Here is a 57,671-nt window from a genome sequence, read left to right on the forward strand (position 1 = left end):
GGCTTCAAATTCCCGGCTCATGCCCGCAACCGTTCCAGCGGCGCCATTCACCAGCTTGGCGAGGTCGTCGAAAAGGCGGTTTTCGCTCTGCATGTCCTATATCCTTGATTACCGGCGCGCGAGGGATGCGCCATGAGAGTCATATCTGGGTCTTGAGCGCGGGCGCGACAAGGGTCTCCGCATCGGGATTGAGACGGCCGATCTCATAATTAAGGACCGATGCAAAGCCCAGCCATGCGAGATAGGGCAGCAGCAGCAGCCCCGCCATGCGGCGAATGCGCCAGAAAAGAAACGCCGTCGCCGCCACCACGACCAGCAGCAGGAGGATAAGCGCGAACGCATTGTCCACCTGATGCGCGCGAAAAAAGAGTGGCGACCAGGCGAGGTTGAGCAGCAGTTGAACAAGGAACAGGAAAATGGCCACGCCCCGGCCCCGCGCGCCACGGGCATGAATGACCATCGCCAGCGCCAGCCCCATAAGGATGTACAGGATCGTCCAGGCGACGCCGAACGCCCAGCCCGGCGGCATGAAGTCCGGCTTTACCAATGCGTCGAACCAGCGATTGCCATAGCCGCTGTTGGCGAGCCTGCCGGACAGGAAGCCCAGGAACACAATCGCCGGGACGGTGACAAGCGCCCAGCGGAGGTAAGCCAGGCGTAACTGACCCGGGGACGCGATCTCGTTCATCGTCGGCGCAGCTCCACTAATCCTCACTCGGCGGCTTCGGGCGAATCCTTAAGAGCCGTGTCAAGCCGCCGTCCCACGGTTTGCGGTGAAACGGTTCGTCCCGCAACCCGCGAATACAGAATAGGGATGAGGAATAGCGTAATCAGCGTCGCCAGCGAGACGCCGAACACCACCACCACGCCAATCGACTGGCGCGCAGCCCCCCCGCCCCGCCGCGAAGGACCAACGGCATGGCGCCGATGACCGTGGCGATAGAGGTCATCAGGATCGGGCGCAGGCGGCGGGCGGCGGCCTGCCGAATGGCATCGGCGATCTCCAGCCCTTCGTCCCGCAACTGGTTGGCGAACTCTACGATCAGGATGCCGTTCTTTGCCGCCAGCCCGACCAGCATGACGATGCCGATCTGGCTGTAGAGATTCACCGACCCGCCGGTCAGCGCCAGCCCCAGCACGCCGCCCGCGACGGCCAGCGGCACGGTCGCGATAATGACGCCAGGGTGGATGAAGCTTTCAAACTGCGCGGCCAGCAGCAGGTAGACGATGACGATAGTGAGGCCGAACACCAGCCATATCGCTCCCCCGGTTTCCCGCAGCGACTGGCTTTCCCCGCGATAGCCCAGGGCGAGCACCTCAGGCGACTGGCGTGCCTGCGTTTCCAGATAGGAAAGCGCCTCGCCCAGCGAGTAGCCGGGCGCAAGCGCCGCAGTCAGCGTGATGGAGCGCAGCTTGTTGAAGCGATTGAGCTGGCGCGGCCCGGCGACTTCACGGACCGAAACCACCGCCGACAGCGGCACCAGCTGTCCTGTACGGGTGCGCACCTGGATGCGTTCAAGATCAGCCTTGGTCTGCCGCCCTTCCCGTTCGGCCTGGACCAGCACGCGATATTCCTCGCCACGGTCGACGTAGGTGGTGACGCGGCGCGACCCCAGCAGCGTTTGCAGCGCCTGGCTGATGTCGTTCGCCGACACGCCAAGGTCGCCCGCGCGCTGCTGGTCCACCTCGATCCGCATCTGCGGCTTGGTTTCCTTGTAATCGCTGTCGAGGTTGATGAGGCCCGGATTGCTGGCCGCAGCCGCCATGATCCGGTCGCGCGCGGCGACCAGCCCTCCATAGGTTGACCCGGCAAGGACCAGGTTGACCGGCAGGCCCCTGCCCCGGCCCAACCCGGATCGCGGAGCGACATTGCCGCGCACGCCGGTCTGGTTGGCAAGCACCCTGTTGATGGTGTCGGCCACTTCCGCCGTGGTGATGCTGCGTTCTTCCCATGGCCGCAGGAAGGCGATGATGTTGCCGCCGTTGAAATCGTCGCTCGCGCCGAAACCGGCTGGCGTGCGCATGTTCAGCACTTTGAGCCGGCCGTCCTTCAGCAGCGGCTGAAGATCATCCTCAATGCCGCGCATATAGTCCTTCATCCGGTCAAAGCCGGTGCCTTCGGGCGCGGCGACCTGGCCATCCACCACGCCGGTATCTTCGGCTGGCGCAAGTTCGTTGGGCAGCGTCATGAAAAGCGCGCCCGCCGCGCCAAGGAACAGGACCAGCGGGACCAGCGCCACGGCGGGACGGCGCAGCACCCGGTCTAGCAGGCGCGCATAGCCGGACTCGAGCCGCTGGAACCGGTCATCGACCCAGCGCGCCAGCCGCCCGCGTTCGGTGTGGCGCAGCAGCTTGGAACAGAGCATCGGCGCGAGGCTGAGCGATATGAAGCCGGAAAAGGCGATGGCGGCGATCATGGCGATCGCAAGTTCGCGGAAGAGCAGCCCTGTCTGCCCGGCGAGGAACATCACCGGCACGAACACCGCGCAGACGACCAGGGTGGTCGAGATGATCGCGAAGCCGACCTGCCGCGTCCCAAGATAGGCCGCCAGCAGCGGATCTTCGCCCTGTTCGATCCGGTGATAGACATTTTCCAGCACGACGATGGCGTCATCGACCACCAGACCGATGGCCAGCACAAAGGCCAGCAGGGTCAGCAGATTGATCGACAGCCCCAGCAGCCACATCACCGCGCAGGTGGCGAGAAGGCAGATCGGCACGGTGATGGAAGGAATGATGGTCGCACGCAGCGAGCCGAGGAAAAGGAAGATGACCAGAATGACGAGGATCGCGGCTTCCAGCAGCGTGTCATAGACCTTTTCGATCGCGCGGCTGATGAAGAGGGATTCGTCCGAGCCGATATTGACGCTCATCCCCGGCGGCAGGTCGGGCTTCAATTCCTCGATCAGCGCCTTGGCGCGTTCTGCGACCTCCAGCGTATTGGCGCCCGATTGCCGGACTATGCCAACGCCGATGCCCGTGGCCCCGTTCGAGCGGAAGGAGGTATAGGGATTTTCCGCCCCCTCCTCGATCCGCGCGACATCCCCCAGCTTCACCTGATAGCCATCCTCCCCCGTCCGACGACGAGCTGCGCAAATGTTTCGGGGGTGGAAAAGGCGCGCTCGACACGCAGGGTCTGGTTCTGATCCTTCGATTCAAAGCGTCCCGCGGGCAGTTCGACATTCTGCGCGCGCAGGGCGTTTTCGATGTCGGCAGGCGTCAGGCTGAACGCTGCCAGCTTTTCAGCGTTCAGCCAGATACGGGTGGAGGGCCGCTCTTCCTGACCGCCGTTGACGCGCGCAACGCCATCAATGGCGGAAAAGCGGTCGATGACGTTCCGGTCGAGATAGTCGGCGATCTGGGTCGGGGTCCAGCCGGGCCGGGTGAATACGATATACAGGATGGAGCGTGCGTCGGCGTCCACCTTGCGGATTTCAGGCGCCAACGCATCTTCGGGCAGGTCTTCGGTGACGGAACCCACGCGGTCGCGCACGTCATTGGCGGCCGAATCAATATCGCGCGAAGGATCAAATTCGATGCTGATCGCCGATGTGCCGTCCCGCGACGTCGAACTGATGGTCTGAATGCCCTGCACGCCTGCAACGGCGTCTTCGATCAGCTGCGTGATGCGCGTTTCAACAACAGAGGCCGCAGCGCCGGTGTAACTGGTTTCGACCGAAACTATCGGCGGATCGGTGTCGGGATATTCGCGGACCGACAGGCTGAGATAACCGACCACGCCGACGATGCACAGCAGGACGGCGATGACCGCCGCGAAGACCGGGCGGCGGACGGAGATGTCGGAAAGCTGCACCGCGCGCGCTCCCTATGCGCCGGTCGCGGAACGGTCCGCCGTCTTCGCGGCCGGTCCGTTTCTGTCGCCGGGCAGTCGCACAGGCACGCCATCGGTCAGCTTGACGACGCCTTCCGTCACCACCCTCGCGCCGGGCTTTACCCCGTTCAGGATTTCAACCAGGCCATTTTGCCGGATGCCGGTGTCGACCTCGATCCGCTTCGCCTTGCCATTTTCGACAAGGAACAGGAAACGATCCTCCCCATCCCCGACCAGCGCCAGTTCGGGCACGGCGAGCGACTGGCGCTGGCGAGACATGACGCGCACGGTCAGCAGCATGCCGGGCTTCAGCGCCCGATCGGGATTGGGCAGGATCGCGCGCACCCTGACGGCGCGGGTCGCCGGGTCGATCACTGGGTCGATGGTGGAAATGGAGCCGGTGAAGGGACGGTCGGGATAAGCGGATGAAACCGCCCTGATCGGCTGCCCCTCGCGGATCATCGACAGGCGCGTTTCAGGCACCGTGAAGTCCAGCTTTATCCGGGAAATGTCGCTGACGGTGGCAATCGGCGTCCCCGCCGAGACGATCGCGCCCGGCGACACCGTGCGCAGGCTGACCCAGCCGGCAAATGGAGCGCGGATGACCCTGTCCCCGATCGAGGCGCGGGCAAGTTGCGCATTTGCGCGGGCGGAACCGGCTGCGGCGACCTGCTGATCCAGGCTGGCGGTGGTGGCGAAGCCGCGTTTCTTGAGCGCCTCTATCCGTTCAAGCTGCTGGGTCGCCTGCAATGCCTGCGCCTCGGCGGCGGCCAGTTCGGCCCGTTCCTGTCCCACCGCCAGTTCGGCGATCACCTGGCCACGGTTGACGAAGCCGCCATCGGTGAAGTTGATCGATGTGATCCGCTCAGTCACCGGGGCGGATAATATCACCTGTTCATTGGCGAGCGCGGTGCCCACCGCTTCCAGATCGTCGGTGAAGGTCGCAAGCCGGATCGGCGCAGCTTCGACCAAGGCGGGCGGGCGCGCTTTTTGCTCCTTTTCCGCGGCGCAACCGGAGAATGTCAGCAGAAAAAGACCAAGGATCGGGAATGGGCGCATATGGAAGGGCTATCGGGCCTTTGCGAGCGATACAACTGGGGCATTTGTCGCGAAATGTAACTGCACCGGGAATAACGAATGCAGCCGGATTATCCACCAAGCGCGGCGTGGATCAAAAACTCTATATTGCCCTGTGGGCCAGTGATCGGACTGGTCGTCATGCCGTTGACGGTCCAACCCTGCCCGGTCAGCCATGCGCCGACTTCTTCGCACACGCGGGCGTGGATGGCCGGGTCGCGCACGACGCCGCCCTTGCCCACTTCTTCACGGCCCGCCTCAAACTGCGGTTTGATGAGCGCGACCAGATGCGCGCCCGGCCGGGCGAAGCTGATCGGCCGCTCCAGCACCTTGGCCAGCGAGATGAAGCTGGCGTCGCACACGATGATATCGATAGCTTCGGGAATGTGGGCGTCGGTGAGGATGCGCGCGCTCGTCTGTTCATGGACGATGACGCGGGGGTCGGACCGCAGCTTCCAGGCAAGCTGGTTGGTGCCGCTGTCCACCGCATAGACGCGCGCCGCCCCCTTCGTCAGCAGTACATCGGTGAAGCCGCCGGTCGAGCTGCCGACATCCATGGCGGTCATGCCGGTGACGTCCAGCGCGAAATGGTCGATGGCGTGGGCGAGCTTTATGCCGCCGCGCGAGACCCAGGGATGGTCGCGCCCCTTTACATCCAGTTCGGCGTCCGACGCGACCTGCTGGCCCGCCTTGTCAATCTTGCGGTCGCCCAGAAAGACGAGACCGGCGAGGATCAGCGCCTGCGCCCGCGCACGGCTTTCGGCGAGGCCTCGGTCCACAAGCAGCTGATCTGCCCGCACCTTCGCCATCAGCGCACCAGCGCCGTTAGGGTGGAAACCGTCAATAGCTGCGGCAATGTCTGCGGCTGCTGTTGCGGCGCATACCAGAGATAAAGCGGGACGCCCGACCGGCCCTGCGCCTCAAGGAAACGGGTGATCGCGGGATCGGCATTGGTCCAGTCGCCTACCATCACCGTCACGCCCGCCTTGGCGAAGGCCTCGCGCGTTTCGGCGCGGTCGATCGCAGCCGCCTCATTCGCCTTGCAGGTCAGGCACCAGTCGGCGGTGAAATAGAGAAAGACCGGCTTTCCCGCAGCGCGCAGGCTGGCGAGCCGGGCTTCGTCGAACGGCGTTGATCCATCCTCCCCCTGCGCTACGCTGGCGGCGCGAGCGGGCAGCAGGGCCATCCCCGCGCCCAGCAGCAGCAGCGAGAGCAGCCCGACGATGCGCCCGCCGCGCTTGCCCCGATGCTGGCGGATCCCCAGCCACCAGAGCAGCAAGGCGAGAAGCAGCGCCGTGGCGAGGCCGATGGTCATCGCCGGGACGCCGCGCTGCTGGCCCAACAGCCAAAGCAAACCGACCGCCGTCAGGAACATCGGCACGGAAAGGACCTTCTGAAACGTCCCCATCCAGGGGCCGGGACGCGGCAAGCGGGCGCGCAGCGCGGGGACATAAGCGAGCAGGAGGAAGGGGAGCGCAAGACCGAAACCCAGCCCTGCAAACAGCGCCAGCGCCGCAGCGACTGGCAGCACCAGCGCGGCCCCCATCGCCGCGCCCATGAAGGGACCGGTGCAGGGCGTCGCGACAAAGGCGACCAGCGCCCCTGTCCAGAATGCGCCCGCAACGCCCGCCTTGCCCGCCAGCTTTTCGCCGCCGCCAAAGGCGCTGAGTTCAAAGAGCCCGGCGAGGTTGAAGGCGACAGCGGTGACCAGCAGCAGCAGCAAGAGGATGACGCGCGGGTCCTGCAACTGGAAGGCCCAGCCGACCGCGACCCCCGCCGTCCTGACCCCAAGCAGCAAGGCGCCCAGCGCGAGGCAGGTGAGGATGACCCCCGCGACATAGGCAAGCGCCTCCCGCCGCACGCTGCGTTCATCGCCGCCCGCCCGCGCGAGCTTGAGCGCCTTCAGTCCCAGTATCGGGAAGACGCAAGGCATGATGTTGAGCAGCAACCCGCCAAGAATGGCGCCGCCCAGTGCGACCAATGTCGTCAACAGCAGGCCCTGTGCCGGAGCGTCCACTGCGCCGGGAGCGGCCGTGAGCAGAAAGCCGACATGATCGCCAGTGCGCAACACCGCCTGCACCGGGCCGCCCTTCATGGGCTGGGCCGCATCGGTCTCGATGAGCAAACGGTCGCCATGGCGGCTGACGGTCTGGGGCGCGGCGTAGCGGGCCAGACCCTCTTCAAGAGGGAAAAGATGGACGTCGTCCGCCGCAGCATCCGCCGGAAAGGGAACCGACAGCCGCAGCTTGCCGTCGATGACCGCATAGCTGGCCCGGCTGCCGAGAGGCCTTGGCAGATGCGCGCGCCAGCCATCGAAGCGCGCCAGCGCGCCAGCCGTCACCGCGCCATCGCCCGCCACGAGATCGAGTGAGATTTCCGCGCTTTCCGGCACGCAGATCTTGTCGGTGCAGGCGAGCCACTCCGCATGGCCGCTTATGGGCAGTCGCGTTCCGACGGCCACGTCCGGCGCGACGGTCAGGGGCGCCAGGATGGCATAGGGGCCTTCATAGACATGGTTCATCAGGCCGGAAATCAGCAGCGTTTCGGGCACGGGATAGCGCAGCTGTCCTATGCTGACGCCCTTGGGCAGAACCCATTTGACGGTCATGCCCAGCCCTGCGTCGCCCGGATTTTGCCAATAGCCGTGCCAGCCCGATTCCGGCGTCATGGCAAAGGCGATGCTGGTGGTCCGGCCCGGCGCTGGCGCGGCGCTTTCCGACACCAGTTGCGCGGCGATATGCGGCGCGCCGGTTCCAAACGCGCCTTGCGCGTAGGCGGCGGGCGCGAACAAGAGCGCAAGCGTCATCAGAAGGACATGGAAATTCCGCATCGGGCCTCTTGTTCGGGTGAATGAAAGCGGGCTAGGTCTGCCCGCTCCCGCCGTCAAGGCATCAGAAGGGGCAGTATATATGTTGAAGAAGGCGATCGCCGCCTTGCTGCTGGCAGCGCCGCTGCCCGCACTCGCCCAACCCGCGGCCAGCACGGTCCCGGCTGCCGTGCAGCCCCGGCTGATCATCGCCATTTCGGTCGATCAATTTTCCGCGGACCTGTTCAACCAATATCGCCCCTTTTACAGCGGCGGCCTGAAACGCCTGAGCGAAGGCGCTGTGTTCCCGCGCGGCTATCAAAGCCACGCCGCGACCGAAACATGCCCCGGCCACAGCACCATATTGACCGGCAGCCGCCCATCACGCACCGGGATCATCGCCAATAGCTGGATGGATCTGAACGTGGCGCGCGCCAACAAGACGATCTACTGCGCCGAGGATGAAAGCCAGCCGGGCGGCGGCGCATCCGGCTATGTCGCCTCTCCCGTGCATCTGCGCGTGCCGACGCTGGGGCAGCGGATGAAGGCGGCCAATCCGGCGGCGCGCGTGGTGGCCGTCGCGGGCAAGGACCGCGCGGCGATCATGATGGCCGGGGCCAATGCGGACCAGGTCTGGTGGCTCACTCCCAAGGGTTACGCCAGCTATCAAGACATTCCAGCGCCCCCGCTGGTGGAGCGGGTGAACCAGATTTTCGCGCAGCGGCTGGCCGCGCCCAATCCCGGATTTGACCTGCCGCCACAGTGCGCGGCCAAGGATATTGCCGTCAGTACCGGGCCGGGGAAGACAGTTGGCACCGGCCGCTTCGCGCGGCCAGCCGGCAATTTCCACGCCTTCCGCACATCGCCGGAGCAGGACGCGCTGACGCTGGCCTTTGCCGCAGCCACAATCGAAAGCATGGGATTGGGCAAGCAGCCGCAGACGGACATTCTTTCCATCGGGCTGTCCGCGATGGATCTGATCGGCCACGCCTATGGCAATGAAGGCACGGAAAGCTGCATCCAGATCGATCGGATCGACCGCGAACTGGGCGCCTTTTTCGATCAACTGGACCGGCAGGAAATCGACTATGTCGTCATGCTGACCGCCGATCATGGCGGCCACGACCTGCCTGAACGGCATCGCCAGAACGCAATGCCGATGCAACAGCGGGTGGACCGGGCGCTGACGCCGCGCGCCTTGTCCGAAGCGGTCGCTGCAAAGACCGGCATCGGCAGCAAGGACCTGGTCCGGGGCGATGGCCCATCGGGCGATCTGTATTTCAGCCTCGACCTGACCCGCGCCCAGCGCGCCAGGGTCGAAACGGCCACGCTGGCGCTGCTGCGGGCGCATCCCCAGGTGGAAGCCGTGTTTACCAAAGCCCAGATTGCGGCCGCGCCTTCCCCTTCCGGTCCGCCCGAAAACTGGTCCCTGCTGGAAAAAGCCCGCGCCAGCTTCGACGCTGAACGGTCCGGCGACCTGCTCCTGCTGCTGAAATCCCATGTCACGCCAATCGCCGATCCCGCCCATGGTTTCGTTGCGACCCATGGATCGCCGTGGGACGGGGATCGCCGGGTGCCGATCCTGTTCTGGCGCAAGGGGATGCGGCATTTCGAACAGCCGCTGGGGGTGGAAACGGCGGACATCATGCCGACCCTGGCCGCGCTCATTGACCTGCCGGTGCCCCGCGACGAGATTGACGGGCGATGCCTGGACCTGATTGCCGGGGAAGGCGACAGTTGCAGAGGGAATTAGGCTAACGGGTGCCGCCTAAGCCTCAACATCCGTTCGCCCTGAGCTTGTCGAAGGGCGCTAAGAGTGGGCTTCGACAAGCTCAGCCCGAACGGATGTGGGAGGTTGCGATGTCACACAGTAGCGCAACCGCTCTCAAATATTCTCCGCAAAGCCGTCGCGCAGGCCGTGAACCCTGTGCGGCGCGGAGACTTCCACCCGGCTGGTCACTTCATATTGCGCCTTTGCCTGGCGCACATTGCTGTCGGCAGGCACGCTGTCGGTCAACCAGACATTGCCGCCGATCACTGACCGGCTGCCGATGATGATGCGCCCCAATATGGTGGCGCCTGCGTAGATGACGACGTCATCCTCGATGATCGGGTGGCGGGGCAGCGCCTTTTCAAGCGCCCCCTTCTCGTCGGCGGGGAAGCTGCGCGCGCCCAGCGTCACGCCCTGATACAGCCGCACCCGGTTCCCCACGATCGCGGTTTCGCCGATGACGACGCCCGTGCCATGGTCGATGAAGAAGCTGTGACCGATCCGCGCGCCGGGATGGATGTCGATCCCGGTCTGCGAATGGGCGATTTCGGAAGTGATCCGCGCGACCAGCGGCGCGCCAAGATCATACAGCCGGTGTGCCAGCCGGTGGTGGATGATCGCCAGCATCGAGGGGTAGCAGATCAGCACCTCGTCCATGCTGCGGGCGGCTGGATCGCCCAGGAATGCGGCCTCCACATCGCTGTCGAGCAGTTCGCGCACACTGGGCAGGCTTTCGGCGAAAGCGCCGATGATGCGCGCCGCCTCCGCATCGATTTCAGCCGGTGCGCGGTCATGCATGGCGTAAAGCAGTTCAAGGCGGATCTGCCGGTAAAGCCGGCTGAGCGCGGTCTGAAGGGTTTCGGCCACGAACGCATCTTCATTATGGACGCGAATGGTATTGGGGCCGAGGCGCAGTGGAAACAGAGCGCCGCACAGCGCATGCGTAATTTTCATGAGGCTGGCGCGTGAAGGGAATCCTTCCGCACCATATTCGGCGTGATGCTGCTGCGCCTGCCGCCAACGGCTGCGAACCGCGCCCAGATCGCTCACCAGCCGGCCGATGTCCCAATAGCCGTCCAGAACCTGATCTTCGCCTTCGCCGTCCGTCATACATGCCTCTTCTTCAACGGGAGCCGGGCATAGACCAGCTTGGCAAGAGCTATAAACGACTTTTGCTTGGACCCTGACAGTTTCTCTTTTGTCAGCGCAGGGAAACGGCTCCGCGCTTTTTTTCGGGCGCGGCGGGCTGTGGCAATCGGATTTCGACGCGCAATCCGCCCTCTGGCCGGTTGGCGAGCGTCAAAGTCCCGTCCTCCTGATCCACCGCCTTGGCGACGATGGCCAGACCCAGGCCCAGCCCGCGCGTGTTCCGTTGCCTCGCCTGATCCAGTCGCGCGAAAGGCCTCAACACTTCTTCCAGCTTGTCTTCGGGGATGCCCGGCCCGTCGTCATCGACACGGATAAGCACCTCGCCACTCCGCCGCTCGACGCTGACTTCGGCGCGCTGGCCGTAATGCAGGGCGTTTTCGACAAGATTGATGACTGCGCGACGAAGCAGCATCGGATGGGCATTTATTTCCAGATGATCCGGGCCATCATAGGTGACATCCGCATCCTGATCCTGAAAGGCGTCGACGACCGTCGCCACGGTCACCGCAATGTCGGTGCGCACCGAAGGTTCGCCATTTTTCTCACCGCCCAGAAAAGCCAGCAGGGAGTCGATCATCGCCTCCATCTCGGCCAGGTCGCCGCTCATCGCGTCCCTGGCTTCCACATCGGCCAGCCCTTCCAGACGAAGCTGCAAACGGGAAAGCGGGGTGCGCAGGTCATGCCCCACGGCCGCCAGCGTTTCGGTGCGTTCGGTTATCAGCCGGTGGATGCGTTTCTGCATCGCGTTGAACGCGCGGATAAGGTCGCGCACATCGCTGGTGCCGCCTTCCTCGACGATCACCTCATCGCTAAGGCCGATATGCTCGGTCGCCTTTTTAAGATCGCGGAGCGGGGCCAGCGTCCGGCGGATCAGCATGGCCCCGGCCACCATCAGCGCGACGAGCGGGAAAAGAGCCAGGCCCATCCGCCCGATGGTGAAGGTCCATTGCCCTTCGGTATGGCGCATGCCGAAATAGAGCCAGCTTTTGTCCGGCAATTGCAATCCGCCATTGATTTGCGACACGCGGCCGGGGGAAGCCAGTCGCAACCACAGGTTCGATTGCTCCAGGCTGGGTTCCCAGGTGACGATCTGACGCCGCATCCGCTGCAGTTCAGGGGCCAATGGCGGCGGCGGCGGCGAGGACGGCGTCCAATGAACGTCATAGCGGTCGGTGGTAAGCTGGATCGACATCGCATGCCGCTCTGCCGGCGGTTGCTCCGCCAACAGCTTCCTGGCGATGACGAGATGCTCGGCCAGCCGCCGCGCCTCGTCATCCTGTAGCGAAAGATGGCCCGCACGCTCGTAGATCAGGGTGCCGACCGCGAATTCCAGAGTGAGCGTCAACAGCAGGATCGCCAGGAGCCGGCCCACCAGGCCAACCGACCGGCTGACATGAAGCCTCAAGCGCGGCTGACCTCTGCATTGAACATATAGCCGACGCCCCGCACGGTCGTAATCGGCGCGGTCCTGCCCTCAAGGGACAGCTTGCGGCGCAGGCGGCTGACCAGCACATCGATACTGCGATCAGAGCTGTCACCCATGCGCGTGCGCGACAGTTCGATCAGACGCTCGCGGGCGATGACGCGCTGCGGGTGGCTGAGGAAAGAGCCAAGCAGGTCGAATTCCGCACCCGTGAGATCCACGATGGCGCCGGTGGGAGAGCGCAGTTCGCGGCGCGGAAAGTTGACGACCCAGCCGTCGAACCGCGCTTCATTTTCCCGATGCTCGTCAGGCCCGCGCTCAACGCCGACGCGGCGCAGGATCGCGCGGATCCGGGCGATCAGCTCGCGCGTGCCAAAAGGCTTTGGAAGATAATCGTCCGCGCCCAGTTCCAGACCGACGATGCGATCGGTCTCGCTGCCCTTGGCACTGATGAAGATGATGGGAACGTCGCTCTTGCGACGGATCTGGCGGCAAAGATCGATGCCGTTGGTGCCAGGAAGCATGACATCGAGCACAACGAGGTCAACCGGGCCAGCGTCGAACGCGACCCACATTTCGGGACCGGACGATGCGGGCCGGACCTGATAGCCATGTTCCTGAAGCGCCCGCGCCGTCAAAGTGCGCAGTGGCGGGTCATCTTCTACCAGAATGATCGTGGGTGCGGTCATCCCAGGAAGTTCACGCGGCGAAATGGGCTCATGTGTCGCGGGATAAGGGTCACTGGATGAAGGGTCAACCAGACGTTACCACAGAAACGCATTGAGACGGGATCAGCAACGCTTTGTCATCCTGCGGACAATTTTCGGGATTGCAGCAAGAGTGTGATGCCGGGCCCGGCGAACCGGGCCCGGCATTACCGGATCAGAACGCTGCGGTCAGCGAGAATACGACCTGGCCGCGAGCAATCGACTGGCCGAAGCCCTTACCGTCGTTGACCATGAAGTTCGGACGGATGTAGTTTTCCTCGACGCGAGCGATGTCGGTATCGACATAGGCGATACCCGCGGTCAGCGGCGTGCCGGGGATGGCGACGTCCGCGCCCACCAGCCAGTCGAGATACTTGCCGGTCGGCGCGATCGAGGTGCCGTTCGGGCCAAGACCGGGGTTGCCGTTCGACCAGCCGAGGTGCGCCTTCAGCGTGACGGGGGTGTTGGGCACCGAACCGCTGATGTCGCCCCAGATGTACAGATTGTCTTCCTTGTCACCCGGATTGAAGATCGTGCAGGCCGCGTCGCTGCATACGTTGCCCAGCGCTTCCTGCTTGGGAGCATAGGCAACGCCCAGCAGACCCTTGACCGGACCCAGCTGGCTCGACAGCTTCACATAAGGTTCGGCGAAGTCGGTCGTGTCCGCACCCGACGGGTACATGTACCAGGTCAGGCCGACGTCCAGCGTCGCGCCGCCCAGCGGAACGGCATAACCGGCGAACAGGTCGAGTTCCATGTTGGCGCCGCCGAAACGACCCCAGCCGCCCAGGTTCGAACCCCAGGCGCCTGCATAGAGGCCGCTTTCATGCGTGGCGGTGATGCCGCCCTGAATGGCCATGCCCTTGTCGGTCTGCGAAACGCCGCGGAAGCGATAGTCAGAAACCAGCGCGACGCTACCCGACACGGTGACGGGACCTTCGGCTTCTTCCTGGGCAAATGCCGGCGCGCTCGACATCAGGGCGAGGGCAGCACAGGCGATTTGATATTTCATGAAACATTCCCCTTTTTTGGTAAGAATGTTCCGTCCTGCGTCCACACTGGCTCAACGATCTGTCTGTCGTCGATTACCGGCGGATTGAGCACACATTATTATGCTGCGGCGCAAAGCGATACGGTTTTTACCGCAAGTGCGAAGGTAAAATCCAACCGTGCCATGAAAGCCACACTAAGTTTCTATATGAATGCTATATATTGCTATTATGTTTCTCACTAGCACTAGGCAAAAATAGAGCCGCCGCGCCATCGGGACTGGCGCGGCGGCTCACGTCGCCTGGAGGGGGTGGGGTCAGGCGGCGAGGTTGCGAAGTCGTCCGGTTGCGCCCGACAGTTCGACGGTTGCGCCCGTATTGCGCCTGCGGTCGATCCACTCCCGCACCATCTCGGCGCATGTATGGTCGATATGGAGCAGGCGCTCGACATTCAGGATGACCGAGCGTTCAGCGGGAACCGATTCCAGCCTGGCCGATAATTTGGGCAGGGTCAGGAAGGTGGCGGTGCCATGCAACGCGACTTCATGCGCATCGTCGCGATGATCTTCGTCCAGGCGCAGACCCAGGCGGCGCGCATGAGGAAGAAGTTCAAGCAATGACAGGCCGATGCCCACCAGCACACCGGTCAGCAGATCAGTGGTCACGACCATGATCAGAGTCGCCGCCCACACCACCGCCGGAAGCGGGCCGTAGCGATGCAGCAGGTGCTTCACATGATCCACGCTGACCAGCCGTACGCCGGTCACGACCAATATGCCCGCCAGAGCGGCCATCGGGATTTCGCGCAGCAACCAGGGAAGCAGGGCGACAAAGCCCAATATCCAGATGCCGTGCAGGATCGCCGACAGACGCGTCTTTGCGCCCGCCTGGACGTTGGCGGAACTGCGGACGATCACGCCGGTCATCGGCAACGCGCCCGCAAAGCCGCAAAGCAGGTTGCCCACGCCCTGCGCGCTCAATTCGCGATTATAGTTGGTGCGCACGCCGTCATGCATCCGATCGACCGCCGCCGCCGACAGCAGCGTTTCAGCGCTGGCGATGAAAGCGATGGCGATTGCGGTGGTCAGAATGGTCGGGTTCATCAACTGCTGGATCAGCCCCTGTTCGGGCAATGACACGGCCGCGACGATGGATTCCGGCACCACGACACGGGCCACCGGCAAGCCGAGGACAAAGGCCACGAGCGTCGCCAGCACCACGCCGACAAGGGCGCCCGGCAGGAGCTTCAACGCCGCGGGCCGAAATTTTTCCCAGCCCAGCATGCCGCCGATGGTGACAAGACCAATGGCGAAGGCGGTCGCGGCGTCCTGGTTGCTGAGGCCGAAAATCTGGCCGGGCATCGCCATCAGGTTGGCAAGGCCGCTGGATAGCGGCTTGTCATCGAACAACACATGGAACTGGCCAACCACGATCAGCACGCCGATGCCGGCGAGCATGCCATGGACGACCGCAGGCGAAATGGCGCGGAACCAGCCGCCGACCCTCATCAGGCCCGCGACGACCTGAATCGCGCCCGCCAGGATCAGGATCGGGCCAAGGGCGGAGAGCCCCTGTTCCCGCACGATTTCAAAGACGATGACGGCAAGGCCCGCGGCCGGGCCGCTGACCTGCAGCGGCGAACCGGCCAGCATGCCGACGACGATGCCGCCGATGATGCCGGTAATCAGTCCCTTTTCCGGTGGCACGCCGGACGCGACGGCAATGCCCATGCAAAGAGGCATCGCCACCAGGAACACGACGATGGAGGCGGTGAGGTCGCGGCTGAACGTGCCGCCGGAAAGAGCTTTCAACATAGGTTACTCCGCCGCCTGCGCGTAAATGGCTTCAGCAGCGAGGCGGCGGCCATGGGGCAGCGCGATCGGCATGGGCTGACCTTCCCTGAGCGGCAGGAAGCGGCCGGTTTCGCCGTCGAGGCCCAGCACCTGGCCAGCATGAATGTCCACATACCAGCCATGCAGCGCAATTTCGCCGCGGGCGATGCCCGACGCAACCGACGGATGCGTGCGCAGGTGCGCCAGCTGCGTGACGACATTTTCCAGCGCCATGTTGCGGAGCTTTTCAGCGTCGCTGAGGTCATCGGGATAGCTTTCGCGACACACCTTCTGCGCCGCGTGGCTGTGCCGCAACCATGCAGCAACATTTGGCATGGCTGTCAGGTCGGCATTGGTGGACAGCGCCTTCATCGCGCCACAGTCGCTGTGGCCGCATACGATGATGTCGCGTACGCCCAGCACCATGACCGCATATTCAACGGTCGAAGTGACGCCGCCATTCTGGGTGGCATGGGGAGGCACGATGTTGCCCGCGTTGCGGCAAACGAACAGATCGCCCGGCTGCGCCTGCATGATATGTTCGGGCACGATGCGGGAATCGGCGCAGGAAATCATCAACGCCTTGGGGCTTTGGCCATCGCTGGCCAGCTGATTGTAGAGCGCGCTCTCGTTCGGGAAGACTTTTGTCTCGAAGCTGAACACGCGACCAATAAGCTCGTTCATGGCTTCTCGCTCCTTCTGGTTTGTTGCTGGTCAGGGGGGCGGACCAGCTTGACCATGAAGGATAGGAACGGGCTTTTGCTGCGTCGCAGCGGATTTGTTAAATAATGTGTCTGGCCGGCTTTATTTGCATCAGTGGCGTTCGACGGCCGCGCTCAGCATGTAACCGGCGCCCCGAACCGTGACGATAGGCGCTGGCCGCCCGCCCCGGCTCAACTTTCGGCGAAGCCTGCTGACAAGCACGTCGATACTGCGAACCGACGATGGCGCGTCGCGTACGCCCGCCAATTCCATGAGACGCGCACGCGCGATGACTGTCTGGGAATGCTCCAGCAATATTGCCAGCAGGGAAAATTCCGCAGCGGTCAGCGCGACCGGCTCGCCATGCTGATCGATCACCTCGCAACGGGCGAAATCAACGCGCCAGCCGTCGAAGCGCGCTTCGCTGCGCGAACGCAGGCCTATTGCACGTTCGTTTCTGCTGCGCCTTAACACCGCCCGCAGCCGGGCGGCCAGCTCGCGACTGGAAAGCGGCTTGGTCATATAGTCGTCCGCGCCCAGCTCCAGACCCACGATTCGATCAACCTCGCTGCTGTTGGCGCTGATGAGGATGATGGGGACATCGCTCCGCTCGCGCACATCGCGGCACAGGTCCATGCCGTCCGGGCCGCGCAGCGCGGTGTCGAGCACCAAGGCGCCGACCGGCATCGTCGTGATCGCGTTCCATATTTCCGAAGCCGATCCAGCGGCCACGGCGCGAAACCCGCTCTGCTCCAGATATTCGCGCAGCTGATGGCGCAAATCCGGCTGTTCCTCGGCAATCAGGATCAAGGGTCGACTCATCCGCCCTTCACGGAAATACCGTGGATGCCGTCAGGGGCCGTTACGGTCGCGACCGAGGCAATGATGAGGAACATTGAAGCCGTCTCCTTCGCGAGCCGTAGCAATTGCGAAGGCTGTAGGCACGGCAAATGTCTCTGAAATATGCCGGATGTTACAAATTATTGCCGTAGCCTATCGAGGCGGCGCGCGGCATCGCCATTATCGGCGGCATCGGCGCCGCCGATCCGGGAACGACATGGCCGAGCAGCGTGGAAAGCCAGGCTGCGTCGGACGCGGCGCGGTGCCGCGAGGGGTGTCGGGCGTCGGCATGGGCAACTGCCGCCACAATGCGATCATCCCGCGCGCCATATTCGTCGAGCAGACAGGACACATGATCGATAGCGAAGGGCGCCGATTCGCCAGCGGCACGCGACAATGTTTCCAGCCAATATTGATCGATATGGCTGTCGGCAACCACCCGGCGTCCATCCACCGCCGCAACCAGCCGGTCAAACACGGCTTTTGCAGGCAGGCCCTCACGATACAGTCTTTCAAGGGTGAGGCCATGCAGCGCCTGCGCCTGGGCAGTCCAGTCCCATCCGCGCCAGCTTTCATGCGGGCGGATAAGCCAGCTTTGGCTCCAGCCGTCCACCGCGACGCCCACCTCGATAGGGAAAGATCGCCCATGCCGGGGCAGACAGGACGCTTCGAAATCGATCGCCAGGATGGTCACGCTATTCTCCTGCTTCGTCAGGCCATACCCCCTTACGAAACGGCCCGCCAGTTCAGCGCGCGCCATGCCCATCGACTATGTCACCTGCATGTCAGCCGCCGCGACAATGATGCGAGCGGCTCCCCAGGCGGGACGGGCCGAAGCGCTTGCGACGAAATCGTCCGCCCTGCGGCCAACGCATGCAACCCGATCGTCTTTGGCGGCTTTAAGCTGCGTCACTCGCGTAGTTCGAAAAAGAAAGCGTTTGATCAACCATGAGGATCGCCGCATGAAAATCGCTCAAATTGCGCCTCTTGCCGAAAGTGTGCCGCCCAAGCTCTATGGCGGCACCGAACGCATCGTGTCCTATTTGACAGAGGCGCTCGTAGATCAGGGTCATGACGTCACCCTGTTCGCGAGCGGAGATTCCGTCACCCGCGCGGAACTGGTGCCGGTGACCGAAATGGCTTTGCGGCTCAATCCGCATGTGCGCGATGCGATCCCCTATCATGTCATGTTGCTGGAAGCGGTGCGGCAACGGGCCGACGAGTTCGATGCACTGCATTTCCACATAGATCTGGTGCACATGCCATTGGTTCAGGACATGATCGGCCGTTGCATCACCACTCTGCATGGCCGGTTGGACCTGCCCGACCTGCCCGCATTCTACCGCACCTTCCCCCATCACAGCCTGGTGTCGATATCCGATCACCAGCGGCTGCCCATGCCCCCCGTCAACTGGGCGGGCACGGTCTATCACGGACTGCCGTCCAACATACTGCCCGCCAGGATCGGGGGCGATGAAGGCTATCTGGCTTTCCTTGGCCGAATATCGCCGGAAAAGCGGCCCGACCGCGCCATCCGCATCGCCGCCCGATCAGGCAAACTGCTCAAGATCGCGGCCAAGATCGACAATGTGGATCGGGACTATTGGGAAAAGGAGATTGCCCCCCTCGTCGAACAATATCCCAACGTCCAGTTTATCGGCGAGATCAACGAAGCGCAGAAGGCAGGATTCCTGGGCGGCGCGAGCGCGCTGCTGTTCCCCATCGACTGGCCCGAACCTTTTGGCCTCGTGATGATAGAGGCCATGGCCTGCGCCACGCCCGTCATCGCATTCCGATGCGGATCAGTGTCCGAGGTTATCGATCATGGCGTGTCCGGTTTCATCGTGGACAATGAGGACCAGGCCGTCGAAGCCGTGACGCGGCTTGGCGAACTGGACCGCCGCGGGGTGCGTGCCGCCTTTGACGCACGCTTCACGGCAGAACGGATGGCGGCGGATTATGTGGCGCTTTATCGTTCCCTGCCCGGCGCTCGTACCGATGCCGCGCGGCTTCGACGAGAGCGCGGCGAGGAAACAGAGCTTCACCTTCAAGCCATCGGATAAGGAGAGTCGCATAATGGCGAGCCAGTTGCAGCCAGAGGCCCTGGCCACCGAACCGGCAAAGTCCCTGTCCCAGCAACAAACCCAATTCTTCATCCCCGCAACGGCGTCGCTCCATGAGCGGCGCCCGCGGACGTTGAAGCATGGGGACAGTTTCGCCGTCTTCGACCATAGTGGCGATGCGATCGCGGGACCGGGCAGTCCGGAGGGACTGTATCATCGGGATACGCGGCATCTGTCGCATCTGTATCTGACGATCAACGGATCGCGGCCGATCCTGCTGAGTTCAGCCCTGCGCGACGATAATGCGATACTGACATGCGACCTTACCAACCCCGATTTCGCCGGCGATGACGGCCGGGTGGCGGTGGAGCACGACCTTATCCACCTGCGCCGCACGCGCTTTCTTTGGAAGAGCGCGGTGCATGAGCGGATCACCGTGCGGAACTTCGACACCGAACCCCGGACGGTGTCGGTAAACATCGCCTTTGCGGCCGATTTCGCCGATCTGTTCGAAATTCGCGGCATGACCCGGCTGCGCAAGGGCGAGATGAAGCCGCCTGTCGTCGGCGACGCTGATGTGCTGCTGACCTATGAAGGGCGCGATGCGCGCAGGCGTGAAACCCATCTGTGCTTCGATCCCCAACCCCAGCGTCTTACCGACAGTCATGCGGCTTTCGAAGTGATCGTGCCGCCGGGCGAACGGCGCACACTGTACATGCGCATTGCGTGCGAGCGCCAGGAATTGCTGCCCACCCCTTTTTCGCGCCAGTTCCTGAAAGCGCTGCGCGAATCCATGCAGTCGTTGAAGCAGGCGCGCGCGCGTGGAGCCACCGTCAGGTCATCCAACGCCCTGTTCGATGAGGTGACGCGCCGGTCGGTCGCCGACATCAGCATGCTGTCGACCGATACCGAACATGGCCCCTATCCCTATGCAGGCATTCCCTGGTTCAGCACGGTTTTCGGACGCGACGGCATTATCACCGCGCTGGAAACGCTGTGGATGGACCCCGAAATCAGCAGGGGCGTGCTGGGGTATCTCGCCAAGCATCAGGCGACGGTATTCGATGCCGCTGCCGATGCTGAACCCGGCAAGATCCTGCACGAAGTGCGCCATGGCGAAATGGCGGAACTGGGCGAAGTGCCGTTCCGCCATTATTATGGCAGCATCGATTCAACGCCTTTGTTCGTCATGCTGGCTGGCGCTTATCTGAAACGCACGGGCGATTGCGACTTCATCGCCACGCTGTTGCCGCATGTAGAGGCGGCGTTGCAGTGGATCGACGAGCATGGCGACCGCGATGGGGATGGCTTCGTCGAATATGGGCGGCTGACCGACCAGGGCCTCCAGAACCAGGGCTGGAAGGACAGCCATGATTCCGTTTTCCACGCCGACGGGTCGATCGCGCGCGGGCCGATCGCGCTCGCGGAGGTGCAGGCCTATGTCTATGGCGCCTGGAAAGCAGCCGAAGATATATTCTCCGCATTGGGCGACAGCACACGCAGCCAGCAATTTGGCGCGCGCGCAGACCATTTTCGCGACCTTTTCGACGCAGCTTTCTTCGACGCGCAGCTTGGCACCTATGTCCTTGCGCTGGATGGCGAGAAGAACCCCTGCCGCGTCCGGTCGTCCAATGCGGGGCATGTGCTGTTCACCGGACTGGCCTTCGATAAGCGTGCGGAATCCATCGTTCGCACGCTCATGGCTCCGGCGTCCTTTTCAGGGTGGGGCGTGCGGACGATTGCGTCCACCGAAGCACGCTATAATCCCATGAGCTACCATAATGGTTCGATCTGGCCGCATGACAATGCCCTGATCGCGGCGGGCTTCTCGCGCTATGGCTACCGGCAGGAGGCGGCAAAGATATTCGAGGGGCTGTTTGCTGCGGCCACCTATGTCGATCTGATGCGATTGCCGGAACTATTCTGCGGATTTCCTCGCCGTCGCGCGCAGGGGCCGACTTTCTATCCCGTCGCCTGCACGCCGCAGGCATGGTCGGCCGCTGCGCCGCTGTCATTGATCCAGTCCAGCTTGGGCCTGGGTTTCGATGTGGCGACTTCGGAAATATCGTTGCAGCAACCCGCCCTGCCCCGCTTCCTTCAGGAATTGAGGCTTTATGGCCTGCGCGTGGGCGATGCGTCCGTCGACATCGCGTTCGACCGCATGGACGACAAGGTGGTGGTAAAACCGCTCGACCGGACCGGCTCAGCAAGAGTGGTGACAATTAGTTAGCGGCGCATAATCGATACGGCCCGCGTCAGCGTCTGGACTTCGCCTTGCCCTTTGGACAAGGCCATGCCTTGCGCGTCGCTGCAAATACCAGCGTTGAGGCGGACCCGTCCCGCTCCTTCGCATTGGCGAGCAGGTAATCGACGGTGACCTCTCTCAACTGACCTACCGTCACTTTGCCGGGGATGCAGCTTTTGAGCTTATTGACCTCACGCGTGGTGTTAAAGGCATCGACCGCGCCAGTGATGTACGCCACGCATTCATAGGTTTTTTCCAGATAATCCGGCGTCGAACGCTTGGCCGTGCAGATTTCCAGCAGCTGCTCGCCAGAATAAAAGCCGGCTGAGGCAGGAGCGGCAGCAAGACCAAGCGCCGCAACGGTCGCCAGAGGGAGCGCCGTGCGAAACATCATATCCATTCTCTCCCGGAGCATATGCGGTTCGCGCAGCCACAATCTTCACATTGTTAAGGTGAGGAAGGGCTGAACGCGTATTGGCGGGAAAACCTCCTCAAGCGACTTGGTGTCCGGCAGGATATAAACATAGCCGCCCTTGCGCAGAAACAGCTTGCGGAGATGGCCATTATAAAAGGCCTTGGGCACGTTGATGCAGCCGAATGTGATGCGATTGTCGTCAATCGTGGGCGACAGGATCCGGCTGCGGCGGCGTTCCTTGGGATTTCCCGTGGGAATAGTGTGCAGCGCCACGGATGTCGCATAATCGACCCACAGCACTTTCTGATTTCCGGCGGCCAGCCCGAACTTCGCCAGAAAGCGGCCGGCAGGCGTCGTCTTTTCGGCTGGCCCTATTTCGGACAGGCTTTTCTTGCCAACGCCCGGCGTGGCGTCATCTCCTGCGGCGATGCCGATCAGTATCGGGGCGTCGGTAACATTTTTGCCCTTTGCGTCGAACAGGAAAGCGCGGGCGGCAACCTTGTCGATGACGACATAGGGAAGTGACCGGTTGTCTCCAGTTGCGGCGATCCAGTCCATGACGCGCGTCGCCGCCTCTGATGTCGTCGCCACTTGTGGTTGAAGGCCGCTGCCTTCCCGCTGCATATCGGATGCTGGCGACTTGACGCCATCGGCAGCGCGGGCCGACATCGAGCCACAAAGGGCGAGCGCGGCGAGGGCCGCATGGAATTTCATCATCTGGGATGCACTCACGGAAAAAGCCGACGCCCCAGAAGGGCGCCGGCACGCAATCCCTGCCCGAAGGCAGCGAAAGATCGCAGTTATCAGTTACGCGCGCGCTTGCGGCGGTTGTCCTGCATCCTCTGTTCGACGCCATCGACGCGGGCGTTGAGTTGATCCAGCCGCTGGCCATTATTCTGGGCCTGACCCGAAGCGGCCTGCGCCTCTGCCAAAGCCTGTTTCGCCGTGCTGTCGGTAGCCTGCAATCTGGCGTCGAGCGCATCGACCCGCTGGTTCACGGTGGCGACCTGTTCACGCACGAACCCTTTTGTCGCGCAGCCCGCCAGACCCAAAGAGCCGACAAGAACCACGAGAACAGGGGCTATTTTCATTAAAGGCTGCGACATCAAATTCTCCCAAAACACTTTGCCCCCGTCCATTTCCCAAGCGGAGCGCTTGTGAGATGACAATATGTTTCTGTCTAACGGTGCATTCGCCCGGTTGAACGGAACAGCCGGGTTATGGGCAGCGCCGAGCGGGAAAGGCTCGATCTGCGCTTTGCGCTGGCAATATATTCTGGATATCGATGCCGTAATCGGCAAAAGCGGCCGTATGACCGTCAGCGCGATCAACTTTACCGACCACAATCCGCCGCGCGCATCCGTCGGGCGGAAATTCTGAACATGGCGCAAGGCGGTGAGGATTTGACCGTGGAACATTCGGCCAGCGCCAGCCCGACGGCGAACCTTCGGCAAGCCCATATCGCGCTGGGCATATTCCTGGTCGCCTATATCCTGTCTTTCGTCGACCGGCAGATCCTCAGCCTCATGGTCGAGCCCATCAAGCAGGATCTGGGGCTGAGCGACCTGCAGGTCGGCTTGTTGCAGGGGCTGGCCTTTGCCTTGCTCTATGCGGTCGTCGGCATCCCGATCGGGATGCTGGCCGACCGGATCAGCCGCCGCCGCATCATCGCGGTGGGCGTGTTGTTCTGGAGCGGCTGCACCGCGCTGTGCGGTTTAGCGGGAAGCTATGCGCATCTGTTCATCGCGCGCATGGGCGTGGGACTGGGCGAAGCGTCGCTTTCCCCGTCAGCGCACAGCTGGCTGAGCGACGCCTATCCGCCCGCGCAATTGTCCCGCGCCATGGCGATTTACAATCTGGGCATCACCATCGGCGGGGGGCTTGCCCTGCTGGTGGGTGGGGCCGTGGTCGACATGGTTGCCCGAAGCGGCGCGCTGGTATTGCCGGTCGTCGGAGCGATGCCCACCTGGCGCGCGGCCTTCGTCCTGGTGGCGCTGCCCGGTGCGCTGGTGGCCTTGCTGGTCTTTGCCGCCAAGGAGCCTGCCCGCCGCGCCGTGGCGACGAAAGCGGGCATGCCGCTGCGGGCCTCACTTGCTCATCTGAAAAAGCATCGGCGGACCTTCATCGCCATTTACGCAAACTCCACCCTGTTGGGGTCATGGGTTATGGCCTTGCCGCCTGGTATCCGACCTTGCTGATCCGCACTTTCGCGCTGACGCCGGGGCAGGCTTCGCTTCGATTGGGGCTGATCTATCTGCTGCTGGGCAGCGCCGGATCGCTGGCGGGCGGTTTTGCGGCCGAGCGGCTATCGTTGCGCGGCGTGCGCGACGCCAACCTGCGGGTCGCCATGATCATCGCGATCCTGTGCCTGTTCCCGGCGGTTCTTGCGCCACTGATGCCATCGCCCGCCCTGCTGTTGATTTTCTTCGGGCTGCTCACCTTCTTCTTCAATGGATATTTCGGTTGTTCGCTGGCGGCGATCCAATTGGCGACGCCGCCCAACATGCGCGCAACCGGCGCTGCCCTGTTTCTGCTGGCCAACAGCCTGATCGGACTGTCGCTGGGCACCGCCATCGTGCCGCTGATCGATAGCGCCTTCTTTGGCGGGCAAGGCCAGATCGGCCATGCTCTGGCAACGGTCGGCCTGTGCGCGACGCTGCTGGCGAGCATTGCCGCATGGTCGGGTCTGCGGCGCTATGCGGACACGGTCGATATAGTCGCCCGTGGATGACGGAACGCTATCGGACAGCTGGCGCATGAATAGGTATAAGTCCCGATAGCCCATCACCGAGGCTCGTGGAAAACTGGCCAGAGAGGATCGAAGGATGGAGCGCGCAGTGCGAGGACCAGGCCTATCATCTGATCGCCATCCAGCCAGACGGCCGGGCAATGGTCGTCAGCCGAACCACGCCCTGAACAGCTGTCGCTGGAAGGTCGCTGCCCTGGCGGCGATGGCGCTGGCCCTCCTCGCCATGCTTTGGCATCTGGCGCGTTCCCAATGGTTCTGGGTGATGGTGAACGCCATTTTGCAGGGTGAGCTAGGGCGGTGATGACCACGGTCATTCGGGGCCATGGCGGCGGCGGGCGCGAGCCTGATCGGGTAGGTAGCCCTAAGATGAAATAGCCCCTGGCCGCGACAGCGAAGGCAGCCGGAGCCATTGCAATCCGTCGGGCGTTTGGCGCCGAGAACCGACGGGAGAGCGCCATGCGCATGCTTCGAGACAATGGACTGACGATCGTCCTGATGCTGCTGTTCACCGGCACCATATTGGGGCAGTGGATCGCGGGCTGGCATGTCCAGGTGGAAGATGCGCAGCGTCACGGCGAAACCGCACTTTCCCCCGCCGCCTATCTTTTCAGCCCCGAATTCCTCTCAAGCGTGTTCGAAAATTGGGAAAGCGAATTTCTCCAGATGTCGGCCTATGTCGTGCTGACGGCGGTCCTTATCCAGCGCGGTTCGGCTGAATCAAAGGATCCTGACAGTCCGCCCCGTGACGAAGATCTCGATCTTCAGGCGAGCAAGCCCGGCTCCCCGCGCATATTGCGTCGAGGGCCGCTGTGGCGAGCGCTTTATGCCCGCTCGTTGGGATTGGCGCTGGCCATCCTGTTCGTCTTATCCTTCGTGGTCCACTGGACGCAAAGCGCCCGCGCCGCGGCCCAAGAGGCGCTCACCCATGGCGAGCAGCCGCTCACCACATTCGCCTATCTGGGCGATCCGCAGCTGTGGTTCGAATCCTTCCAGAACTGGCAGAGCGAGTTTCTCTCGACAGCGGTGCTCGTGGTTCTGTCGATTTTCCTGCGGCAACGGGAGTCGCCAGAGTCGAAAGGGGTTGCGGCGCCCCATGCGCAGACCGGCCAATAATGCCGGGACGCATTGCAGTTGGGCGACAGGTCTTTGAAGCTTCAAACCCGTCAAGCCCCTGAAAACCACAATAGGCAGGCAGGACAGGCCATCGCGCGCTTGCGCTTCGCTGCCGCAGACGGCACATCAGCGTGATCGCCGATGAATGAGAGGATCCCCCGATGAACCGTCTCGCGCGCACCTGCCTGCTGTTGACCACTATTGCCGTTCCTGCCCTGCCCCTCGCCGCGCAGCATGAGGGCCACATGATGCCGCAAAAGGCCGACCCGATAGCGGCCGCCGTTGCCGCACCAAGCCGGAGCGCCACCAACACGGCGCGCGACAAATATCGCCACCCGGCTGAAACACTGGCCTTTTTCGGCGTCACGCCGGACCAGACGGTTGCCGAATATAGCCCAGGTGGCGGCTGGTACACCGAGATTCTCGCCCCTCTGCTGCGCGAAAAGGGGACATTATATGCGCTCCAGCCGTCGGGTCGCTATCTCGACGGCTACCGGAAGTTTCTTGCCACAAAACCGGACGTCTACGACAAGGTGAAGCTGGTTCCCTACCCGGAACAGACAGGCGCGATCCCGGCTGGCAGCGTCGATACGCTGCTCACCTTCCGCAATGTGCATAATATGGTCATGGCAGGAACGGAGGCGGCGACCTTCAAGGCTTTTTACGACCTACTGAAGCCCGGCGGGACGCTGGGCATCGTCGATCACCGCCTGCCCGAAGGCCGGGATAGCGCGCTTGAAAAGAAAAGCGGCTATCTCAAGACCTCGACCGTTCGCGGACTGGCCGAGGCAGCGGGCTTTGAATATGTCGGCGCATCGGAAATCAACGCCAATCCGAGTGATACGGCGGACTGGCCCAAGGGCGTCTGGACGCTGCCCCCCACGCTCAGCAATGGCGATGCGGACAAGGCGAAATATCTCGCCATCGGCGAGAGCGACCGGATGACGCTGAAATTCAGGAAGCCGGCAGGATAGCGTAAGGATATTGTCGGCCTGTGAGCGGCTTCATCCCAGCCGCTCGACCATCTGCCTTCCGATGGCCGACATGGCCAGAGTGATTTTGGCCTTTCCATTTTGAGTCCGAAACCGATAGGCGCCATTGGTCAGCCAGGAGTTGCCCCATGACCGACCATCCCACCTCCGCCATCCCCTGGGATCAGCCCGCCACCCTGATCGACCTTGAAGGGCGGGCTCCCCTCATCGGAACCATCCGTGACTGCGCCCAGCATTTCGCGATATTCAAGCCCCATGCGCGCGAACAGGCCCGCGTCCTCCTGACCCAGCCGGTCCATCGGGCAGGCCGGAAGACCCGCACCTGGATTCTGGAGCCTTTCGAAATTGAACAGTTAGCGGATCGGCTGCGCGCGGAAACACACTGATCTGACGGGCCGGGCCGGCGACTGCACCTGCGCCTGCGCCGGAAAAATGCTTTACTCCGGCGCCACCGCCGCTTTTGCCAGCCGATGCATCATCGCGCGGAATTCGGCCAGTTGCTGCGGATTGGCGGGATCATAGGACCGGCCGGGTCCCAGCTGACGCCCGTTGCAGACATAGTGCAACGCCCCAGCCGCGACCGTATTGAGCAACACCATCGCAGACACCTGCCCGAACTGTCCACTGGCGACGCCCGCTGTCACGACGTCCTCGATGTCCCGCAGCGCGGTTTCGGAAAAACGCACCGGATTGTCGCCATGGGTCGCTGAATCCGCGATCAACCGCTGGATGATTCGTGCGGCGGTCGGACGCCCGACCAGAAAGTCGAGCCAGGCATCCAGCAGCGCGAGAAGGCGGGCCATGGGGTCCCCCACCCCTTCGGTGCGATTGAGAACGAACGCATGCATGGACGCGAAGATGTCCGCCTCCACCTCTTCATAAAGCTGCTGCTTTCCCGGAAAATAATAGATGATCGACGGCCGCCTGATGCCGACCGCGTCCGCGACATGGTCCAGCCGCGCAGCCGCATAGCCTATGTCCGCGAAAATCCGTTCCGCCTCGTCCAATATCTGGCGCCGGGTCGCGTCACCGCGCGGCTGGCGAGTGGTCGGTTTAATGGCGGTCATGCACAGTCCTTATGCCTCCCCATCCCCTCCATGCAAGACGAGGGTTGAAATTCTACTGACTAGTAGGTAGATTCGTATCACGCCTGAAGAGAGATGGACCGCCCAGCGGCCGCCCAGGCGCCAATTTCTCGGGAGGATATATGCCGAATCACATCGCCGCCGGTTCCATTGCAATCCTGTTGATGAGCAGCAGCGCCCTGCCCGCGCTGGCGCAGGACCAGTCCGGCGCCGCAATCGAGGAAATCGTCGTCACCGCCCAGAAGCGCGAGGAATCGCTTCAGGACACCCCCATTTCCATTGCTGCCTTCAGCGCGAGGGATCTGGAGAACAAGGGCATCAACGGCCTGACCGACCTGCGCGCGCAGGTGCCCAACCTTCAACTGACGCCCTTTCCCAACAATGCCGCGACGACGCAGATCTTCATGCGCGGCGTGGGATTGGCGGACGATCAGATCACCCAGGATGGCGGCGTCGCGGTCTATATGGACGGCGTCTATGTAGCGCGCAGCCAGGGCCTGGCCATGGAGGTCGCCGATCTCGACCGGATAGAGGTTCCGCGCGGGCCGCAGGGCACGCTTTACGGACGCAACGCAACCGGCGGCGCGATCAATTTCATCACCCGCAAGCCTGATCTGGGCGATTTCGGTTTCAAGGGGCAGGTGACGCTGGGCAACTACGATAACCGGCGTTTCAAGGCGGCGGTCAACATCCCGATCGGCCAGACGATCGCGGCTCGCCTTTCCTATGTGAACCAGCAGCAGAACGGCTTCATACGCAACCCCGGCACCGGCGTCAGACGCTGGGGCGACAAGGACCGGCAGGCGATGCGCGCCGATGTGCTGTGGCAACCTTCGGACCGGCTCAACCTGCGCTACAGCTATGACCGTACGGAGATTGGCGACACGCCCACCTATGTCGCCGTGTCCCCGCTCTTTCCCCTGACGGTCGATCGTCCAAAGGCAGGCAGTCCGCTGGTGCGCGATGTGGTCCCGAATGACATCACCGCTGAAGGGCACAGCCTGACCGCCGAATGGGAAGCGAGCGAGACGATGACGATCCGCTCGATTACCGGCTATCGCACGCTCGACAACTTCCAGAACCAGGACTATCTGACCGGCGTTTTCGGCCCCTTTCCACTGCAAAAGAACAACAGCCGCGCGAAGCAGGACCAGTGGAGCGAGGAACTGCAACTGGTCGGAGATGCGCTGGACGGCGGGCTGCAATATGTGGCTGGATTCTATTATTTCTCCGAAAGCGGCGACAATTTCAGCAACAGCTATAGTCCGCCGACTTTGACGCGCAGCTTTACAACCGCGACGATCGACAACCGTTCCTATGCGCTGTTCGGCCAGGCGACGTTCACGCCGCAATGGCTTGACCGGCGGCTGCACCTGACCGTCGGCCTGCGCCAGAGCTGGGACAAGCGCGAGGCGACGCTTTTCCGCCAAATCCAGGTCGATGGCGGTCCGGTCATGACCGTTCCGGGGGTTGGCGACGGCAGCCGCACCTTCAAGGATTTCAGCCCCAGCTTCGTCGTCGCCTTCGACGCGGCGCGGGACGTCAATATTTATGCCAAGGCCGTGAAGGGATATAAAAGCGGCGGCTTCAATATCCGCGCCAGTTCCATCGCGCGCTTCGACGAAGGCTTCGGGCCGGAAACGCTCTGGTCCTATGAGGCGGGGATCAAGAGCCAGTGGCTCGACAACCGGCTGCGCTTCAATGCAGCGGGGTTCATTTCCCGATATTCCGATATTCAGGTCAATGTTCAGTCCGACCCGACCAATATCCGCCTGACCGATTTGCTGAACGCCGGACGGGCCACGGTGAAGGGCGTAGAGATGGACCTGACGCTCGCGCCGGTGCGCGACCTGCGGCTTTCGGTCAATTACGGCTATCTGCTGGCACGCTACAAAGAGATCATTGATGTGACAGGGGCCAATATTGCCGCCAATTACCGTTTTACCAACGCACCCAGGCATACGCTGGCCTTCGACCTGACCTATGACCTGCCAAGACTGCCGGTCGGTCGCCTTAGCGCCAATCTCAACTATACGGCGCAAAGTGACAAATACACCAATGCCACCGTCACGAGCGGCAAATATATCATCGGCGACTATGGACTGATCAACGCGCGCCTGACGCTGAGCGAGATTCCGGGCGTGAAGGGCGTACGGGCGAGCCTGTGGGGTCGCAATCTCACCGACCAGAATTATTACATCATGCAGTTCAATGTCGGACGCCCCGGCGCCCTGTTCGGAGAGCCACGCACCTATGGCATCGACCTCAACGTCGAGCTTTAAATTGGGTGGAGGCGTTATGAACCAGCCTCCACAAGCGTCCAAAGCCTGACACTGCCTCTTTGCCTCTTACCGAATGAAAGGTTGCTCCATGTCCCTCGCAACTCCTTCGACGCCCGTCATCATCACCGGGGGCGCGTCCGGCATCGGCCTCGCCTCTGCCGAGGCGCTTGCCGAGATTGGCCGTCCCGTCGCCCTATGGGATATTGACGGCGCCAAAGCCGCCAATGCCGCGCAGGCCATCACCGCCCGGTTCGGCACCCCGGCCACGGGCATAGCCATCGACTTGCGCGACCTTGACGCGATCGAACCGGCGCTTGCAGCAACGCGGAAGGCGATCGGCGCACCGGGCGGGCTGGTCCACGCAGCCGGCATCGTCGATACAGACTCTCTTGATGGCATGACGGTGGAAAGCTGGGACAGCGGCATTGCCATTCATCTGCGCGCGCTGGCTTTCGTCACCCAGGCGGTTCGCGCCGATCTGGCCGCCTGTTCCGGTTCCGCGATCGTCGCAATCGCCTCAATCAACGCCACCCTCGGCAACGCGGTCAACCCCATCTACAGCGCGGCCAAGGGCGGCATTTTGTCGCTCGTCCGCTCGCTGGCCGATCGGCTCGCCATGGACGGCATCCGCATCAATTCGGTATCGCCCGGCCAGATCATGACGCCAATGATGCAGCCCTCTGTCGATGCGCTGCCCGACGGCTATTTCGAAAAGCGTATCCTGCTGGGCCGCTTGGGCGAAGCCGGGGAGGTCGGCCGCGTCGTGCGCTTCCTTCTTTCCGATGAGGCAAGCTATATCACCGCATCGGAGATTGTCGTCGATGGTGGCAACATCTCCTCCCAACGTGGATGAGGACAGGATGACGACGCTTTTGCTCGACCGCCGCCAGTTCGTTTCCAGCGCGCTGCTGGCGACTCTCGCCGGGTGCGCGACGCCCGCCCGGCTGGCGCGCAGTTCCTCCATTCCTTTCGTCGCAGCAAGCGCGGCCAAGGTTGGAGCGGATTACCGGATCGAGTGGGATGCACCGGGCGTTCGCCAAGTCGCCATTCATGTCGGGGAAACGCCATCCCCCGTCATGACAGGACGCCCCGCCGCGCGGGGCGCGGGAAGCGGCAGCACTTCCATCAGCGGCCTTGCCCCGGATCGACGCCTTTATTTCACGTTGGTTCCCGATCAGGGCGCGCCATTGGTCATCGCCGACCGCGCGCTGCATCTGCCGAGCATAGCCAATCTGCGCGACATTGGCGGCTATCGCACGACAGATGGCCGTTGGGTGAAGATGGGCTTGCTATATCGGTCGGACCAGCTCGACCGTGTGAAGGATGCGGACCTGGCTGCAATGGAACGGCTGGACCTGCGCACCGTCGTCGACCTGCGCACGCAGAGCGAACGCGCGCGCGAACCGGACCGCTTGCCCAGGGGAAGCCAGCCGCTGGTCCTGGACGTCGCAGCGGACGGCGATGGCTCGCTGGGCGGCGACATGCGCAAGGCGATGCACGCCATCGCGGCCGGCGAGGGCGCAGCGTTGCTGACCGCGGCCAACCGCGACTTCGTCTCGCTGGGCAGTGCGCGGCGATCCTATGCGGCGTTGCTCGACCGGCTGAGGGGGGCGCCACTGCTCTACCACTGCACCGCGGGCAAGGACCGGACCGGCTGGGCGTCGGCAGTGATACTGACCGTGTTGGGCGTGCCGCGCGAAACAGTCATGGCCGATTATCTGGCGAGCAACGTCTTTCTGGAACGGAAAAATGCCGCGACGCTTGAAGCATTGGCGCAATCGCAAAGCCCCATCGCGCCTTCCAACCTCATGCCGGTGCTGACCGTTCGGGCGGATTACCTGAATGCCGCGTTCGATGAGGTGGAGAAGCGCTATGGTTCCTTTGATGGCTATATACGCAACGGCCTTGGCTTGAGCGAGGACGACGTAGAAACCCTGCGGGCGCTGTATCTTCAGTAATGCGGCCCTCGCCGGGATGGGCCTTTTTGGTCAAATCCGCAGGACGCGCCATTTATGAGTTCCTTAGTCCAACAACAGATGCATTCTTCCCATGGCAATCGGCTTTTCCCGATCCGTCTGCCAACAAACGGCATCTGCGTTCACAACTCGGCGTCCCACGCGGACCAGCCGGGCCTGCGCGTAGCTATCGATCATCAGCCCGCCGCGCAGGAAATCGAACGCCATATTGATCGGTTTGGGCCAAGGCTCACCACGATCTTGCGCGACTGCTTCAAGGCAGGCGAGTTCCAGAAGGCTGGCGATGGCGCCGCCATAGAGAAAATCCGACCGTCCTTCGAGTTCGGGCGCAGCGGGCATCATCAACATTGTACCACCATTATCCGTGGTTATGCTGCGGATGCCCAGCATCTGTGCGTAGGGCGTACGGACGATCATGACTCATCCGTGAAGAAAAAGCTGGCGGTCGCGGTGGCGATTGGGCTTTCGGGATCACCGTCATGGACATCGCAACAGGTGAAAGCGACCTTGCGGGTCACATGGTGACACCGCGCCCGCGCGTGCAACGCCCGCCCCGCCGTAGCTGGCCGCAGATAATTGATATGCAGGTCAAGGGTCGCCATGGCCCGCCATTGGCGCGTGCGCGCTATCACCGCAGCGCCCGTCGCCGCATCGACAAGCGAAATGATCGGCCCGGAAGATACCAGACCCGCGTCTGCATCCATCAAAAATCCCGAGGCGAAGGGACAGGCCAGTTCCGCCCAGTCGGGACCCTTGTCTACCGTGTAGATGCCCAGGAAAGCATGATGCCCCCGCGGCGGCAGGCTTTTCAAACGCTCAAAGGCATCGTCCTCGTTCACAGGTCAGGCGTTCCCACGCGGTTCACGGGGAAGGCCCAGTCCGCGCTCGGCGATCAGGTTGCGCTGAATCTGATTAGTGCCTCCGTAGATCGTGTCGGCGCGAGAAAAGAGGAACAGGTTGGGTAGCGTGTCCCATTCATATTCCGCATGTTCGCTGATCTCGCCGCCCTGCCCCAGTACGTCCATGGCCAGTTCACCGAGGTTGCGCCGCCAACTGGCCCACTGAATCTTGTAGGTCAACGCAGCCCCGTCGATTTTCGAGTGATCGGTCTGCGACAGCATCCGCAGCGCGCCGTAGCGCATCAGCCGCAGCCCTATTTCCGCCTTTGCAAGGCGTTGGCGGATCAGCGGATCATTCGCTGCCCCGTTGGCCCTTGCTGCGGCGATGATCTCGTCCAGCTCATTACGGAAGCCCATCTGCTGACCCAGCGTCGACACACCCCGTTCAAAGGCGAGCAGGCCCATTGCAATACGCCATCCATCCCCAACCGCACCGATCAAGCTGTCTGCCGGACACCGCGCATCGGTGAAGAATGTTTCGTTGAATTCCGCATCGCCGTTGATCTGGCGGATGCCTCGTATCTCGATACCCGGCTGGTCGATCGGCATCATCAGGAAGGTCAGGCCCTTTGGCCCCCGCGATCCTTCTTCCGTACGCGTGATCACGAAGATCCAGTCGGAAATATGGGCAAGACTGGTCCAGATTTTCTGCCCGTTCACGACCCACTCGCCATCCTCAAGCCGCGCCTTGGTGCGCACGCTGGCGAGATCGGAACCCGCATTGGGTTCAGAGAAGCCCTGGCAGAAAACGGTCTTTCCCGCCGCGATCCCAGGCAGAAAGCGTTGCTTTTGTTCGTCGGTGCCAAAGGTCAGGATCGTCGGACCCGCCAACTCGATACCGATGTGATTGACACGCCCCGGCACGCCGGCCCGGGCATATTCCTCGGCGAAAATCACCTGTTGCGCCAATGTTGCGTCGCGTCCGCCCCACTGGGTCGGCCAACCGATGCAGGACCAGCGATGGGCGGCAAGCTGCTGTTCCCATTCCTTGCGCCGTTCGGGGCTGCCGGTCAGCTTGGTGATACCCTTGATGTCACGAAATTCGCCCGCCATCTGGTCGTTCAGCCAATCCGCGCACTCCTGACGGAACAGTTCGTCTTCCGGGCGAAATCCGAGTTTCATGCCGCCTCTCCCAGGATCATCGTAGCGATCTTCTCGCGATGCCAATCATTGTTGCCGAGCATCGTCTGAAGCGAGCGCGCCCGCTTGAAGAAGAGATGCGCGTCATGCTCCCATGTGAAGCCGATGCCGCCGTGCAACTGGATCATGTCACCGGCGCAGCGGAAGAATGTGTCGGTGGCGAATGATTTGGCGGCATGGATCGCCATCGCCGCTTCTTCCACAGCTTCGTCAACCGCGCACGCAGCCCAGAAAACCGCCGAACGAGCCTGTTCGATCTCGATCATCATGTCGGCCAGCCTGTGTTTGTAGGCCTGAAAAGATCCTATGGGACGACCGAACTGAACGCGTTCCATGGAATAGGCCACGGTGCGATCCAGGCAAGCCTGCGCGCCGCCCAGCGCTTCTGCGGCAAGGACGATAAATCCGGCGCGATGAGCAGCGGCCAGCGCCGCATCAGGATCGGCAAGACGCTCGCCCGGCGCATTCTCCAGCCGGACATGCGCGAAAGGACGGGTCTGATCCATGCTCGTCCGGGGCGTCACACTGACGCCCGGCGCGTCCGCGCGGATTATCCACAGTTGCCGCATATCCGTCACCACGAATATGTCGGCCGAGGCGCCATGCGCGACAAAAGGCGACCCGCCGGTCAGCCGGTCCCCATCAACATGCATCGCAGCATCATGGAAATAGCCGGCTATCGCTTCGCCGGAGATCAGGTGCGGCAGCCATTGGGCCTGCTGGTCCGCATGACCACCGGCCGCGATCGCCTGCGCAGATTGCACCAGGCTGCCCAACATCGGCAATGCCGCAACCTGGGCGCCGGCCGCCTCCGCGATGATGGCAAGTTCCACCATGCCGAGGCCCGCGCCTCCGCCGCTTTCGGGAAGCCCGATACCGGACAGGGCCAGTTCCTGACAAAATGCCTGCCAAAGCGCACGGTCGATGCCGTCACCAGCCATCGCCTTGCGCGTGCGTTCGCTTGTGGCATTTTCGGCGAAGAAGCTGTGCGCTGTCTCCGCAATCATCTGTTGCTCGTCGGTAAATGCGAAATCCATTTCGGCCGCCTTCAAAATAGCGTTGGCAGAAATCCCTGCCCCGCGCCCGGCGAGACAGAAGGACGGCCCTCAAGCCGACCTTTCCTGCCCATGACGGCCGCAGCCGATGCTGCAAAATGCCGTTGGATAATGTGCTATATGAAGTTATTTCTCATTTCAAGCAACGAAATGCGGAATTTAAAATTATCATAATTCCGCATTTATTCCCATGCGCTTGTTACAAGCCGCTGCCTGCCTGCACATCCGTGATCCGCACGACCCGGTTGCTGAACTTTACCGTCCTGACGGCAAGCGATGTCTCGACATGATTGACGCCCTCCATCGCAAGGATCTGGCCAGACGCCAGTTTGTGAAGGTCATCCAGGTCGTCATAGAGACAAGTGGCCATGATGTTGAACGGCCCCAAAGTGATCATCACCGCCTTCACCAATGCTATATGGGCGATATCGCGCGCGATCTGGCGGACATGGCCGACGTCGGCCTGCACCGCGATGAAAGCTACGTTGGTCGCCTTTTCCAGCTTAAGCCCCGTAAGCGCGGTGAAGGCGATCAGCTTTTCCTGCTGCAACCGCTTGATGCGGCCCCGCACCGTGCCCTCGTTAACCCCGAGTTCGCTGGCGATCTTCCGGTTCGAAACGCGGGCATCCTGTGCGAGGATATCGATCAGCTGGTGATCCAGTTCGTCCAGGTCCGGTCTGCTCATGCAAGCCTCCTGCTATCGATAGGGGCGGTATCAAGGCCGTAGCGGACGATGTCCAGGCCGATGGCCGGGGTCATTGACCTTATTCCCGACACTTTCGACAATCGGTCCGTTATAAGGGACGGCAACTCGTCAATATCGCGGAGCGTCAGCAGCAGGCTGATCTCATAACTTCCAGTCACCAGATGGGCGGCGAAGACCTCAGGGAAAACAGCCAGATCTTCCGCCACTTCGAGCGCTGACCGCCCGCTTACCTGAACCGCGAGATGGATGAGGACATGATAGCCATGCACCGCGAAATCGGAAACGGCCACCACCCGCAGCATGCCCGCATCTTCCATTCTGCGGATACGCGTAGAAACGGTCGAAGCGATCAGATTGAGGGCTTCGGCGATCTGCTGATTGGTCGCCCGGCCATTTTGCCGCAGCTGTTCGACAATTTTCCTGTCCGTCTCGTCGAACGCGAAAGTCTCACTCATATGCCGGCTCAACCTCTTTCTGCCGCCGCTCTTGCCAGCAAAGGATCGGCAGGTCGAATCGAAAGCGCGTCATCCAGCCTTGCGCGGTCCTGCTCCACCCGGCTCGCCGCTGCCCAGCCGAGCAGGGCCGAAAGGAACCCGAAAGGGATAATCAGTGTCAGGGCGATGCGGAGCGCCGCAGCGTCCTGGCCAATCGCCTGACTAAGCGATCCGGTGGCCCATGGCCCGACGAAAAATCCGAGCAATGTCGTAACGGCCAGGAACAGCGCCGTCGATGACGCCCGGATGCGCGACGGCAGCATATATTGCAGCGTCGCGATAAAGCCGACTGACCAGCCGCCGCCCAGCAGCCCCGCCGGAATGGCGGCCAGTCGCGCCATGTTGAAGCTGCCCGCCCAACTGGCCATCAATATCGCGCAGGTCGCGGCGCCGAGCGCCAGCGCCGAAAGGCGCGATGGCCAAATCATGCTGCGCCGGGCGAGCCTGTCGGACAATGCGCCGAACAGCAGCATGCCAACCAGGCCGGACAAGCCGAAGTTAAGAGCGAAAGTCGATTTCACGGCTACCGGATCAAGCCCATAGGCGCGCGTGAACAGCTCTGGCCCCCAAAAACCGAACGAAACGCCGGACAGCACGCCAAAGCCGAAAGCGAACATCATCAACAGATAGGCGGGGCTCCGCGCCAGACACTGCACCAATTGGCCCAGCGGCAGCGCCTGCGCCTGTTCCCCACCGATGCCGCTGCGCCGCGGTTCGCGGATCAACAGCAGCGCACCAAAGCCCAGGATGACCCCAATCCCGCCCATGCTATAGAAGGCCATGCGCCAATCATGCGCAGCCGCTATCGCCGGGCCGCCAGCCTGGCCGGCGATCTGCCCCACATAGGCGGCAAGGCCCAGTATCGCGAAGGCAAGGCTTCGTCGTTCCGGGCGGAAATAGTCGGACAGCAGCGAATAGGCCGGGGCAACGAAGGCGGCCTCGCCAATGCCCACGCCGACCCGCGCAAGCGTCAGACTGATGGGACCGCTCGCCAGACCGGTAGCAACCGTCGCGCCGCTCCACAGGACACATCCAGCCGCGATGATCTGAACGCGCGACGTACGATCCGCGAGCCGGGCAAAGGGCACGCCCAGGACGACATAGAGCAGAACGAAGGCAGGGCCCATCAACATGCCCATCATCGCATCGCCAATGCCAAACTCGGTTTTGATCGGTCCGACCAGGCCAGTGATCAGATAGCGGTCGGCATAGTTAACGATGTAGATCGCCAACAGCGTCGCCAACACCAGCCAGGGGTTTGAAGCAGGACGCATTTCTCAGTCTCGCAGAAGCGAGCCGCCGTTGACGTGCCAAAGCTGACCATTGACCCATTCTCCATCGTCCGACGCTAGAAAGGCGACCGCGCTTGCAATGTCGTCGGGCTTGCCAAGACGGCGGTGCGGCAGATTGTCGAGCATGGAATTGACATAATCCTGCGTAAGATGCTGCGCGACCGCTTCGGTCAGGACGACGCCCGGACAGATGCCATTGGCGCGAATGCCCTGCTTGCCAAACTTGCGGGCGACATGGCGGACGAGCGCGTGCACGGCATTCTTCGTCATGGGATAGGCAACCTGTAGTGGATTGCCCGAGATTGCAGCGCCCGATGACGTATAGATCATCGCCCCGCCGCCCCGCTCCAGAAGCACCGGCAGCGCCGCCTGCGTTGCGAGGAAATGGCTCTTTGCATTGATGGCGAAGGATCGGTCCAGCACCTCCTCACTGCAATTCAGCACATCGATGTCGCCTTCGGTGCCGCCCGCCAGATTGCTGTGGTAAAAATCGAGCCGCCCGAACTCGCCCAGCGCCGCTTCGACGATCGCCGCCTGCGACTCCGCCTTGGTCCCGTCGAGCATTACGCCGATTGCGCGCCCGCCTTCGCCACGGATGGACCGCGCGGCCTCATCAGCCCACTCGCCCATGATGTCGCCGATCACCACCGACGCGCCTTCGGCTGCCAGCCGCCTTGCCGTCGCAGCCCCGATGCCGCGCCCGCCGCCCGCGACGATACCTGCCTTGCCTGCCAGTCCGCGCATCATTCTCTCCAGCTATTCCAGGCCGCAGGGCGTTTGTTTTTCCACGGGGCGGCGTCTTCCAACTGGCCCGCCAGCCGGAACAACAGCGCTTCATCACCATAGCGGCCCATGAACATGACGCCGATCGGCAGGCCCGCAGAGGACATGGCGAGCGGCACCGACATTGCGGGCTGGCCGGTCATGTTGGCGATCTGGGTAAAGGGCGAAAAGCTGGCGGCCCGCTGCCCCCATGCCGCGAAGTCCACATCGGGCGACAGGCCAATCTGGCCGATCCTCAGCGGCGGCGCGCCCAGCGTCGGAGACAGGATGACGTCGTAATTCGCCATGAACTGAGCCATGGCGATCGCCGCGGTCTGCAATATGTTGTTCGCCCGGGCAAAGTCCATGCCCGTCGTCTTCTGTCCATAGCCGACGAAGCCAAGGGTGATTGGCTCCAGCACATCCGGGCCGATGGCAATTCCCCTCGCCTTTGCACGATCGGCCATATCCGCCGCGACCGATGAACCGATCAGCACGAAACTGGCCGCGCCCATCGCCGCAATGTCCAGCTTGGGCGCGGCTTCTTCGACATGGTGCCCCAGGCTCTCGCACAGCCGCGCCGCCTGACGCGCAGCTTCCAAACATTCCCGGTCGACCGGCGAACCGGCAGGCGCATCGAGCATCAGGGCGATGCGCAGACGATCTGGCGCCTTGCCGACTTGCGACAGGAACGTCTCAACCGGAGCAGGCGCTGCGTAACGGCTTCCCGGCTCCGGCCCTTGTGTCGCATCCAGGATCGCGGCGGAATCGCGCACGCTCCGGGTGACTGCATGGTGCACTGACAGCCCACCCCAGCCTTCGGTGCGCGGTGGCCCCATAGGCACGCGGCCCCGGCTCGGCTTCATCCCGAACAGGCCGCAACAGGACGCCGGGATGCGAATTGATCCGCCCCCGTCCGTTGCATGAGCCGCAGGCAGCACGCCTGCCGCAACGGCCGCTGCCGCGCCACCAGACGATCCGCCGGCGATGCGGTCCGGGGCCCATGGATTGCGCGTATCTCCGGTCAGCTTGTTCTCGGTCGTGCCGGTAAGGCCCAGTTCAGGCACCGTCGTCTTGCCAAATATGACGAAGCCTGCCGTTTCGATGCGCCGGACCAGTTCGGACGTCACTTGAGGCCGATAGCCCTTGTAGAAGCGGCTGCCATTTTCAGTCGGCAATCCCGCAATATAGGTGTTCAGATCCTTCAACAGCCAGGGAACGCCGCTGAAGGGGCCTTGCGGCAAACCCTTCGCTATCGCCGCCCGGCCATAGTCATAATGTTTCTGCGCAAGGAAGTTGAATTGGGGATTGAGCGCTTCCGCCCTGGCGATCGCCGCCTCCAGCAGTTCGCCGGGCGAGACCTGCTTCTGGCGGACCAACTCCGCCAGTCCCAAGGCGTCCTGGGTGTCGAGCGGGCTGGAACGCGGCGCAGCGCCCTTCGCCGCCCCGGCCATGCCAACCATTGCGGCGGCGGCAACGCTTGCCATGCTTTCCCGGCGCGTCATGTGCATCCCATTTTCTCCAGCATGTCTATCCGACGCGGTCAGGCAGCATCCTGATCGGCATAGTAACGCGCATAATATTTGCGGAACTGCGGGATCGGGCCGTCACCATCGCAGATGATCGGATTGGGCTCGAACTTTTGCCGGTCCCACACGACCTTGTCCTGATCGAACTGTTTGCAGATGTCGCGGATGATGGCCTTTGCCACGCCTGCACGCTCCCCCTCGGCCTGCGCCTTGGGCTGCGTGAAGCAGAAACGGACATGCACATGGTCCAGCTCGACCGGCGCAAGGCAGGCGACCAGCAGGGTTTCCGAAATACCGGTAAAGCGTGTCCAGCTCTGCCCCGGACCCATCGTGTCATAGCTGATGCAGCCATCGACTTCGCCCAAAGGCGTGCCCATCTTCGCCTTTACATCCGCGCCCCGGCCCCAATCACCCCAGCGCAACTCCCCCAAGGGAACATTGGCGGTGCCGTGAATGAAGCGGAAGTGCGCCACATCAACGCCGTTTTCCGCCATGTTCTGGAGCGATCCCCAGACATTCCATTCATGGATTTCAAAATCGGTCCACTCAGGATCGCTCGCTTCCGGCAGAACCGCGACGTCGAACAGCGGAGCGACATCCTGGGGATGATACCAGGCCCAGATCCAGCGGTTCGCTTCGGTGATATGCCAGTTGCGCGTGCATTTCCGCTTTACCTGCGGCGGGATGTTGCGGGCATAGGGAACATCCTTCACCACCGCCTCATCCCCGTCATAGCGCCAGGCGTGAAACGGACATTCCAGCAGATTGCCATGCACCTTGCCGCCATGACCCATATGTGCGCCCAGATGCTTGCAATAGGCATCGAGCATGCGGACCTTTCCGTCCTCGCCCCGCCAGATCGCCAGATCCTTGGAAAAATAACGCAGCGGCTTCACTTCGCCCGCTGCCAGTTCCGACGACAGCAGCACGGGATACCAGCCGAAGGGAATGCCGATATCAAGGTTGCGTTCCTCGATCGAGGCGCGGTCCTTGACCTCCGCCAAGCGCCAGTCGAGCAGTTCCTGCCCTTTCAGCTTTTCAAGGATCTGCCAGACGGCAACGGGGGGCGTGCGCGCGTCGGTCGCAGCGCCGGTTTCATGGTTGGACATGAGGAAGCTCCGTCAGATTATTTTAGGTCAAAGACCTTGATGGCGTTTTCCCGCAGGAATTTCGGCCAGACATCGTCCTTGAAGGGGACACTCTGCATATCGGTGAAGATACGCTCCAGGCTGAGCCCCATGGGGAAATAGCCCGCGTAGATTATCTTGTCCGCGCCTCTTGTATTCGCGTAGTCGATGATCGCCTTTGGATAATGTTTGGGTGCGAAGGCGCTGGTCGAATAGTAAAGGTTAGGCCATTTCAGCATCAGCTTGACCGCCAGAGCTTCCCACGGCTCCGCGCCATGGCGCATGACGATTTTCAGGTCCGGGAAGAACCAGCACACTTCGTCCAGATGCTCGACCTTTTGCGTCTCCATCGGGATGCGCGGCCCCGGGATCCCTGCATTGAGTAGTACCGGCAGCCCCAGTTCCGCCGCACAGGTATAGAGCGGGAACATATATTTGTGGTTGATCGCCACCTGGGGCAGCGTCCCAGCGGGAAAGACGCTGATCGCCGACAGGCCGACCTCTGCATGAATGCATTTTATCCGCCTTACTTCCTCCATGCCCTTGTTGGGATCGCAGGGCAGATCGAAGAAGAAGCGATCGCCATACATCTCCTTGGCGCGATAGGACGTGGCATTGTCGGTCCACCCGACCAGCGCCTTGTCGATGCCATATTGGTCCATCTGCTCAACGGTCCAGGACACGAAATCATCCGCCTTCCCGGTTTGGGGAATGTCTTTGAACATATATTGCGCCGGCATGGCGAACTGCTGGAGCGTCTGCTGATCCTTTATCAACGGACGGAAGTGATCGAACCAGGCCGACCGGTCCTCGGCTTCTGGAATCCCCAGCATGCAATCGATGATCTTGATGTCCTTGGGCATGCCCATGCGAACTCTCCTGTTCAGTTTTTTCCGGCCAGTTCGGGCCACAGCGCACGCAGCGCGATCTTGTTGATTTTCTCAGCGTGATTACGCGGCAGCGGATCGCGGGAAAACGCGACGCGGGTCGGCGCCTTGTATGGAGCGAGCCGTCCTGCCACCCATTGGATGACGCTCAGCTCGTCCAGCCCTTCCGCCTGCACGACTGCTACCAGCGCCTCGCCCAGCCGATCGTCGGGAATCCCGAATGTCGCGCATTCGGTCACCTGCGGCATTTCGCTCAGAACGCGCTCGACTTCCGCGCAGTAGATGTTCTCGCCGCCGGAAATGACCATGTCCTTGGCGCGGTCGACGATGTAGATATAACCGTCCTCATCCTGATAACCGATGTCGCCGGTACGCAGCCAGCCATCTGCGGTGAAGGACTTGGCCGTATCGTCCGGCCGGTTCCAATAGCCGGTCATCAACATGGCGCTGCGCACCAGTATCTCGCCGGTTTCATTGACGCCGCACACATTGCCGGACGGCCCCTCGATCCGCACATCCACCAGCGGCAGCACGCGCCCGGCCGACGCCTTGGCCCTCAGGAAGTCGGCGCCCACCGCCTGCGCGATCGCCCCAGACGTCTCGGTCATCCCATAGCCAACGCCTATCATCGCATGGGGGCAGAGCGCCTGCACCGCTTCCAGCAGGTTGAGCGGCAGCGCCTGCCCGCCCGACCCGATATTACGCACCGAACTCAGGTCTGCTTCGACCGTGCGCGCGCGATGCACCATGTCCCACAGCATCGTGGGCACGGTCGAAAGCTGCGTCACCCGCTCGCGTTCGATCAGGCTTACCGCTTCCTCTGCGTTCCAGCGGCGCATGATCACAATCTTCCCGCCCGACAGAAGCGGCGCCAGGAAGCCGGATCCCAGCCCTGAAATATGGAACAGCGGCGACACCAGCAAACTGGCCTGGGGCGGCAATTTAAGGGCAAGCGCCTCGACCGGCATCCCATATTCCCGCGCCAGATTATGCAGGACCATGGCCCCGGTAAGTTGCGTGCCCAATAATCCGGTGATCAGGCTCCGATGCGACAGCACCGCGCCTTTCACGCGCCCCGTCGTACCCGATGTGAAAAGAATGGCGCAGGGATCGTCGGGCCGAGCGATCAGCCCGTCTCCCTCCACCGTGCTCCGATCCTCCAGCGGCTCGCTCATGTCGAGCAACCGGCCATCATAGCCCGCCTCGCGAAGCAGCGCGGCCCGTTCGGCATCGGCCAACACCAGCGAAGGCGTTACTTCGTCCACCATCGACAGCAGATCGCCCGCCGACCCGCGGCTGTTGAGCAAGACGGCAACGCCCCCCAGCTTCATCACCGCCATAAAGGCGGCGATCCACTCCGCGCGGTTGCGCATGCAGATCGCAACCCGGTCACCGCGCCCGATACCCAAATGACCCGCCAAACGGTCGCGCCAAGCGAACATATCCGCGAAGCTCAGCCGGCGTTCACCCTGCGGCCCGTCGAAATCGACCACGCAGGCCTGATCCCGGAATCGGCGTGCCGATTCAATCAACTGATTGAGGTCGGATGGCGCGTTCACGAAAAAGCGCAGCCCGTCCTTCTCCTCAATTTCAAAGGGTGTGCCGGGGGCGGTGACTGCCGCGAAAATTGGATCGATCTTACTCATGCTATCCTCGGGGATCACTCTGCCGCCGCAGGATTGTTCGACGGGCTTTTGCGCAGGAGCGTCAAACCCCTGCCCGATCCCGACATCCTCTATCCTCGACTCATCGTTCGCTCTTCCCGAATGACTATTCCTCATTATGCGTAATTCCACAACATTTTTTTTCCGCATATTTTCGGGCAACGGAGGGGCCGATTTTTTGGCGCGTCCCAATTGCAGACCGCCATATAAACATATGTTTTCCTGAATATTTCTTATCAAAATTGCATCCCCAAGTCCCTATCGCAGGACTCGCATTCGGCTAATGCCGGAGGGTCAAAACAGCCATATTCGGATTTTATCAATTTACAAATTACGAATTTTGGAGAATCCTGATTCGCATCGCACGGCCGGTCTGGAGCAGGTGCGATTCAGCTAGATGAGGTTCTGGACATCGAATGAGCGAGGATTTTCACGGCCGCGTCGCCATCGTCACAGGCGGCAGCGACGGCATCGGATTCGCTACTGCCAGCCTGCTGGCCAAGCGCGGCGCGCAGGTCGTCATCTGCGGCCGCCGCCAGGCGTTGCTGGACAGCGCGCGCGACAGGATCGCTGCGCAAGGCGGTCGCGTGGAGGCCATTCAGCTGGATGTCGCCGATACCGTCGGACTTGCCGACATGATCGAAGGCATCGGGCAGAAATATCGCCGCATCGACATGCTGGTGAACAACGCCATGTCGACCCACTATGCCCCGATCAGCAAATTGACTTTGGATCATTGGCGCAAGGATTTCGCCGTCAACTGCGATGCCGCCTTCGTCAGCACCAAGGCCGCGCTCAAGGTGATGACGGCTGCGGGCAAGGGCTCGATCGTCAACATCGCCTCCACCTGTGGTATCCGGGCCACGGTGAACATGGCGAGCTATTCCGCCTCCAAGGCCGCACTCGTACATTTCACCGCAGTCGCCGCGATGGAGGCCGCGCCCCTGGGCATCAGGGTCAACGCGATCATTCCTGGCCAAGTGCAGACCACGCCCACCGAGCAGTTTTCAGCCTTGGCGACCGATACCGCGGAGCGGGTTACGGCCGCCATCCCGATGCAACGAGGAGGAAAGCCGGAAGAACTGGCGGAGGCGATCATTTTCATGCTGTCCGACGCGGCCAGCTACATCACCGGCGCCGCCTTGCCGGTCGACGGTGGAAAGGCGGCTCAACTCTACATGCCCTCATAGCGAAGAGGGATAATCCCACCAAATATTCGAGCAAATGTGGACGTTTAATAGATCCATCGCGTCCAGGATCCATCATTTTACTTATAAGAATTAGGGAGAGGAAATCATGACAACATTACCAAGGAACCGCGCGCTATTTCTGATAGCCGGAGTCAGCGGACTGGCATTTGCAAGTCAGGCGTGGGCACAGACCGACGATGCGGCGCCAGGCTCTGGACTGGACGAGATTGTCGTAACTGCACAAAAACGTGCCCAGAATCTTCAGGATGTCCCGATTGCCATCAGCGCCATCAGCTCCGAGAAGGTCGAACAGCTTGGCATAAGGGACAGCCGCGACCTGAGCGGTCTGGCGCCCAACGTCGTGATCACGCAGGGCACCACCAGCAACAGCGCGGCCGTCTTTTCCATGCGCGGCATCTCCAACGGAGGCAGCGAAAGCTTCGGCGTGGATGCCGCCAACGGCCTCTATGTCGATGGTGTCTACATCGCTCGTGGCGGGGCCATGGGTCTTAGCGTCATGGATATTGAACGGGTGGAGGTTTTGCGCGGACCGCAGGGCACCCTGTTCGGTCGCAACACCACAGGCGGCGCAGTGCATTTCATCTCCCGCTCCCCATCCCCGACCTTCCGGCTCAAGGCAGAGGCGGGCTATGGCAATTTCAACGCATGGAACGGCCGGGTGACGATCGATCCGGGTGAAATCGCCGGTATCTCGACCAGTTTCTCGTACAGCCATAGCGAACGGGACGGAGTGATCGACAATATTCTACAGCCTCGCAATTCCCGCGATCCTGGCGCACGCAGGTCGGACGCTTTCCGCGCCGCCGCCCGGCTGGATCTCGGCGGAACCGGCAGCATTCAATATGTCTTCGACTGGAATCGGATAAAGGGCACGCCACTACCCTTCGTGCTTACCAATGTCGCTGACGGCACGCCTCGCCCGCCCATCATTGTCGATGGTCAGCCCGTGCAGGTGACGCAGCAGGCGCCGGTTGCCCAATATCTGGCCGGCGCGACCTTCGCCGATCCCGATTGCGCCGCGCTCGCCACGCCGGTCCGCACCTACCGGGACGAGGTATGCAACAACATCCTAAGCAGCGCCTTCGACAAGAGCTGGGGCCACAATCTGCAAGTTCAGAACGACTTCGGTGGTTTCAAGGTGAAGTCCACCACCGGCTACCGCTTCTGGAACAGCGATTATGTGACGGACCTGGACGGTATCGGCGCATTCAGCGGCCCTGCCTTTTCCAACGCGACATTGTTCAACGGCATGCCTGAAGCACTGTTGCAATTCATACCAACCATTCCACCGGCGGCCATCCCCTTCATCGCCGCGTCCCCGGTCCCGACAATCAGCCAGGACCTGTTCTCGGTCGATAATCAGCGCCGTCATAAACAGTTCAGCCAGGAGCTTGAAATCTCCGGCGATACGAACACGCTCGACTGGGTCGTGGGCGGCTTCTATTTCTGGGAGAAGGGATCGGAAGACGGTTACCAGAATAGCGGCTTCATCCTCGACACCAATGCGATCTTCCTTGCAAACTTTGGCCCGCTGGGTCCAGGCTTCGCCGCTGCAAATCCGGCCCGCTATCGACTGGTCCAGACCCGCGCCCGCCTTGCCTATACCACCTCAGCGGAAAGCACGGCGGTATATGGACAGGCGACCTTCTATCCCGGTGGCCGTGACAGCGGTTTCCGGCTGACTGCGGGCGGTCGCTACACCTGGGACGAAAAGAAGATGCTGCGTCTTCAGAATGGCGCCACCCTGCCTGCGGCGCCCGAAAGCGGCACGGCGAAGTTCAGCAAATTCACCTGGAACCTGATGGCCGGCTATGATGTCGCGGACGGCGTCAACCTCTATGCGCGAGCTGCAACGGGCTATCGTTCGGGCGGCTTCAACTCGCAGGATCCCGCAATCACCGGCACCAATCAACTGGGCAGCTTCAGACCCGAAAAGGTCACATCCTACGAAGTCGGCCTGAAAAGCGAGCTGTTCAACCGCCGCCTGCGCTTCAACGTCGCGGCCTACCACAACATCTACGACGATCTGGCCGTGCTCGGCCCGGTCACCGACGCACCCGTCGGCACCTTCGCCACCCGCATCATCAACGCGGGCAAGGTCGTCTACAATGGCGTCGAGGTCGAAACGCAAGCAGTGCTGAGCGACAATTTCTCGATAGACGGCAGCCTCGGCTACATTGATATCAACTATAAGGAGTTTCTGGCCGGCCAATCGCCAACTGCTGGAGCGCCGCCAGTCAACATCGCTTCAATCGTGACGCCGGGCTTCACGTCACCGCTGACGGCCAACGTCGCACTGAACGCACAATTTCCGCTCAACTGGGGCAATGCGGTACTGCGTGGCCGCGTGGGTTACACCCATGAGGACGGCAAGTATAATTTCAGCAGTTCTGTAGGCTCTCCGTTCAACGAACAGGTGAAAGGGGACAATGTCGATCTTGTCGACCTGCAGGTCGGTATTGATGGGATCCCACTAGGCACGGGTGAAGGCGAAGTCCGTTTTTGGGTAAAGAACCTCACCAATGCCAAGGATTTTGTGCGCAGTATCGATTACGGCCCGCTGGGGTTTGGCGGTGGCTATTATGCCGAACCCAGAACCTACGGCCTGACTGTCGGAGCGAAATTCTAACCGCGCAAATCTCCCTGCGCGAAACTGACGCCCCGCCTCCTTCGAAGAGGCGGGGCTTTTATGTTATCCCTTCATTGGGCGACTATTGCCGATTTCGGCGGGGGAGTTCAGACGGGAGAGGCGTGGCTGGTCTTTGCGCTTGAGGAAATCGAACTGGGCATGGCATGACCAGATAATGTGGAAAATAGCTTGTGATTGAGCCATCTTTATCATCGGACAGTGAAAACGGATCATCGGCGAAGCAGCCATCGACAATGAGCCGTCCGAATGAAAAGCTGCTCGCCACCGAGCATCGTTTCGTTGCGCGACTGCTCCGCCTGATCGAAAGCAGGGGCGGGGACGCGCAAGCAGTGCTGGCTGCGCGCAACGTCGATCAGCCTCTGGCCGAATTCCTGGATCCAGGCCTGATCGCCGTCGATGAGCAGAAGCTGCGGACGATAGCATCCTATGCAAGCGTTGTGGCCGCCGACATGCAATCTCGCAAAGCGGGGCGCGCACTCTTCCGCTCGGGTGACTGGCGATTGTTCTTTTACTGCCTCACCGGCAGCAGATCTCTGCGCGAAGCCATCCATCGGATGGAAGAATTGCTGGTCGCGATCGACGGCCGCATGGGATATGCCTCGCTCAACTGCTCCGGCTCCTGGGCACGGTTGACGCTACGCGGCGCCCGTAGCGGCGATGAGGAACTGGATTTCATCGTCTCGCTGCATGGCGAACTGATGTACCATTCGATTTTCAGTTGGCTTATCAGCGTTCCCCTTGGCGGCATCGGGGCGCTGGATTATCCCGAATCCGCCGCATTCTATCTCGACGATGACAACTGGCCCTTCGAACTCCGGTTGAACGCGCCGCGATCCGAACTGATTTTTGCCGAGCGCATGCTCGACCTTCCGATCGTGCGGACGATGGACGATTGCGAAGCGGCGCCCACACTCAATTTCCTGTTCGGCCTGCTTGATGGGAATGATCCGGCAGAAATCGCACGACGAGCACGGCAGTTGATGGCCCTCACATTGCGGCAGGAAGGGCGATTATTATCGCTCGACGAACTGGCGAATGATCTTGCGCTCGGCCGCATGACGTTGCGCAGGCGTCTAAGCGCGGCAGGCACGACATTTCACAAGCTGCGCGATGAAGTTCGTCGCGGCATAGCCATCGACCTGGTGACTAATTCCAATCTGCCGATCGAGGAAATCGCCGAACGCCTGGATTTTTGCGATTCAGACTCCCTTCGATCGGCCTTTCACAACTGGACCGGCATGGCTCCGACGCATTACCGGCGGAGCATGAAACCTGTGGCGAAGCCCAGTTGATGGCGATGACGATGTTTCCTCATACCAGGATTTCTGAAACCGGCCGATTTGTGCGCATCGATCCGGTGCCCCAGCCATCGAGCGGAACGCCCATCAACTGCTGCATTGTCAGCCCCACGCGAGATATGGCGTCGCCTTGACTGGCGACATGGATGCCGCTCTTCACCTTGCCCCCTGCCCGCCCCGCCAGCATCACCGGTATGCCGTTGACGTCATGGTTCTTGGCGTAGCTGACTTCGGAATGGGCCATGACCAGCATATTGTCGAGCAGGGTGCCATCACCCTCCTTCACCGCCGCCATCGACGCCACGAAGTCCGCCCAACCCTGCATGCTCTGTGTCGAGAAAGCATCGACCGTAGGCTGGTAGCCCTTGGTCCTGTCCACAAGTTCTTCATGCGTCGCCTGGTGATAGGCGGTGGAAGAACCCGCCGTGCGCAAATCCGCCGTGGCAGTGGAAAAGACCATGTTGAAGACCTTGGTCTGGTTGCAGGCAAGGGCCATGGCGAGCAGGTCCGCCATCAGCTTGTGCGCCTTCTGACGCTCGGTCACATCGGTGCTGGGGACCATGTCGGCGGGCTGTTGCGGGACGACGCACGCTTCGGCTCTTGGCGGCTTTTCCAGTTGCAGGGCTAGCTTTGTCTCGACCTCGCGGATTGCCGTAAAATAGCTGTCCACCCTCGCCTTGTCCGCCGCGCCGAGTTTACCCATCATGCTGCGCCGCTGGTCGGTCACGGCGGACAATACGCTTCGCCGCGCCATGACGCGCGGATCGGGCTTGAACTCGGCTGCGTTGGGATCGTGGAAATCCACGCCGAATACGCGCTGATACAGTTCCATCGGCGATGCGACGCTGGGGTTCATCTCCGTGCCGCTGCGATAGGAAAAGCTTGTCCTTGCGTTACCGTCGGCGCTCAGGTCCAGACTGCGGAAGAAGGATCCGGACCCGACGGTATCCGCGATCGCGGTGTCCAATGTGGGCGCAACGATCTGCTGCCAGGAATCCACCGGCGTCCCGGTGCGCAGCCCGATATTGCCGGAAATATGCGGCTGATTGCTCTTCCCGTCGAGCGAGACGCTGAAACCCGACAGGATCGTTACCTTGTCCTGCACAGGCGCGATCGGCGCCAGTTCGGGCGGCAGATCATAACCGGCCCCCTGCTTCTTTGGATTCCAGCGGTCGGGGATCATGCCGCAACCCCAGAACCATGTGCCAAAGCGCACCGGCAAACGGCCCCCGCCATATTCAGCGGCAAAGGCGGTGCCGTTATCGTCAAGGAAATAGTCCAGGAACGGTAGGCCCACGCCCACCGTTGCCCCGGCAAAGGCGCCGCGCAGCAAAAATCCACGCCTGTTCATGTTCGTCATGATGACTTCCTAGCTGAAGGCCGGGCCGCCACCGTGCGGGCAGGCGCGCGCGATGTGGCCGCGAAGAAATGAGGATCAGTGGCGATCTGCCGGAACAGCGCCCGGATACGGAAGCCGCTCTGCGCAAAACGGTTGTGAAGTGCGGCGGTCACCGGCTCCTCACTCGCCACCAGTTGACGACCCACGGCATAACGCCATGCCGACTGAGTGAGGCATTGCGTCACTTGCGGGCTGTCGCGCAATGCCTTGCCAAGACCCGCGGCATCCGAAAAACGGACATTGTCGAGCGATCCCGATGTATCGATGGGGACGCCATTCTCGCTCGCCCGGAACTGGCCCGCGCCATCGAAACTATCCAGGGTAAGACCCATCGGATCGGTCAGCTTGTGGCAGCTTGCGCATTCTTCATCGTCGAGATGCGCCTTCAGCCGCTCCCGCGTGGTGCGCAGGTTGGGGTTGGACGTATCCTGTACGATGGTGAAGTTGACGTTGGCGGGGGGCGTGGGGATATGCTCGCACATCAATACTTCCCGCAACGCCTTCCCACGCAGTGTCGGCGACGACCGCCCTTCGTGAGAATGAAGGGTCAGAAAACTTATCTGCGTCAGCAGGCCGACGCGCGGATCATTGTCAGGCAAGGTGACCATCGACCAGTCGCGCGGTGCATATGGCATGCGGTAAAGCGGACTGAGCTGGCGATTCATCGCCACCCGTCTTGTCGTGAACAGGTCACGATAATCCCCGTTTTCCCGCGCCAGCAGCGTCACAATCGTTCGCAACGTCTGCTCTCGCGCCGCAGGACCGGCCGAAGATCGGAAGGCAGGGTAGATCAGCGAGTCCTTGGACAAGGACATCATGCCTTCAAGCTGCAGAAAGTCATCGAAGAAGGCGGTGACGCCGGTTTCAAACCGCGGAGAGGCCATCAGGCGGCTGACCTGCTGAGAAAGGCCCTCCTGCGTCATCAGCGACCCATCCCTGGCCGCGTTGAGCAATTCCTCGTCGGGCGTGCTGTTCCACAGGAAATAGCTGAGCTTGCTCGCGCGCGACCATGCGTCGAGGGTCTGGTCCGAACGGCGCGCGGGGTCAGCCACCACCCTGTCCACCTGGAACAGGAATGGCAGATCCGACAGCATCGCCGTCAGCATCACTGCAACGCCTGCATGAAAGTCACTGAGCGTCCGCGCCGAAGCCAATGTCTGCGCGACCGCGAGCCGAGCTTCATCAGGGGTCAGAGGCCGCCGGTACAGCCGCAGACCTACCTTGTGGAAGAAGCTTTCCGCGCAGGCCGCGCCGCTGGGATCGGCAGGACCCGGCTGGCATCCGACCAGCCGGTCGCGATGCGCCTTGTCCACCACCTGTTCGGCAATGCCGCGCGCAATCTGTTCATATTGCTCGGCGCCGGAGGGCGTCAGCGAAACCGCGCTGGTTCCCGCCGCCAGCAGGCCGCCCACCCGCAGGTCCGGCTCGAACCGTCCGCTGATCTTGATGTCCGGTCCGAAGATGTCGGCGATGGTCGCGCGATATTGGGCTTCTGTCAGACGGCGCAGCTTCGGCACGCCAGCTTCAGGCTCGTCCGCGCGCCCAGCCGTGCCAGCAAGCAGGATAGCGCCTGCCGCGCACAGAGCAGTCATCGCCGAACCGACGCGGACTGCCACGGTAATTTTCCGATCGTTCATTGCTGCGACCCTTGGGCCACCTTCTGACCCGGTTTGATGAGGAAGGCGGGGATGCCGCGGAACCGCAGGGCGGACGAGATCGCCGTGTTTTTCCCGCTCCTGGGATCAGGGAGTGCATCGGCATGACTGCGAATGGATTTGATGAGCGCTGGACAGGACATGCGCGTCAGATTGGCTCCAACCTGCGTCGATTGATGATATCCTTCCTCTATGCTGGCGAGCGTGTGATAGCCGTAAATGCCGCCTTCGATGCTTTCGCCAGGCTTGATCGTCGCACGGATCCGCGCTTGTCGCACCTCGCGATAACTGTCGACGATCTGTTCGCGCAAGCGCACCCGCAAGTCGAACGGCTCCGTGCTCAGTTCGCCGTTGCGGATGCGTCCCTTGACCTGGCTTTGGAAACGCGGTTCCGGATCGACATCCAGGCTAGTCCAGGCGAGCCCCTTGCCAGATCCCGACACCTCCAGCGGGTTGGCGCTCGCATAGATGCGAACGGTCACATCGTCGTCGTTCAGCGGATCATCAACGCCGCTGATCTCGACCAGCGTGGGAGAGCCGATCGACGTGATCACTTCGTCCGCCACCTTGGGCGTCCCATAGTCGCGGGTGGCGAAATTGCATCCGGTGGCGCGGATCAACTCATTGTCCACGCCCTGCTCACCATTGACTCCAAGAAAGTCGTCCCTGTCCTTGCGACCGTCCAGGTCGATCCCATAGGCAACTTTCCCCAAATAAGGTTCATTGCCCTTCGCCAGGAACGGGAAGTCTTCGGGATTTGTGCAGCTGTCATAGGCCAGTCGAGTGCCCAGGAACGACAATATCCCCTTGCCCTTGGGGATGTCATGTTTCTGCCGAAGCGCATCCAACTCTGCCTCCGGGACAGTCGCCATGCTCCCATTGGCGCCCGATGCATGGCCGGTCGGGACCATCTTGAAACCAAGTTTGCTGCCCATCAGCCGGTGCAGTTCCTGAATCTTTTCAGGGGATTCATATTTTTCGCGCTCGGCAGGCGGCAGGCTTTGCAGGAATATGTCGCTGGAACTGAGCGACAGGGAACGGCACGCCTTGTCATCGTCATATGACGGCACATAGATGTTGGTCAGCGCGAAGGACAAAGGCTCCGCCGCCGCAAGCGAAGGACTTCCCACCATCGCGCCGGTTGCCGCCAGCACTGAAAAAATTGCGAATTGCCTTATTCTATAAGGGCGTGTTTCGCCCTCGCGCCGTTTGGCGTTCATCACCCTCTCCTGCCGCAGTGTCATTTTGACTGCGTGCTCTTCAACCTACATCTTCTTGTCGCTTGATTTGTGATCGGATCGCCACCCGAAAGCTGTTCATCGACCGGGCAAATCTGTTCGCTTTTCCCAAAGTATAAGGCCAATCAGGCGACGATTATGTCGTTTCCGGTGTCGACTGAACCGGGCTTCAGCCGTGTATGATGAGCGCAGGGCAAAAAAATCCCGCTGCCGCCAGGACAGCAGGGCAAGGATAACTAGGGCGCAGACTCATTACGCATTGCACCAGATGCGTGTGCAGATGAGCTTGATCGCCGCCAGATAGTTGGCCGCATCTTTGTCGTATCGGGTTGCGATGCCGCGGAATTGCTTGATCCGGTTGAAGAAGCGCTCGACGAGATTGCGCTGGCGGTAAAGCCAGGAGGAGAATCCGAAGCGCTGCTTGCGGTTGGAACGGTTGGGAATGTTGGCCCAGATGTTTCTAGCTGCCGCAGCCTGGCGGATGGCGATGCTGTCATAACCCTTGTCGCCGAGCAGGGTGGCGCCTTCGGGAATGGCCTCGATCAGCGCTTCAGCTTCACAAGCATCGTGGACCTGCCCACCTGTCAGTCTCAGCCCGACAGGACGTCCATCAGCGTCGACAAGAGCGTGGAGTTTGGTCGTGAGACCGCCCCGGGAGCGTCCCATGCCATGATCTCCGGCCCCCCTTTTTTACCGGTCGCACCGTGCTGGTGGACGCGCATGCAGGTGGAATCGATCATCACCAACTCGCCGTTGAACCCTGCAGAAACCGCCGCCAATAATCGGTCCCACACCCCAGCTTTCCGCCAGCGGACGAACCGGTTGTAGCAGGTCGTCGATGGCTCATAGCGTTCCGGGATCTCCGCCCACGGCGCGCCGGAACGGAAGCGCCAGAGAATGCCGTTTAGCACCCGCCGGTCATCTACCCGGGGAACACCACGCGGCTTGTTGGGCAGCAATGGCTCGATGATCAGCCATTCCTTATCCGTCAGTTCGTACCGCCGCCGCGACATACACCCTCCATTTTCGAAGAGCGCCTGAATCACGCAAAGGCGGAGAGCTCAACCCAATTTATGAGTTCACGCCCTAGCAACGGGTTGGAGCCGTTAAGCCTTTGGGTCGCGGCCGCCTCATGGACGCTGATGCGGATCGAAGCGACGTTCCGAGCTCTTATCAAGATTTGCAACCGTGTCGAGCAAGCCGCCGATCAAGCGCGGCTAATCGATAGGGGATGTTGATGGCCGGGGATCATGCAGATCCCCGGCCGATCAATTTACCAGTTGAAGCGCAGTGTGGCGCCAAATTCGCGTGGCGCCGTGATGCTCGCCAGGCGGTAGCCAGAGTCGAACGGGATCGTTCCGAAGGTTTCGAGGCCCGGCAGCGTGCCTGTCCCAACCTGGAAGTTACCTTGCGATACGCGTTGTGCGCGCGTCTGGTCGAGAAGGTTCTTCACGAACACATTGAGTTCCCAACGATCCTCACCACGCAGGCCGACAAAAAGATCGATCTTGGTAAAGTCACGGTAGGTGTAGTTACTATACTGTGAATTAAAACCGGGCCGATAAGACACAAGGCCACGAATGAACGGCGTGAGCGACCCCATGCCGAAGCGGACTTCGCCATTACTCGTCAGGCTGAACTTAGGCACGTCAGAGATACGATCATTGCGAGTGCAAACTGCGACCTGTTCAGTCCCAGGCACTCTCGGGGTTCCTGTGGAATCTGGGATCCCGTCTCCATTATAGTCATTACAGTAGAGTTGGGCGTTATCATAATTCGCGTCAGCGTAAGTCGCATTGATGTTCAAGTCGATCGACCGAGAAGGCTGAAAACCGAGTTGAACCTCGACGCCCTTGCTGATGGCATCGCCAAAGGTCGGCAGCGGCGCAGTCGCTGTGTCAACCGCACCTGGTACGCGGGACGAATTTGTCGTCAATGACGGGGCGAAGTCCACATAGTTTTTGAACTTCTGATAGAAGGCCGCGACGTTCAAAGTTACCTTGCGGTCAAACAGGCTTGATTTCAGACCGACTTCAAATCCGTCCGACGTTTCGTCAGGGGTTTGAAGATATCTTGCATCAAGCGGCGTCGAAACCCCAGTTGCTGCAACGCCTGGACGGAACGACCGACCATAGTTCGCATAGACGTTAAGATCAGGATTAACCGTCCAGCTGATGGCCGCACCGCCAGTCAATGCGCTCGGCTTCACTATGCTGTCAGTCGTGGTGTCAGTACCAATGACCGGAATGATCAACCGCTGAGAGCGCGTCGTCTTGCCCCATGTTTGGCGGAGACCGCCGGTTATGGTCAGGCCGTCAACAACTTCATATCCGAGCAAACCTGACACCGCATATGATTTGCTGACGATCGGAAGAATAACCGACACGTCAACAGGAAATACGAATATCTGCGGAGGGACCGGACCGGGGCCGGTCATGCCGGGGAAGATTGTACCGAATGGATCGGTAAAGAAAGCATCGTTGCTTTGGTTTACACGAACATTGTTGAACTTCGAATAATCATAGTTCGCCGCGATCGCCCAGTTCAGACGAGAATTGCTGGGTGACTGAAGACGGACTTCCGTGGTCCAGAGGTCGTACGGCGTGCTTACGTGCTGGTTCAGCTGATATCCTGGGACGGCGTTGCCTTCGTCCTGGTCACGCTGCTGTTCCAGACGGGTTTTTTGATACCCTCCGTTGAACACCAGTTCGCCCCAACCAAAATCGTAGTTGGTGTTGAGGGTGACCAGATGCGTTTCATTGGTGAACCGCAGGGCGCCTTCGCTCACTGCCAAACGATCGTCCAAGCTGATCGCGGGGCCGCTACGCAGCGGAAAGAAGCTGTTCGGGCTTGGCTGGTTGCCAGGGCCAAAGACTGCGCGGAACGGGCGCGTATCTGTCCAGAGATACTGGTAGACCAAATCGGCACGGAATTCCGACGACGGCTGCCAAGCAAGCGAGACACGCCCGCTCATCGTTTCGTTGTAGGATTTGCGTCCATCAACATTCTTTACCTGACCGGCACGGTTCCGGTCATAGAGAAACGCGCCGCGAACAGCCAGGCTGTCCTGAATGATTGGCACGGACGCAGCGCCCTGGAAGTTGTAGGCGTTCAGATCGGTGGCCGCTGCCTGTGCATAGCCGGTTGGCTTGGCCAGGTCGGGGCGGGCCGAGCCAATGACGATCGAGCCGGCAGGTGACACCTTGCCACGGAACAGGCCCTGCGGACCGCGCAGAACCTGGATCTGGCCGATGTCGTACATGGCGCTGAAGAAGGTGTTGGCATCAACGTCGATTTCGTTGAAATAGACCTGAACTGCGTCGCTCGATCCGCTGTCCGGATTGAAGGAGATACCGCGCAACGTAGCGATATTGCTTCGGCCATCGCCATTTTCGAGGGTCAGACCCGGAACGACGTTCTGGATTTCCTTGATGTCGAACAGGTTGAGCTTGGCGACATCCTCGCCGGATACGACATTGACCGCCACTGGCGTTTCCTGCAGCGTTTCCGCGCGACGCGTTGCAGTAACGATGATTTCCGCGGGGTTCGCTTCCTCCGCGCCCTGCTCCACTTGCTGAGCCGCTGCGCCGCTGGCGATGGCCAGTCCACAGGCACAGCTCAACAAGCTGATGAGATGATGGCCCCTTCGACGTTTCATAGTCCCCTCCGTTTTAATGACGAATTATCCGTTGCTGAGCAGCGAACATCTTAGAGGAAGGGTTTGCTGGCCATAAGCAGCCATTCCACCATGTGGAACAACGCTGACAACTGGCGCAGTAGCGCCTGGAATTAATCCAGGCGCTACGCCCCCTTTAAGATGCGTACAATCCTCACACCAGGAGCGTGGATGAAATCAAATGCATCCTTCGCTTATCCCACCATGTGGGATGACGGGGATTTGTCGCTCCCATTGAACCAGCGCCATCAATTCGTTGTCTTTGACCGCGATACAGGACGATGGATGATAATGGGGTGCATGGGCTTCCGTCCCAAAGTGCAGCAAGCGGCGCTGAAGGCGGCAGCCTGCTGTCCATGACGGCAGGCCAACCGGGCCGTCATATTTTGGCGCATCTGCTTATATTGATCGCCCGCCGCCAACAGATAGCGCCGAAGCGCGAGGCCGCTGTTCAGAAACTCTGTGCAGCGATTTCCATGCTCATCCGCTGCGCCGCGCTGATCAGCGCGGGGCCCAACTCATCCAGCCGAGCGCGGGGCAGATGGGATGATCGATCCGAAATCGACAGCGACCCCTTTGGCAGGCCGTAACGATCGTTCACGACCGCCGCGACGCAGCGCAATCCGTCGCTATGCTCTTCATCATCGAGCGCATAGCCTCGCATGCTGATGTCCGCCAACTCGCGACGGAGCCGGTCGCCATCGATGATGCTGCGTGCGGTACGCGCCTTGAGTGGTGCGCTGCCCAGATAGCGGTCGACTTCCGCCCTGGACCATTGCGCCATCAGCACCTTGCCAGACGCCGTGGTATGCAGCGGCAGCACGGCGCCGGGCCGGGCCGCCGTCTGGCGGAACCCGTTTGCCGCAGCCTGCCCGACATAGCAGACGCCAGCGCCCTCCGGCACCGCGATGTTCACGCAATGCTGCACTTCGGACATCAAT

50 protein-coding genes and 1 pseudogene (2 of these 51 cut by a window edge) are annotated in these 57,671 nt (G+C 61.8%); 15 read left to right on the forward strand and 36 right to left on the reverse strand.

Annotated features, from left to right (window positions below; genetic code table 11):
• The 6 genes and pseudogenes from B6S01_RS03870 to B6S01_RS03895 all read right to left on the reverse strand — a co-directional run.
• A protein-coding gene (locus B6S01_RS03870; RefSeq protein WP_037461801.1) for an accessory factor UbiK family protein crosses the window boundary here: on the reverse strand, nucleotides 1-93 show its 5' portion. The gene continues 207 nt to the left of window position 1, outside the view; the window shows 93 of its 300 coding nt (coding positions 1-93); its start codon is at nucleotides 91-93; the stop codon falls past the left edge of the window.
• A 46-nt stretch (nucleotides 94-139) separates the two neighbouring features.
• The gene (locus tag B6S01_RS03875; protein WP_037461800.1) at nucleotides 140-688 is read right to left on the reverse strand and encodes a TspO/MBR family protein; all 549 of its coding nucleotides are present in this window, start codon (nucleotides 686-688) and stop codon (nucleotides 140-142) included.
• A 23-nt stretch (nucleotides 689-711) separates the two neighbouring features.
• Nucleotides 712-3,814 (reverse strand): annotated as a pseudogene (locus B6S01_RS03880) (efflux RND transporter permease subunit).
• Between the two features lie 12 nt (nucleotides 3,815-3,826).
• Nucleotides 3,827-4,891 carry an efflux RND transporter periplasmic adaptor subunit gene (locus tag B6S01_RS03885; protein WP_037461796.1) on the reverse strand — a complete coding sequence of 355 codons (1,065 nt, stop codon included), beginning with the start codon at nucleotides 4,889-4,891 and terminating at the stop codon, nucleotides 3,827-3,829.
• A gap of 89 nt (nucleotides 4,892-4,980) precedes the next feature.
• Nucleotides 4,981-5,718: a TlyA family RNA methyltransferase gene (locus tag B6S01_RS03890; protein WP_037461793.1), complete on the reverse strand. Its 738-nt coding sequence runs from the start codon at nucleotides 5,716-5,718 to the stop codon at nucleotides 4,981-4,983.
• Nucleotides 5,718-7,739, reverse strand: coding sequence for a protein-disulfide reductase DsbD family protein (locus B6S01_RS03895; RefSeq protein ID WP_037461790.1), 2,022 nt, complete (start codon nucleotides 7,737-7,739; stop codon nucleotides 5,718-5,720). Before B6S01_RS03895 ends, B6S01_RS03890 begins: the two co-directional genes overlap by 1 nt.
• A 79-nt stretch (nucleotides 7,740-7,818) precedes the next feature.
• On the opposite strand from B6S01_RS03895, the gene B6S01_RS03900 reads away from it, so the two are divergent.
• Nucleotides 7,819-9,468, forward strand: coding sequence for an alkaline phosphatase family protein (locus B6S01_RS03900; RefSeq protein ID WP_037461789.1), 1,650 nt, complete (start codon nucleotides 7,819-7,821; stop codon nucleotides 9,466-9,468).
• 132 nt (nucleotides 9,469-9,600) lie between these two features.
• Here B6S01_RS03900 and epsC read toward each other — a convergent pair whose 3' ends face one another.
• The 8 genes from epsC to B6S01_RS03940 form a co-directional block, all read right to left on the reverse strand.
• Entirely contained in the window at nucleotides 9,601-10,596 is a 996-nt protein-coding gene (epsC, locus tag B6S01_RS03905) for a serine O-acetyltransferase EpsC (RefSeq protein WP_037461787.1), read from the reverse strand.
• A 91-nt stretch (nucleotides 10,597-10,687) separates the two neighbouring features.
• Entirely contained in the window at nucleotides 10,688-12,040 is a 1,353-nt protein-coding gene (locus B6S01_RS03910) for an ATP-binding protein (RefSeq protein ID WP_037461784.1), read from the reverse strand.
• On the reverse strand, nucleotides 12,037-12,747 hold the full coding sequence (locus B6S01_RS03915) for a response regulator (RefSeq protein ID WP_037461781.1): 711 nt from the start codon (nucleotides 12,745-12,747) through the stop codon (nucleotides 12,037-12,039). Before B6S01_RS03915 ends, B6S01_RS03910 begins: the two co-directional genes overlap by 4 nt.
• Before the next feature lie 193 nt (nucleotides 12,748-12,940).
• A complete protein-coding gene (locus tag B6S01_RS03920; protein ID WP_037461778.1) occupies nucleotides 12,941-13,777 on the reverse strand; it encodes a TorF family putative porin in 837 nt (278 codons plus the stop codon).
• 294 nt (nucleotides 13,778-14,071) lie between these two features.
• Nucleotides 14,072-15,568, reverse strand: coding sequence for a SulP family inorganic anion transporter (locus B6S01_RS03925; RefSeq protein ID WP_037461776.1), 1,497 nt, complete (start codon nucleotides 15,566-15,568; stop codon nucleotides 14,072-14,074).
• A 3-nt stretch (nucleotides 15,569-15,571) separates the two neighbouring features.
• A complete protein-coding gene (locus tag B6S01_RS03930; protein WP_037461773.1) occupies nucleotides 15,572-16,270 on the reverse strand; it encodes a carbonic anhydrase in 699 nt (232 codons plus the stop codon).
• A 129-nt stretch (nucleotides 16,271-16,399) separates the two neighbouring features.
• Nucleotides 16,400-17,110 (reverse strand): response regulator transcription factor, encoded by a 711-nt coding sequence (locus B6S01_RS03935; protein WP_037461770.1) that lies wholly within the window; start codon nucleotides 17,108-17,110, stop codon nucleotides 16,400-16,402.
• Nucleotides 17,111-17,261: 151 nt separating this feature from the next.
• Entirely contained in the window at nucleotides 17,262-17,822 is a 561-nt protein-coding gene (locus B6S01_RS03940) for a 3'-5' exonuclease (RefSeq protein WP_051907943.1), read from the reverse strand.
• 268 nt (nucleotides 17,823-18,090) lie between these two features.
• On the opposite strand from B6S01_RS03940, the gene B6S01_RS03945 reads away from it, so the two are divergent.
• Both B6S01_RS03945 and B6S01_RS03950 read left to right on the forward strand, forming a co-directional pair.
• A complete protein-coding gene (locus tag B6S01_RS03945) occupies nucleotides 18,091-19,191 on the forward strand; it encodes a glycosyltransferase family 4 protein (RefSeq protein ID WP_037461767.1) in 1,101 nt (366 codons plus the stop codon).
• Nucleotides 19,192-19,201: 10 nt separating this feature from the next.
• Nucleotides 19,202-21,421 (forward strand): amylo-alpha-1,6-glucosidase, encoded by a 2,220-nt coding sequence (locus B6S01_RS03950; protein WP_407695194.1) that lies wholly within the window; start codon nucleotides 19,202-19,204, stop codon nucleotides 21,419-21,421.
• 25 nt (nucleotides 21,422-21,446) lie between these two features.
• Here B6S01_RS03950 and B6S01_RS03955 read toward each other — a convergent pair whose 3' ends face one another.
• From B6S01_RS03955 to B6S01_RS03965, 3 genes are all read right to left on the reverse strand, one after another.
• Entirely contained in the window at nucleotides 21,447-21,830 is a 384-nt protein-coding gene (locus tag B6S01_RS03955) for a Rap1a/Tai family immunity protein (protein WP_094182631.1), read from the reverse strand.
• Nucleotides 21,831-21,875: 45 nt separating this feature from the next.
• On the reverse strand, nucleotides 21,876-22,475 hold the full coding sequence (locus tag B6S01_RS03960; protein ID WP_407695195.1) for a hypothetical protein: 600 nt from the start codon (nucleotides 22,473-22,475) through the stop codon (nucleotides 21,876-21,878).
• A 179-nt stretch (nucleotides 22,476-22,654) separates the two neighbouring features.
• Nucleotides 22,655-22,957, reverse strand: coding sequence for a hypothetical protein (locus B6S01_RS03965; RefSeq protein ID WP_037462317.1), 303 nt, complete (start codon nucleotides 22,955-22,957; stop codon nucleotides 22,655-22,657).
• A 276-nt stretch (nucleotides 22,958-23,233) separates the two neighbouring features.
• Between B6S01_RS03965 and B6S01_RS03970 the strand changes: the two genes are divergently transcribed.
• The 6 genes from B6S01_RS03970 (at nucleotide 23,234) to B6S01_RS03990 (ending at nucleotide 27,091) form a co-directional block, all read left to right on the forward strand.
• Complete coding sequence (locus tag B6S01_RS03970; protein WP_197689940.1) at nucleotides 23,234-24,049, forward strand: MFS transporter; 816 nt, start codon at nucleotides 23,234-23,236, stop codon at nucleotides 24,047-24,049.
• Nucleotides 24,010-24,582, forward strand: coding sequence for an MFS transporter (locus tag B6S01_RS03975; protein ID WP_081570273.1), 573 nt, complete (start codon nucleotides 24,010-24,012; stop codon nucleotides 24,580-24,582). Before B6S01_RS03970 ends, B6S01_RS03975 begins: the two co-directional genes overlap by 40 nt.
• A 94-nt stretch (nucleotides 24,583-24,676) precedes the next feature.
• A complete protein-coding gene (locus B6S01_RS20965; protein WP_169802832.1) occupies nucleotides 24,677-24,901 on the forward strand; it encodes a hypothetical protein in 225 nt (74 codons plus the stop codon).
• Nucleotides 24,902-25,056: 155 nt separating this feature from the next.
• Nucleotides 25,057-25,713, forward strand: a complete 657-nt coding sequence (locus tag B6S01_RS03980; protein ID WP_037461761.1) for a DUF6766 family protein — start codon at nucleotides 25,057-25,059, stop codon at nucleotides 25,711-25,713.
• Nucleotides 25,714-25,874: 161 nt separating this feature from the next.
• Complete coding sequence (locus B6S01_RS03985) at nucleotides 25,875-26,687, forward strand: class I SAM-dependent methyltransferase (RefSeq protein WP_037461759.1); 813 nt, start codon at nucleotides 25,875-25,877, stop codon at nucleotides 26,685-26,687.
• A gap of 146 nt (nucleotides 26,688-26,833) precedes the next feature.
• The gene (locus B6S01_RS03990) at nucleotides 26,834-27,091 is read left to right on the forward strand and encodes a hypothetical protein (RefSeq protein ID WP_037461756.1); all 258 of its coding nucleotides are present in this window, start codon (nucleotides 26,834-26,836) and stop codon (nucleotides 27,089-27,091) included.
• 51 nt (nucleotides 27,092-27,142) lie between these two features.
• Here B6S01_RS03990 and B6S01_RS03995 read toward each other — a convergent pair whose 3' ends face one another.
• The gene (locus B6S01_RS03995; RefSeq protein WP_037461754.1) at nucleotides 27,143-27,772 is read right to left on the reverse strand and encodes a TetR/AcrR family transcriptional regulator; all 630 of its coding nucleotides are present in this window, start codon (nucleotides 27,770-27,772) and stop codon (nucleotides 27,143-27,145) included.
• 140 nt (nucleotides 27,773-27,912) lie between these two features.
• Here B6S01_RS03995 and B6S01_RS04000 point away from each other — a divergent pair, with 140 nt between their 5' ends.
• From B6S01_RS04000 to B6S01_RS04010, 3 genes are all read left to right on the forward strand, one after another.
• Complete coding sequence (locus B6S01_RS04000) at nucleotides 27,913-30,072, forward strand: TonB-dependent receptor (RefSeq protein WP_037461753.1); 2,160 nt, start codon at nucleotides 27,913-27,915, stop codon at nucleotides 30,070-30,072.
• A gap of 88 nt (nucleotides 30,073-30,160) precedes the next feature.
• Complete coding sequence (locus B6S01_RS04005) at nucleotides 30,161-30,925, forward strand: SDR family NAD(P)-dependent oxidoreductase (RefSeq protein WP_094182601.1); 765 nt, start codon at nucleotides 30,161-30,163, stop codon at nucleotides 30,923-30,925.
• Between the two features lie 7 nt (nucleotides 30,926-30,932).
• Nucleotides 30,933-32,030 carry a tyrosine-protein phosphatase gene (locus B6S01_RS04010; RefSeq protein WP_037462314.1) on the forward strand — a complete coding sequence of 366 codons (1,098 nt, stop codon included), beginning with the start codon at nucleotides 30,933-30,935 and terminating at the stop codon, nucleotides 32,028-32,030.
• A gap of 63 nt (nucleotides 32,031-32,093) precedes the next feature.
• Here the strand turns inward: B6S01_RS04010 and B6S01_RS04015 are convergent, their stop codons facing one another.
• The 12 genes from B6S01_RS04015 to B6S01_RS04070 all read right to left on the reverse strand — a co-directional run bounded on the left by B6S01_RS04015 (nucleotide 32,094) and on the right by B6S01_RS04070 (nucleotide 43,585).
• A complete protein-coding gene (locus B6S01_RS04015; RefSeq protein WP_037461749.1) occupies nucleotides 32,094-32,465 on the reverse strand; it encodes a PaaI family thioesterase in 372 nt (123 codons plus the stop codon).
• A complete protein-coding gene (locus B6S01_RS04020) occupies nucleotides 32,462-32,887 on the reverse strand; it encodes a PaaI family thioesterase (protein ID WP_037461747.1) in 426 nt (141 codons plus the stop codon). Before B6S01_RS04020 ends, B6S01_RS04015 begins: the two co-directional genes overlap by 4 nt.
• 3 nt (nucleotides 32,888-32,890) lie before the next feature.
• The gene (locus B6S01_RS04025; RefSeq protein WP_037461745.1) at nucleotides 32,891-34,069 is read right to left on the reverse strand and encodes an acyl-CoA dehydrogenase family protein; all 1,179 of its coding nucleotides are present in this window, start codon (nucleotides 34,067-34,069) and stop codon (nucleotides 32,891-32,893) included.
• Nucleotides 34,066-35,124, reverse strand: coding sequence for an acyl-CoA dehydrogenase family protein (locus B6S01_RS04030; RefSeq protein ID WP_037462312.1), 1,059 nt, complete (start codon nucleotides 35,122-35,124; stop codon nucleotides 34,066-34,068). The genes B6S01_RS04025 and B6S01_RS04030 overlap by 4 nt, the downstream gene beginning before the upstream one ends.
• 217 nt (nucleotides 35,125-35,341) lie before the next feature.
• Complete coding sequence (locus B6S01_RS04035; RefSeq protein ID WP_037461742.1) at nucleotides 35,342-35,827, reverse strand: Lrp/AsnC family transcriptional regulator; 486 nt, start codon at nucleotides 35,825-35,827, stop codon at nucleotides 35,342-35,344.
• Nucleotides 35,824-36,303, reverse strand: coding sequence for an Lrp/AsnC family transcriptional regulator (locus B6S01_RS04040; protein WP_037461739.1), 480 nt, complete (start codon nucleotides 36,301-36,303; stop codon nucleotides 35,824-35,826). The genes B6S01_RS04035 and B6S01_RS04040 overlap by 4 nt, the downstream gene beginning before the upstream one ends.
• An 8-nt stretch (nucleotides 36,304-36,311) precedes the next feature.
• A complete protein-coding gene (locus B6S01_RS04045; protein WP_051907936.1) occupies nucleotides 36,312-37,616 on the reverse strand; it encodes a spinster family MFS transporter in 1,305 nt (434 codons plus the stop codon).
• 3 nt (nucleotides 37,617-37,619) lie between these two features.
• Nucleotides 37,620-38,381: an SDR family NAD(P)-dependent oxidoreductase gene (locus tag B6S01_RS04050; RefSeq protein WP_037461737.1), complete on the reverse strand. Its 762-nt coding sequence runs from the start codon at nucleotides 38,379-38,381 to the stop codon at nucleotides 37,620-37,622.
• Nucleotides 38,378-39,883, reverse strand: coding sequence for an amidase (locus B6S01_RS04055; RefSeq protein WP_231567902.1), 1,506 nt, complete (start codon nucleotides 39,881-39,883; stop codon nucleotides 38,378-38,380). Before B6S01_RS04055 ends, B6S01_RS04050 begins: the two co-directional genes overlap by 4 nt.
• A gap of 56 nt (nucleotides 39,884-39,939) precedes the next feature.
• Nucleotides 39,940-41,034 carry a Rieske 2Fe-2S domain-containing protein gene (locus B6S01_RS04060; protein ID WP_037461735.1) on the reverse strand — a complete coding sequence of 365 codons (1,095 nt, stop codon included), beginning with the start codon at nucleotides 41,032-41,034 and terminating at the stop codon, nucleotides 39,940-39,942.
• A gap of 17 nt (nucleotides 41,035-41,051) precedes the next feature.
• Nucleotides 41,052-41,921 (reverse strand): amidohydrolase family protein, encoded by an 870-nt coding sequence (locus tag B6S01_RS04065; RefSeq protein ID WP_037461733.1) that lies wholly within the window; start codon nucleotides 41,919-41,921, stop codon nucleotides 41,052-41,054.
• Nucleotides 41,922-41,935: 14 nt separating this feature from the next.
• Complete coding sequence (locus tag B6S01_RS04070; RefSeq protein WP_037461731.1) at nucleotides 41,936-43,585, reverse strand: class I adenylate-forming enzyme family protein; 1,650 nt, start codon at nucleotides 43,583-43,585, stop codon at nucleotides 41,936-41,938.
• A 434-nt stretch (nucleotides 43,586-44,019) separates the two neighbouring features.
• On the opposite strand from B6S01_RS04070, the gene B6S01_RS04075 reads away from it, so the two are divergent.
• The 3 genes from B6S01_RS04075 to B6S01_RS04085 all read left to right on the forward strand — a co-directional run bounded on the left by B6S01_RS04075 (nucleotide 44,020) and on the right by B6S01_RS04085 (nucleotide 48,756).
• Entirely contained in the window at nucleotides 44,020-44,793 is a 774-nt protein-coding gene (locus B6S01_RS04075) for an SDR family NAD(P)-dependent oxidoreductase (RefSeq protein WP_037461728.1), read from the forward strand.
• A gap of 106 nt (nucleotides 44,794-44,899) precedes the next feature.
• Nucleotides 44,900-47,443, forward strand: a complete 2,544-nt coding sequence (locus B6S01_RS04080) for a TonB-dependent receptor (RefSeq protein ID WP_037461726.1) — start codon at nucleotides 44,900-44,902, stop codon at nucleotides 47,441-47,443.
• A gap of 254 nt (nucleotides 47,444-47,697) precedes the next feature.
• Entirely contained in the window at nucleotides 47,698-48,756 is a 1,059-nt protein-coding gene (locus B6S01_RS04085; RefSeq protein WP_037461725.1) for a helix-turn-helix domain-containing protein, read from the forward strand.
• A 19-nt stretch (nucleotides 48,757-48,775) separates the two neighbouring features.
• Here B6S01_RS04085 and B6S01_RS04090 read toward each other — a convergent pair whose 3' ends face one another.
• The 6 genes from B6S01_RS04090 to B6S01_RS04115 form a co-directional block, all read right to left on the reverse strand.
• Nucleotides 48,776-50,122, reverse strand: coding sequence for a DUF1552 domain-containing protein (locus tag B6S01_RS04090; RefSeq protein ID WP_037461723.1), 1,347 nt, complete (start codon nucleotides 50,120-50,122; stop codon nucleotides 48,776-48,778).
• Nucleotides 50,119-51,798, reverse strand: a complete 1,680-nt coding sequence (locus B6S01_RS04095) for a DUF1592 domain-containing protein (RefSeq protein WP_051907934.1) — start codon at nucleotides 51,796-51,798, stop codon at nucleotides 50,119-50,121. The genes B6S01_RS04090 and B6S01_RS04095 overlap by 4 nt, the downstream gene beginning before the upstream one ends.
• Complete coding sequence (locus B6S01_RS04100; RefSeq protein WP_037461720.1) at nucleotides 51,795-53,036, reverse strand: hypothetical protein; 1,242 nt, start codon at nucleotides 53,034-53,036, stop codon at nucleotides 51,795-51,797. Before B6S01_RS04100 ends, B6S01_RS04095 begins: the two co-directional genes overlap by 4 nt.
• Nucleotides 53,037-53,306: 270 nt before the next feature.
• Nucleotides 53,307-54,067, reverse strand: a protein-coding gene (locus tag B6S01_RS04105) for an IS5 family transposase (protein ID WP_094182602.1) whose coding sequence is annotated in 2 segments (ribosomal slippage) — nucleotides 53,307-53,737 and nucleotides 53,737-54,067 — 762 coding nt in all. Because the reading frame shifts where the segments join, the coding sequence is not laid out codon by codon here.
• Between the two features lie 260 nt (nucleotides 54,068-54,327).
• Nucleotides 54,328-56,712 carry a TonB-dependent receptor gene (locus B6S01_RS04110; protein ID WP_037461715.1) on the reverse strand — a complete coding sequence of 795 codons (2,385 nt, stop codon included), beginning with the start codon at nucleotides 56,710-56,712 and terminating at the stop codon, nucleotides 54,328-54,330.
• A 469-nt stretch (nucleotides 56,713-57,181) separates the two neighbouring features.
• A protein-coding gene (locus B6S01_RS04115; RefSeq protein WP_051907932.1) for an IclR family transcriptional regulator crosses the window boundary here: on the reverse strand, nucleotides 57,182-57,671 show its 3' portion. 305 nt of this gene lie beyond the right edge of the window; only the last 490 of its 795 coding nucleotides appear in the window; its start codon lies off the right edge, out of view; its stop codon occupies nucleotides 57,182-57,184.

Source organism: Sphingobium herbicidovorans, assembly GCF_002080435.1.
In the GTDB taxonomy this organism is placed as follows: domain Bacteria; phylum Pseudomonadota; class Alphaproteobacteria; order Sphingomonadales; family Sphingomonadaceae; genus Sphingobium; species Sphingobium herbicidovorans.

Excerpts from the sequence above, each read along its gene's own strand:
- B6S01_RS03875 (WP_037461800.1), bottom strand. The coding sequence starts at position 688 with ATGAACGAGATCGCGTCCCCGGGTCAGTTACGCCTGGCTTACCTCCGC.
- B6S01_RS03885 (WP_037461796.1), bottom strand. The coding sequence starts at position 4,891 with ATGCGCCCATTCCCGATCCTTGGTCTTTTTCTGCTGACATTCTCCGGT.
- B6S01_RS03890 (WP_037461793.1), bottom strand. The coding sequence starts at position 5,718 with ATGGCGAAGGTGCGGGCAGATCAGCTGCTTGTGGACCGAGGCCTCGCC.
- B6S01_RS03895 (WP_037461790.1), bottom strand. The coding sequence starts at position 7,739 with ATGCGGAATTTCCATGTCCTTCTGATGACGCTTGCGCTCTTGTTCGCG.
- B6S01_RS03900 (WP_037461789.1), top strand. The coding sequence starts at position 7,819 with ATGTTGAAGAAGGCGATCGCCGCCTTGCTGCTGGCAGCGCCGCTGCCC.
- epsC (WP_037461787.1), bottom strand. The coding sequence starts at position 10,596 with ATGACGGACGGCGAAGGCGAAGATCAGGTTCTGGACGGCTATTGGGAC.
- B6S01_RS03915 (WP_037461781.1), bottom strand. The coding sequence starts at position 12,747 with ATGACCGCACCCACGATCATTCTGGTAGAAGATGACCCGCCACTGCGC.
- B6S01_RS03920 (WP_037461778.1), bottom strand. The coding sequence starts at position 13,777 with ATGAAATATCAAATCGCCTGTGCTGCCCTCGCCCTGATGTCGAGCGCG.
- B6S01_RS03925 (WP_037461776.1), bottom strand. The coding sequence starts at position 15,568 with ATGTTGAAAGCTCTTTCCGGCGGCACGTTCAGCCGCGACCTCACCGCC.
- B6S01_RS03930 (WP_037461773.1), bottom strand. The coding sequence starts at position 16,270 with ATGAACGAGCTTATTGGTCGCGTGTTCAGCTTCGAGACAAAAGTCTTC.
- B6S01_RS03935 (WP_037461770.1), bottom strand. The coding sequence starts at position 17,110 with ATGAGTCGACCCTTGATCCTGATTGCCGAGGAACAGCCGGATTTGCGC.
- B6S01_RS03945 (WP_037461767.1), top strand. The coding sequence starts at position 18,091 with ATGAAAATCGCTCAAATTGCGCCTCTTGCCGAAAGTGTGCCGCCCAAG.
- B6S01_RS03955 (WP_094182631.1), bottom strand. The coding sequence starts at position 21,830 with ATGATGTTTCGCACGGCGCTCCCTCTGGCGACCGTTGCGGCGCTTGGT.
- B6S01_RS03960 (WP_407695195.1), bottom strand. The coding sequence starts at position 22,475 with ATGCAGCGGGAAGGCAGCGGCCTTCAACCACAAGTGGCGACGACATCA.
- B6S01_RS03965 (WP_037462317.1), bottom strand. The coding sequence starts at position 22,957 with ATGTCGCAGCCTTTAATGAAAATAGCCCCTGTTCTCGTGGTTCTTGTC.
- B6S01_RS03970 (WP_197689940.1), top strand. The coding sequence starts at position 23,234 with ATGGCGCAAGGCGGTGAGGATTTGACCGTGGAACATTCGGCCAGCGCC.
- B6S01_RS03975 (WP_081570273.1), top strand. The coding sequence starts at position 24,010 with ATGGGTTATGGCCTTGCCGCCTGGTATCCGACCTTGCTGATCCGCACT.
- B6S01_RS20965 (WP_169802832.1), top strand. The coding sequence starts at position 24,677 with ATGGAGCGCGCAGTGCGAGGACCAGGCCTATCATCTGATCGCCATCCA.
- B6S01_RS03980 (WP_037461761.1), top strand. The coding sequence starts at position 25,057 with ATGCGCATGCTTCGAGACAATGGACTGACGATCGTCCTGATGCTGCTG.
- B6S01_RS03985 (WP_037461759.1), top strand. The coding sequence starts at position 25,875 with ATGAACCGTCTCGCGCGCACCTGCCTGCTGTTGACCACTATTGCCGTT.
- B6S01_RS03990 (WP_037461756.1), top strand. The coding sequence starts at position 26,834 with ATGACCGACCATCCCACCTCCGCCATCCCCTGGGATCAGCCCGCCACC.
- B6S01_RS03995 (WP_037461754.1), bottom strand. The coding sequence starts at position 27,772 with ATGACCGCCATTAAACCGACCACTCGCCAGCCGCGCGGTGACGCGACC.
- B6S01_RS04000 (WP_037461753.1), top strand. The coding sequence starts at position 27,913 with ATGCCGAATCACATCGCCGCCGGTTCCATTGCAATCCTGTTGATGAGC.
- B6S01_RS04005 (WP_094182601.1), top strand. The coding sequence starts at position 30,161 with ATGTCCCTCGCAACTCCTTCGACGCCCGTCATCATCACCGGGGGCGCG.
- B6S01_RS04010 (WP_037462314.1), top strand. The coding sequence starts at position 30,933 with ATGACGACGCTTTTGCTCGACCGCCGCCAGTTCGTTTCCAGCGCGCTG.
- B6S01_RS04015 (WP_037461749.1), bottom strand. The coding sequence starts at position 32,465 with ATGATCGTCCGTACGCCCTACGCACAGATGCTGGGCATCCGCAGCATA.
- B6S01_RS04025 (WP_037461745.1), bottom strand. The coding sequence starts at position 34,069 with ATGAAACTCGGATTTCGCCCGGAAGACGAACTGTTCCGTCAGGAGTGC.
- B6S01_RS04030 (WP_037462312.1), bottom strand. The coding sequence starts at position 35,124 with ATGGATTTCGCATTTACCGACGAGCAACAGATGATTGCGGAGACAGCG.
- B6S01_RS04035 (WP_037461742.1), bottom strand. The coding sequence starts at position 35,827 with ATGAGCAGACCGGACCTGGACGAACTGGATCACCAGCTGATCGATATC.
- B6S01_RS04040 (WP_037461739.1), bottom strand. The coding sequence starts at position 36,303 with ATGAGTGAGACTTTCGCGTTCGACGAGACGGACAGGAAAATTGTCGAA.
- B6S01_RS04045 (WP_051907936.1), bottom strand. The coding sequence starts at position 37,616 with ATGCGTCCTGCTTCAAACCCCTGGCTGGTGTTGGCGACGCTGTTGGCG.
- B6S01_RS04050 (WP_037461737.1), bottom strand. The coding sequence starts at position 38,381 with ATGATGCGCGGACTGGCAGGCAAGGCAGGTATCGTCGCGGGCGGCGGG.
- B6S01_RS04055 (WP_231567902.1), bottom strand. The coding sequence starts at position 39,883 with ATGGCAAGCGTTGCCGCCGCCGCAATGGTTGGCATGGCCGGGGCGGCG.
- B6S01_RS04060 (WP_037461735.1), bottom strand. The coding sequence starts at position 41,034 with ATGTCCAACCATGAAACCGGCGCTGCGACCGACGCGCGCACGCCCCCC.
- B6S01_RS04065 (WP_037461733.1), bottom strand. The coding sequence starts at position 41,921 with ATGGGCATGCCCAAGGACATCAAGATCATCGATTGCATGCTGGGGATT.
- B6S01_RS04070 (WP_037461731.1), bottom strand. The coding sequence starts at position 43,585 with ATGAGTAAGATCGATCCAATTTTCGCGGCAGTCACCGCCCCCGGCACA.
- B6S01_RS04075 (WP_037461728.1), top strand. The coding sequence starts at position 44,020 with ATGAGCGAGGATTTTCACGGCCGCGTCGCCATCGTCACAGGCGGCAGC.
- B6S01_RS04080 (WP_037461726.1), top strand. The coding sequence starts at position 44,900 with ATGACAACATTACCAAGGAACCGCGCGCTATTTCTGATAGCCGGAGTC.
- B6S01_RS04085 (WP_037461725.1), top strand. The coding sequence starts at position 47,698 with ATGAGCCGTCCGAATGAAAAGCTGCTCGCCACCGAGCATCGTTTCGTT.
- B6S01_RS04090 (WP_037461723.1), bottom strand. The coding sequence starts at position 50,122 with ATGACGAACATGAACAGGCGTGGATTTTTGCTGCGCGGCGCCTTTGCC.
- B6S01_RS04095 (WP_051907934.1), bottom strand. The coding sequence starts at position 51,798 with ATGAACGATCGGAAAATTACCGTGGCAGTCCGCGTCGGTTCGGCGATG.
- B6S01_RS04100 (WP_037461720.1), bottom strand. The coding sequence starts at position 53,036 with ATGAACGCCAAACGGCGCGAGGGCGAAACACGCCCTTATAGAATAAGG.
- B6S01_RS04110 (WP_037461715.1), bottom strand. The coding sequence starts at position 56,712 with ATGAAACGTCGAAGGGGCCATCATCTCATCAGCTTGTTGAGCTGTGCC.